The following is a 56,808-nucleotide window of genomic DNA, read 5'->3' as shown; positions in this document are numbered from 1 at the left end:
CAGGACCCCGACCCCGACACGCGCGCGGAGCTGAAGAAGCTGCTGGAGAGCGGTGACGGCGACGCGCTGCGCGAGCGGTTCGGCTCCCGGCTGGAGTTCGGCACCGCAGGGCTTCGGGGCGAGCTGGGCGCCGGCCCCAACCGGATGAACCGGGTGACGGTCATGCGCGCCGCGGCCGGGCTCGCCCGCGTACTCGGCCCCGGCAAACACGTCGTGATCGGCTACGACGCCCGGCACAAGTCGGACGCCTTCGCCCACGACACCGCGGCCGTGCTCACCGGGGCCGGGCTGCGCGCCTCGGTCCTCCCCCGGCCGCTGCCCACCCCCGTGCTCGCCTTCGCCGTCCGCCACCTCGGCGCCGACGCGGGCGTGACCGTCACCGCCAGCCACAACCCGCCCCGCGACAACGGCTACAAGGTCTACTGGGGCGACGGCTCCCAGATCGTGCCGCCGGTCGACGCCGAGATCTCCGCCGCCATCGACGCGACGGGGCCCGTCTCCGAGCTGCCCCTCGGCTCCCCCGGCGACCCGGCGTGGAACGAGCTGGACGACGGCGTCGTGGACGCCTATCTGGAGGCGGTGACCGCGCTCCCGATCGGTGACGCCCGCGAGCTGCGGGTGGCGTACACCCCGCTGCACGGTGTGGGCGGCGACACCCTGGCCCGGGCCTTCGCCGCCGCGGGGTTCGACGCGCCCGCGACCGTCGAGGCACAGGCCGCGCCCGACCCCGACTTCCCCACCGTCGCCTTCCCCAACCCGGAGGAGCCGGGCGCGATGGACCTCGCCCTGGAGCTCGCCGAACGCGTCGGCGCGGACCTGGTGCTGGCCAACGACCCCGACGCGGACCGCTGCGCGGTGGGCGTGCCGCTGCCCGGCGGCGGCTACCGGATGCTGACCGGCGACGAGGTGGGTGCCCTGCTGGGCGAGCACGTGATCCGGCGGACCTCGGGTGACGGCCGCCTGGTGGCGACCACCATCGTGTCGTCGTCCCTGCTCGGCAAGATCGCCGCCGAGTACGGGGTGCGCTGCGCCGAGACCCTCACCGGCTTCAAGTGGATCATGAAGGCAGGCGAGGGCCTGCGGTTCGGGTACGAGGAGGCGCTGGGATACAGCATCGGCTCCGACCTCGGACTGCCCGTGCACGACAAGGACGGCATCGGCGCGGCGCTGACCGTGGCCGGGATCGCCGCGCAGGCGAAGCTGGAGGGTCGCGGCCTGCTCGATCTCCTGGACGACCTGGCCCGCCGTCACGGCCTGCACGCCACCTCCCAGCTGTCCTTCCGGGTGGCCGACCTGTCGCTGATCACCGGGGCCATGTCCCGCCTGCGGGACGCGCCGCCCGCGCGGCTCGGCGGTCGCGAGGTCGAGGCCGCCGACGACCTGAGCCTCGGCGCGGGCGGGCTGCCGCCCACCGACGGCCTTCGCTACCACCTGGCGGGAGGAGCCCGGGTCGTCGTCCGCCCTTCGGGGACCGAGCCCAAGCTCAAGTGCTACCTGGAGGTCGTGGTCCCGGTGACCGGCGAGGTCTCCGAGGCCCGCACGCGGGCGGTGCGGGATCTCGAAGCACTGAAGGCCGACCTCACCGAGGCCCTCGGCCTCTGACCCGGCCAGGACTCCCGGCCGCTGACCCCATCACGGCTCCCGGCCTCCGACCCCGTCAGGCGAGGAAGGCCGCGATCACCAGCAGGGCGGCGGCGGCCAGCGCGGCCAGGGCGCCCGGCGACCAGGTGATCGTGAGCCCGCCGGTTCCGGGCGCGGCACCCGCTTCGGACGCGGCACCGGCTTCAGGTATGACGCCCTCCTCAGGCGCGGCTCCGGCCTCGGACACGACGCCCGCCTCGGACACAGCACCCGTTCCGGGCTCGGCTCCGGTTCCGCCGCTACCCTCGGTCGCCGCCCCCGGCCCGGTCGCGTCGTCCTTCGTGGTCGCGGCGAGTGAGGCCGCGCGCCTGGCGGATTCCGCGCGTTCGGTGATCTGCTCGGCCACCCAGTCGGCGTGGGTCCTGCCCGCCAGCGCCTCGGCGGCGGCCTGCTCGGCCTTCGAGCGGACCGGCTCGGTCCTGAAGCGCCCCCGGGCGGGCGTGGCCGCGGCCCTCCCCCTGCGCGCGGCCGCCGCCCGCTCGCGGGCGGAGGTCTGCGGCACCCAGCAGCGGATGCTCTCATCGCCGGAGGTGATCGTGATCGAGTGGGAGACCGTGACCTCGTCCACGCCCAGCCAGGGCACGAAGGCGTTTCTCAGCGGGTTGCGGACGTGGACGCCCTCCTCGGTGAGGAGGATCGCCGGGCGCAGGCAGCCGACGAAGACCAGCGCGGTCAGCACCGCCAGCACCGCCGCGGCGATCATCGACATCCGCCCGCTGTAGCGGACGACCAGATCGACCGCGTTGACCGCGGCGAAGGCCATCCAGACCCAGCCGACGATCATCGCGAGGTTGGAGCGGAACACCTGCTTCATCGGAAAAGCTCACTTCACTCGGGCGAGCCCGTTCACACCTGCCACTTGAGGCGGGCGAACCCGGGCTTGATGACGCCGTTGATGAGCGACAGGCGCTCGTCGAACGGCAGGAACGCCGACTTCATGGCGTTGACGGTGAACCACTGCATGTCGTCCCAGCCGTAGCCGAACGCCTCCGACAGCTTGGCGAACTCCTCGGAGACGGACGTACCGCTCATCAGCCGGTTGTCGGTGTTGACCGTGACCCGGAAGTTCAGGCGGCGCAGCAGGCCGATCGGGTGCTCGGCGATGGAGGCCGCCGCACCGGTCTGCAGATTGGACGTCGGGCACATCTCCAGGGGGATGCGCTTGTCACGGACGTAGGCCGCCAGGCGGCCCAGCTTGGGCTCGGCGTCGTCCTGGACGGAGATGTCGTCGATGATCCGGACACCGTGACCGAGCCGGTCGGCGCCGCACCACTGGATCGCCTGCCAGATCGACGGCAGGCCGAACGCCTCGCCCGCGTGGATGGTGAAGTGGGCGTTCTCCCGCTGGAGGTATTCGAAGGCGTCGAGGTGGCGGGTGGGAGGGTAGCCCGCCTCCGCTCCGGCGATGTCGAACCCCGCCACCCCGGCGTCGCGGTAGCGGACCGCGAGTTCGGCGATCTCCATGGACCTGGCCTGGTGGCGCATCGCGGTGAGCAGCGTGCCCACCCGGATGCCACGGCCCGCCGAACCGGTGTCGAAGCCCTCCTGCACGGCCTCGATGACCTCTTCGAGGCTCAGGCCCGCGGAGGTGTGCTGCTCGGGCGCGTAACGCACCTCGGCGTAGACGACGCCGTCGTTCGCCAGGTCCTCGGCGCACTCGGCGGCGACCCTCACCAGCGCCTCGCGCGTCTGCATGACGCCGACCGTGTGGTCGAAGGTCTCCAGGTAGCGCTCCAGCGAGCCGGAGTCGGCGGACTCCCTGAACCAGGCGCGCAGGCTCTCCGTCTCGGTCGCGGGCAACCTGTCGTAGCCCGACTTGCGGGCCAGCTCGATGATGGTCTCCGGCCGAAGGCCACCATCGAGGTGATCGTGGAGCAACACCTTCGGAGCCAGGCGGATCTGCTCGAAAGTGGGTAGCTGACTCATTCGGCAACCTTACCGTCAGGGGCCTGACCGGTCGGTCTGCGCGAAGGCGCCGTCACGGCCCGGCCTGGGAATGTTCGTACCGGTGTCCCGCGCGAGGGGAACCGCGAAGGGGCACGGCGCCGATCCCGGTACGCAGACACCGGGATCGACGCGCGACGAACCGTCACCGGCTCACTCGCCCTCGCGGTTGACGGTCTCCGGGGAGAAGGCCGGCAGGCAGACCGCGACGTACTCGGCGCCGTCGGGGCCGGCGCTGTAGCGGATCCGCTCCCCCGGCTCGCACACGAACGCCTGCCCCACGCCGACCTCGGTCGTGCCCTCGTCGTGCTCCACGATGACGGTGCCCTTGAGCACCAGCGTGTATTCGGCGAACTCCGGCGTCTGAGCGGGCTCGTCCCACCCGGCCGGGGCCTTCATGTACGCGATCGAGATCCGAGGGTCGCCGCTGTTGGCCAGACCGACGTATTCGTCGATCGTCTTGCCACCGGGGACGGGAATCCGTGTCGCGCTGTCGATTTTGCGTACCATCAGGCCAGTCTGTCACCCGGTCTCGGGGCCGTGCGCCACCCGGTTCCCCGGCGCTCTCAGTGCGAGATGTCGACGACCAGCCGGTTCGGGCTCTTCTGCTCCAGGACCCGGAACGGCGCCTTGCGATCGAGGACGACCCCCACGCTCACCACACCCTCGAAATCGCCGACCTTGACCACGTTCTGGACGTTGCCCAGCTGGGCCTGGAAGATCGGGCCGCCCTTCCAGGTGGACTGGCCCGCCTCGGTGTGCGCGACGGCCGGGGTGATCGTCAGTTGCAGGTAGGCCCCGCCCTTGACGTCGACCTTGTCTCCCGAGCCGTCCTGGACGAGTTCGGGGACCCAACGCGCCCTGTAGCCCGGCAACTCGCCCTTGAGATCGATCACCACCCGGTCGAACCCCTGGTGCTGGGCGAACCGGGCCCCGGTGACGATCGGCTGGGTGGAGATGGCGCGGTCGACCTCGATCTCCTTGGTGCTCGTCGGAGGAAGGAGGGCTGCGGTGGCGGCGGAAGGTGTGGGGGACGCGGTCGACGTGGAGGACGGATCCGCCGGGGCCGTGGTCGGCGTGTCCGCAGGGGACGGGGTCGCGGTCTGCGTGGCCGAGCCGCAGCCGGCCGCGAACAGGAGCACGGGGACGAGCGCGAGAGGAACGAGGGTGCGGTTCATGATGAGCCTCCTGCCCCGTTAGATGCTCAGATCCCCGAAGAGGTTCACCCTCCGGCCGACCACATGCGCCCTCGCCGGATCGTGACATCTTGTCGAGGTAGGAGTCAAGCACCGCGACGTCCCCCTGGCGGCGGAGGCGTTCCGGACGCGAGGACGTACCGGACGTCAGGCGGTGACGCGGTCGATCACCAGCGGCAGCAGGCCGGGGTCGGTGGTCTCGCCGACGGTGTAGGCGCCTTCGAGGGCAGCGAGCGCCCGCTCGAAGCGCGAGGTCTCGTCGGCGTGCAACGTCATCAGCGGCTGCCCCTCGCGGACCGGGTCCCCGGGCTTGGCGTGCAGCACGATGCCCGCGCCGAACGACACCGGGTCCTCCTTGCGCTCCCTGCCCGCGCCGAGCCGCCAGGCCGCCAGGCCCACGCCGTACGCGTCGAGCCGGGACAGCACGCCCGAGGAGGGAACGGTGATCTCCATGGTCTCGGCGGCCCTGGGCAGCGGGGCGTCGGGGTCGCCGCCCTGTGCGGTGATCATCCGGCGCCAGACGTCCATCGCGGAGCCGTCCGCGAGGGCGGTCTCGGGGTCCTTGCCGCCGGAGATGCCCGCGGCCTGGAGCATCTCCCGCGCCAGCCGTACGGTCAGCTCGACCACGTCGGCGGGTCCGCCTCCGGCGAGCACCTCCACCGACTCGACGACCTCCAGGGCGTTGCCCACCGCCCGGCCCAGCGGCCGGTCCATCGCGGTCAGCAGCGCGACCGTCTCGACCCCGGCGTCGGTGCCGAGCTCGACCATGGTCGTGGCCAGCTCGCGGGCCTGCTCCACGTTCTTCATGAAGGCCCCCGAGCCGACCTTCACATCCAGTACGAGCGCGCCGGTGCCCTCCGCGATCTTCTTCGACATGATCGAGGAGGCGATCAGCGGGATCGCCTCGACGGTGCCCGTGACGTCGCGGAGGGCGTAGAGCTTCTTGTCGGCGGGGGCGAGACCGTCGCCCGCCGCGCAGACGACCGCTCCGGCCTTGCCGAGTACGTCGAGCATCTCGTCGGTGGACAGCGACGCCCGCCAGCCGGGGATGGACTCCAGTTTGTCCAGGGTGCCGCCGGTGTGACCGAGTCCCCTGCCGGACAGCTGGGGGACGTATCCCCCACACGCGGCGACGAGCGGCGCGAGCGGCAGCGTGATCTTGTCGCCGACACCGCCGGTGGAGTGCTTGTCGGTGGTGGGTCCCGGCAGCGACGACCAGTCCATCCTCGCCCCGGAACGGATCATGGCCTGGGTCCACTCGGCGATCTCCCGCCGGTTCATGCCGTTGAGCAGGATCGCCATCGCGAGCGCGGACATCTGCTCGTCGGCGACGACGCCCTTGGTGTAGGCGTCGATCACCCAGTCGATCTGCTCGGCCGACAGCTCCCTGCCGTCCCGCTTGGTGACGATGACGTCGATGGCGTCCATGTTCAGGCTCCCCGGCTCAGGTCGTGGGGCCCGAAGGCGTAGGGCAGGATCTCCGCCATCGGCTTCGGGCCGTCGATGGTCTCCAGCAGCAGTTCGGGGCCGCCGAACTCGTACAGCAGCTGGCGGCACCTGCCGCACGGCATGAGGAGCTCCTCATGCCCGTCGACGCAGGTGAACGCGACGAGACGGCCGCCGCCGGTGGCCTGGAGCGAGGACACCAGCCCGCACTCGGCGCACAGCCCGATGCCGTAGGAGGCGTTCTCGACGTTGCAGCCGGACACGATCCGCCCGTCGTCCACCAGCGCGGCGGCGCCGACGGGGAACTTGGAGTAGGGGGCGTAGGCGTGCCCCATCGCCCGTACGGCCTCGGCCTTCAGCGCCGCCCAGTCGATGCCCTGGCCGCCGCCCGGCTCAGTGTCCGGAATGCCCTGCTCACCGGTCGGGCCGGTGTTCGCTTCGCTGCTCATCTCGGTGCCCATCGAATCAGATTCGCTCGTGAGGTGCGCGTGTCACGATCACTTACTCTGTCCCCTGCGGTACGTCAGGCCGATCGCCGCAGGCGCGCGGAGCCGCTGCGCCGCCAGCGAGAGCACCAGCAGCGTGGTGATGTGCGGGGTGGCGGAGGTGAACTCCGAGGGAACGCTGTCGGTCAGCGCGAACACGACGAACACGGCGACCGCCGCGACCCCGGTGATCAGCGCGGCCCGCGTCCGGTTCTGCCGTACGAGCTGGTAGACGGCGACCCCGACGAGCAGGATCGTCACCACGAGCAGCAGCGCGTGCACCGACTCGCCGCCCCTGCGCAGCTGGAGCGCGTCGGTGTAGCCGAACAGCACGGCGCCGCCGGCCAGCCCGCCCGGCCGCCAGTTACCGAAGATCATGGCGGCGAGGCCGATGAAGCCGCGCCCGCCGGTCTGCCCCTCGCGGTAGGCGCTCGCGGCCACCTGCGACAGGAACGCGCCGCCCAGGCCCGCCAGGGCGCCGGAGACGAGCACCGCGATGTACTTGTAGGTGTAGACGTTCACGCCCAGCGACTCGGCGGCCACCGGGCTCTCCCCGCAGGAGCGCAGGCGCAGGCCGAACGCGGTGCGCCACAGCAGGTAGTACGAGAGCGGGACGAGCAGGATCGCCAGGATCGTGAGCAGCGAGACGTTCGTGGTCAGGCCGCGCAGGATGCCCGCCACGTCCGACAGCAGGAACCACTGCTTGGCCTCCAGTGCCCTGAGCGGGTCCCCGATCCGGTCCCACGGCACGCTCACCACCTCGGGCTTGGGCACCGGGGGCGACTGGGAGTCGCCGCCGCCCGGCATCTCGGCGAAGGTGACCTTGGACAGGAACTCGGTGACGCCCTGACCCAGGATGGTGATCGCGACACCGGAGATGATGTGGTCGACGCCGAACGTCACGGTGGCGATCGCGTGCAGCAGGCCGCCCAGGGCCCCGCCGATCGCGCCCGCGACGACGCCCGCCCACGGGTTGCCGAACTGGATCGCACCCCAGGCTCCGCACCAGGTGCCCATGATCATCATGCCTTCGAGGCCGATGTTGACCACTCCGGCCCGCTCGGCCCACAGGCCGCCCAGACCAGCCAGGCCGATGGGGATGGCGAGCGCGATGGAGGCGTTGATCGCTCCCGCGGAGGTGAGGTCGACGGCGCCGGTGACGGTCCGCGTGAACGAGAGCAGCAGGACGAGCGCGCCGAGGGCGAGCAGCAGGACCCGCCAGGTGACCCTGAAGCGGGCGGGGGCCTTCGGCTCCAGGAAGGGAGCCTCCGGCGTGGTGAGGGCGCCCTGGCTCATGCCGGCGTTCCTTCCCTGGTCGGGGTGGCGTCCGCCAGCTGGCGGCTCACCCGGCGCTGCTCGGCGGAGATCTGGTAGCGGTGGACCAGCTCGTAGGCGATGATCACCGAGAGCACGATCGTGCCCTGCATGATGGTGACGATGTCCGGGGAGATCTTCTGGATCTGCAGGATGCCCGCCGAGGTGTCGAGGAAGGCCCACAGCAGGGCGCCGAACGCGATGCCGACCGGGTGGTTGCGGCCGAGCAGCGCGATCGCGATGCCGGTGAAGCCAAGGCCGGGAGGAAAGTCCAGGCTGTAGCTGTAGGAGGCCCCGAGCAGCTGCGGCATGCCGACCAGGCCCGCTACCCCGCCGGACAGGATCATCGAGATGAGGATCATCCGCTTGACGTTCACGCCGCTCGCCACCGCGGCCGACTCCGAGCGGCCGGTGGCGCGCAGGTTGAAGCCGAAGCGGGTCCGGTTGATCACCACGTGGTAGAGGACGCCCATCACGACCGACAGGATGATCAGTCCGAACACCTTCGTCTGGGTGCCGGAGATGATCGCCAGGCCGGGCACCTGGCCGGAGGGGCCGATCGGGCTGGTGCCGATGTTGTTGCTGCCCGCGACCTCGACCGCGAGGCGCTCCTTGTTGAGCAGCCAGGCGCCGAGCGAGGTGGCGATCGCGTTCAGCATGATCGTGGAGATGACCTCGCTCACCCCGCGCCGCACCTTGAGCAGAGCGGCGATCGAGGCCCATCCGGCGCCGACCAGCACCGCGACGAAGATGATCAGCGCGACGTGCAGCGGGGCGGGCAGGGTGACCGCGCCGCCGACGGCCGCGGCGGTGAGCGCCGCGAGACGGTACTGGCCGTCGACGCCGATGTTGAAGAGGTTCATCCTGAACCCGATCGCCACCGCGAGCGCGGACAGGTAGAAGTAGGTCGCGGCGTTCAGGGTGAGCGCGATCGAGCGCGGCCGGATGCCGTACTCGCCCATGCTGACCAGCGTGTCGAGCGGCGGGGCGCCGATGATCGAGAGAATGACCATGGTGATCGCCGCGGCGAACGCGATGGCGACGAGCGGGGCGGCGAGCGAGAGCAGCCCCGCCGGGGAGACCCTGCCGAGCAACCGGTCGGCGAAGGTGGACTTTTCCCGGCTCATCCGCGCGTCCCGGGGTGCGTGTGCGCCGTCTGGGTGTTCGTGCCGCGCGTCCCGCGCGTCCCGGAGGGCGTGTGCGTCTGGGGGTTCATACCGCGCGCTCCCGGGGGCGTGTGCGCTACGTGGGTGTTCATGCCGCCTCTCCAGCACCCGTCATGGCCGAACCGAGCCGCTCGGGTGTCACGTCCTTGGGATCCACCTCGGCGACGATCCGGCCGCGCAGGATCACCTTCAGGGTGTCCGACAGGCCGATGAGCTCGTCGAGGTCGGCCGAGATCAGCAGGACCGCGAGGCCCGCGGCGCGCGCCGCGCGCAGGTGGTCCCAGATCGCGGCCTGCGCGCCCACGTCGACGCCGCGCGTCGGGTGGGAGGCGATCAGGAAGACGGGCTCCCCGCTCATCTCCCGGCCGACGATCAGTTTCTGCTGGTTGCCGCCGGACAGCGCCGAGGCGTCCACGTCGATGCCCGGGGTGCGGACGTCGTACGCCTCGACGATGCGCCGGGTGTCCTCTCGCGCTCCCGCACGGTCGATCCAGGGGCCCTTCACGTTGGGTCGCCGCGTCTGGTGGCCGAGGATCCGGTTCTCCCAGAGCGGGGCCTCGAGCAGCAGGCCGTGCCGGTGGCGGTCCTCGGGGATGTAGCCGATGCCGGCCTCGCGGCGGCGCAGCGTCGTCCAGCCGGAGATGTCGTGCTCGCCGAGGCGGATCTCGCCGTCGGCCGGGCGCATGCCCATGATCGCCTCGACCAGCTCGGCCTGGCCGTTGCCCTCGACCCCGGCGATGCCGAGCACCTCGCCCCTGCGGATCACGAAGCCCACGTCGTCCACGACGCGGCGGCCGTCGGCGGACAGGACGGTGAGGTCGCGCACCGACAGTGCCACCGTGTCGGTGACGGTGGACTCGCGGGTCTCCGGGCTGGGCAGCTCGCTGCCGACCATCAGCTCGGCGAGCTGCCTCGCGGTCACGTCCTTGGGGTCCACGCTGGCCACGGTCGTGCCGCGCCGGATGACGGTGATGGCGTCGGCGACCGAGAGCACCTCGTCCAGCTTGTGCGAGATGAAGATGATCGTCAGCCCTTCGCGGACCAGCTCGCGCAGGTTGGCGAAGAGCTCCTTCACCTCCTGCGGCACGAGCACGGCGGTCGGCTCGTCCAGGATGAGGATCCGGGCACCCCGGTAGAGGACCTTCAGGATCTCCACCCGCTGGCGGGCCCCGACGCCCAGGTCCTCGACGGTGACGTCGGGGTCGACGCCGAGTCCGTACGAGTCGGAGATCTCCTTGATCTTTCTTCGCGCGGTGCCGAAGTCGAGGGCGATCCCGCCCTTTCTGGGCTCGCTGCCGAGGACCACGTTCTCCAGGACGGTGAGGTTGTCGGCCAGCATGAAGTGCTGGTGGACCATGCCGATGCCCACGGCGATCGCCTCGCCCGGGGAGCGGAAGCTCACGTCCTCGCCGTTGACGCGGATCTTCCCCTCGTCCGGGCGCTGCATGCCGTACAGGATCTTCATGAGGGTGGACTTGCCCGCGCCGTTCTCGCCGACGACGGCGTGCACGTGGCCCTGTCGCACGGAAAGGGAGATGTCGCGGTTGGCGACGACGCCGGGGAATCGTTTGGTGATGCCCGAGAGTTCGACGGCCGGTGCCGAGGTGCTGATGACGGCCTCCTCCGTACGGATGCCCCGATACGGAACGTGGTGGTGAAAGTGGAACAGATGTTGATCAAGGTAGGACAAAGGGCCCGGGGGAAATGTCCGCCGGGCCCCTCATTAGTACCAGGTCAGGAGGTCTTGTCCGGAACGGTGATCTCGCCGGAGATGATCTTCTGCTTGTACTCGTCGAGCTGGGCCTTGATGTCGTCGACCTGGCCACCGGTGGTGGAGTAGTCGACGCCGTCGGCCTTGAGGTCGTAGATCGTGCTGCCGGCCTTCACCTGGTTGGTGGTGAAGCTCTTCAGGAAGTCGAAGACGGCGACGTCGACCTTCTTCACCATGGAGGTCATGATGACGCTCTGCAGGTCGGCGGCGGCGGTCTTCGCCTGGTCGGAGTCGACGCCGATGGCGAGGCCCTTGGCCGCCTTCGCCGCCTCGAACACGCCGCCACCGGAGCCGCCCGCGGCCTGGTAGACCACGTCGGCGCCCGCGTCGAACATGCCCTCGGCCGCGGTCTTGCCCTTGGCCGGGTCACTGAAGCCGGTGAAGTCCGGCGGCTGGGTGAGGTACTTGACCTCGATCTTCACGTCCGACTTGACGGCCTTGGCGCCCGCGGCGAATCCGGCCTCGAACTTGTTGATCAGCGGCACCTGCACGCCGCCGACGAAGCCCACGTGGTTCTTCTTGCTCTTCAGCGCCGCCGCGGCACCGACCAGGAAGGAGCCCTCGTGCTCGGCGAACAGCAGGTTCGAGATGTTGGGAGCCTCGGCCGCCGCGTCGTCGACGATCGCGAACTTGACGTCGGGGAACTCGGTCGCGACCTTCTTCACCGGGTTGGAGTACGCGAACCCCACGGCGATGATCGGGTTGAAGCCGCCGTCGGCGAGCAGGCGGAGCCGCTCCTCCTTGGCCGCCTCGGTCTCGCCGTTACCGGCCTCCAGCTCGCTGACCTCGGCCAGGTTCAGCTCGGCCTTGGCCTTGTCGATGCCCGCCGCCGCGGAGTCGTTGAACGACTGGTCGCCACGCCCGCCGATGTCGTACGCGAGACCGACCTTCGGTCCCGTCGCCGCCGACGCCTCACTGCTGGCGGCCCCGCTCGGCTGCGCCGACGTGGCCGGTTCCTCGCTTCCACCACACGCGGCAGCTCCCATGAGCATGCTGCCCGCCAGTGCGGTCGCGGCCAGCTTGCCGAATCGGTTCTGAAGCAAGATGGACTCCCTTCGCGTTTCAGTGCACGCGCGAAGAGACGCACGGCAACCCTGCACGGAAGATAGTTGGTCCATCAGGGTTGACCAAACCAACGCATGAGTCCGCAACAGGTCCGTTATCCAGCTCAGGCCACCTTGTGACCCAAAAACCGGGCAGGGTTACCTGTCGGTAGCTCCGGACGTCCGCCACGGCCCGACGCCTGCGCGTCCGCCCGGGAGCCGATGATCTTCTTCGGGGACCATCGGCTGGTTCCTCAGGATATGTCCGGACTTTTCGTCTGACTAGATGTCAGGAACCCGCTACTTGTCGGCGTTCACGGCCATGAGCGTGTCGCCCGCGACGGGGCGCTGCCCCTCCCACAGGGCGGTGAGCGCGGTCGCCGCGAGGAAACGTACCCCGGTGCCGATCGCGCTCTCGTCCACGTCGAAGGTGCCCTGGTGGATGTCGGCCAGGTGCGCCGACCCCGGCTCGCGGGTGCCGAGCCTCGCGAACGCGCCGGGGATGGACTCCAGATACCAGCCGAAGTCCTCACCGCCCAGACTCTGCTCCGTCGGCACGGGGGCACCCTCGCCGAGCACGCCTTCGGCGGCCTCGGCGAGCATCTGCACGCTCACCTTGTCGTTGACCACCGGCGGCACGCCGCGCACGTACTCCATCTCGGCCTCGACGCCGTACGCGCCGGCGACCGACTCGAGCAGCGACTTGATCATGTCGGGGGCCGCGTGCCAGGCCGCCTCGTCCAGGCAGCGCACGGTGCCCTCGGCGACGCCGTCGTCCGGGATGGCGTTGGCCACCGAGCCCGCCTCGACCCGGCCCCAGACCAGGCTGAGCGAGGAACGGGGGTCGATCCGGCGCGAGAGCGCGGCGGGGAGCTCGGTGAGGATCTTGGCGAGCGCGAAGACGAGGTCCGCGGTGAGGTGCGGCCTGGCGGTGTGCCCGCCGGGACCGCTCACCCGGATCGTGACCCTGTCGCAGGCCGAGGTGATCGGACCGACCTTGAGGCCGACCTTGCCGACGTCCAGCCGGGGGTCGCAGTGCAGGCCGAAGATGCGGTCCACGCCGCTGATGCCGCCCGAGGCCATCACCTCCAGCGCGCCGCCGGGAAGCTCCTCGGCGGGCTGGAAGATCAGCCGGACCCTGCCGGGCAGCAGACCGGCCTCGGCCTGCTGGGCGAGGAAGAGCGAGGTGCCGAGCAGGATCGTGGTGTGCACGTCGTGCCCGCAGGCGTGACACACGCCGGGGACCGTCGAGCTGTAGGGGACGTCCTTCTCGTCGGGCACGGGCAGCGCGTCGAGGTCGGCCCGCAGCGCCACGGTCGGGCCGTCGCCGCTGCCGACGTCACAGAGCAGGCCGGTGCCGCGCGGCAGCACCGAGGGGACCAGCCCCGCGGCGGTGAGGCGCTCGGCGACGCGCTGCGTCGTGCGGTATTCGGCGAACGCGAGCTCGGGATGCATGTGCAGGTCCCGGCGGAAAGCGATGAGCTCCTGCTCACGACCGGCGAGGAACGTGTCGAGCTCTCCCCGCAAATTACGCCCCCGCATTGCACACCGTCCCATCCGCGCCGGCGGGCTCTGGATCCTCGACGCACCGTGCAACTGCCCAGGATCTCGAAACCCACGAGGCAGTCTCGAAAAAAGCGATCGCCGCACCGACGGACCGGAGTGGGGTCTCACGGGCCGCGTCAGCACGGGCTGGTCGGTCACCGACGCGTGAGCGGCAGGCCGGTGCCCCGGGGAAGCCGTCGCGTTGGCGATGACAACGACTTTATCCCTCCTCCCGAGCAGCTCGCCGACATCCAGGCCAAATGTTTTGGCACCCCATGCCCCACTCGTACACCTTCCGACCCGGGATGACCAGGAAAGATAGCCCAAATTGACTATGAGACGATGGTCGTATCGGGGGAGGGCGGGTACCGGGGGGACGTCACCACCGGACCATTCCCAAACATCGCCGACCTGGCAATTTACGTGACCTCAGGTGCCGGTCATCGAACCCGGCGGAGTGATGCAAACGGGAGGAATGCGTGTTTCACTCCTCACATGATCACTAACATCCCATTCGGGGAGAGGCAGTCGCGTTTGAGCATATTCGAACCGGACGAGGGCACCCTGGTGGTCCTCCCCTCGCTGTCGCTTCCCCAGGATGAGCTGCGCAGGATCACCGGCGCCCTCTCCTACGAGGAGCGGCTGCTGTTTCTCCTCCTCACCCTGAGGAAGCCGAAGGTCGAGGTCGTCTACCTGACCTCGACGCCGGTGGACAGCGCGGTCGTGGACTACTACCTGGGCTTCCTCGACGATCCCGACGAGGCCCGTACCCGCCTGCGGATGATCAGTTTGGATGATCCTGACACGCATCCGCTCACCGAGGCGCTGCTGCGCCGCCCGGACGTGATCGCGCGCATCCGTGCCGCCCTCGGCGACCCCCCGCAGGGCGACGTCCCCTCGGACGCGGGCAGGAACGACAGACCCGCCTGGATGGTGCCGTTCGTGGTGAGCGAGTACGAGGAGCGCCTCGCGGGGATCCTCTCCCTGCCGATCTACGGCCCCGCCACCTCCCTCGCCCACCTGGGTTCCAAGAGCGGCGGGCGCGTGATCGGCGACGAGGCAGGGGTGCCGCTGGTCAGGGGCTTCGGCGACCTGCGCTCACTGACCGAGGTGGAACACGCCGCCCGCGCGATGAAGCCCGCGAGCAGGCTCATGGTCAAGCTCAACAACAGCTACTCGGGGCTCGGCAACGCCATCGTGACCAAGGACGACCGGCCACTCGCCTCCTGCCCCACGAGCTTCTCCGCCTCCGACGAGAACTGGACGACGTTCGCCGAGAAGGTCGCCGAGCGGGGAGCGGTGATCGAGGAGTTCATCGAGGACCGGCCGCTGCGCTCCCCCAGCGCGCTGGCCCGGATCACCCCCGGCGGCTCGTACGACGTGGTCGCCACCCACGAGCAGGTCCTCGGCGGCCCCAACGGCGACGTCTACCAGGGCTGTTGCTTCCCCGCCCGGCAGGAGTACCGGGCCGAGCTGGGCGAGTACGCCGAGCGGATCGCCAGGATCCTCGCGGGCCGCGGGGTGGTGGGGCTGTTCGGCATCGACTTCTTCGCCGTCAAGACCGACGGCGGCTACCGGACGCTGATGTGCGAGATCAACCTGCGCATCGGCGGCACCACCCACCCGTTCGGCGCCGCCCTCCTGACCACCGGCGCGTCGTACGATCCGGAAAGCCACACGCTCGTGCACGCGGGCCGGCCGAAGCACTACGTGGCGACGGACAACTGCGCCTCGCCCTCCCTTCGGGGCCGTCTGCCCGGTGAGGTGGTCAAGCTGATCCACGACGAGGGCCTCGGCTTCGACCGCGAGCGCCGCACCGGGAACGTGCTGCACATGCTGGGCGGGGTCACGAAGTACGGCAAGCTCGGGTTCACCAGCATCGGCGACTCCGCCGAGGAGGCCGCCGAGCTACACGGAAGGACGCTCGTCACGCTTCGCCAGAGCGCGTAGGCCGATCGCACCGAGCACGATCGCCAGCACGATGTTGACGGCGATCAGGATTCCGTGGACCACGTAGAAGGCCGTCGGATGACCATCCGCCAGGTTGAAGCCAAGGGTGATCCATTCGAAGATCATGAAAGCGGCAAGGCCGATCAGGAAAGCGGCTGTCTTTCGCGTTATTCGCATGGTGTCAGTATTCCGCCGAGTGGTTCGCAGCTGGTCAGGGCACCTGTAACTCCATGCGAACCGGTACGAAGCTACCCTGAGCTCATCATGGGGATCAAACATGTCGCACCCGTCGGGGTGCTGCTCGCGGCGACCGCCCTCCTCGGCGCGCCCGCACAGGCCCGGGTCGCGGACGCGCCCGCGGCGGCCGGTTCGCCGGACCTGCGCACGGGTGCCGTTCCAGTGGCCGCGCGCCACGAGAGGGAGCCGGTCGGCGGCTCCCGGCTCGGGGGGCGAGGTCTCATCCTCCCGGCGGGTGTGAAGGCCCCTCCCAAGACGGCCGCGAAGTCGTACGTGATCGCCGACGCCGAGACCGGTGAGGTGCTGGCCGCCAAGGACGCCCACGGGCGCTACCTTCCCGCGAGCACGCTGAAGGCGCTCACCGCCCTCACCCTCATCCCCAAGCTGGACAAGAAGCTGAAGATCACGCCGAGCAGGCGCGCGGTGAACGAGGAGGGCAGCGCGGTCGGCCTGGTCCCCAAGCCTCTCTACACCGTCGAGGACCTGTTCAAGGCGCTGATGCTGGTCTCGGGCAACGACTGCGCGATGGCCCTCGCCGAGGCCAACGGCGGCCTCGCCACGACCCTGGCGGACATGAACGCCGAGGCCAAGCGCCTGCAGGCGTTCGACACGGTGGCCAAGACCCCGAGCGGGCTGGACAAGCCCGGCCAGAGCAGTTCGGCCTACGACCTGGCACTGATCGCCCGCGCCGGCCTGGCCAACGCCGATTTTCGGCGATATATCAGCACAAAGACCGACAAGTTCCCGGCGCCCAAGGGCTACTACGAGATCGGCAACCACAACAAGCTGCTCTGGCGCTACAAGGGCATGATCGGCGTCAAGAACGGCTGGACCTCCAAGGCCCTGGGCAGCTTCGTCGGCGCGGCGAAGCGCGACGGCCACACCGTCATCGTGTCGATCATGCGGCATGACGGCTACTTCTGGGAGGAGGTCGCCGACCTGCTCGACTGGGGATTCGCCAACCGCGGCAAGGTCGTCCCGGTCGGCCAACTGGTCGACCCGGTCCCCGAGCCCGCCCCGCTGCCCACCGGGCCCGCCGCCTCGGCGCCCCCTGCCGCGGCCCCCGAACTCCCCGCTCCGGTCTCCGCGCAGGACCCGGCCGCGGCCACGAGACCCGCCGACGAGGGAGTCCCCGCCACCTACTACGCCCTCGGCGCCGTCCTGCTCACCGTCCTGCTCGGTGGCCTGACCTGGCTGGCGTACGGCCTGCGCGGACGCTCCCGCCGGGCACGCTGACGAGAGCCCTCAAGAGAGCCCGCACGAGAGCCGGCGCCGCCCGGAGCGACCCGCTCCGGGCGGCGCGCACGATCCCGCGCATCGGAATCGGCGCCGGCGCCTCCACTCCGGCGAACGTCCGCTCCGGGCGGTGCGTGCGACATCACGCCCCTCGGAGAGATCCGCTCCGGACACGCGTACGCCCCGGAGCGACCCGAGGCGGCACGCACGGCCCCGCCGCGAAGGGCGGCCCTTCACCCCTTGACCGGCCCCCGGCCGCTCCTGGCCGGTGCCGCCGGAAGGATCCTCATCCCCAGGACGACACCCCCGACGACGAGGGCGAGGAGCAGCACCGCCTGGCCGACCATGCCGAGGGTGATGGTCCGGCTTATCCCGTCGGCGAAGCCGAAGTGGTGGCTCAGCCCGACCAGGCGAGCACACAGCGTCGGCAGCGCCAGGATCGCGAGAGCCAGCGGCCACGACGGGGTGCGCCGCGCGGGTGCGTACGCGTGCACGCAGACGTACGCGACGCCGGCCCCCAGGACGAACGCGCTTCTGAGGCCGAGCTCGTCCAGCCACGGCCATACCCAGGCGACGGTCGCGGCGGGAGACGCGATCACCTCGTACAGCGCGGCGACGGCGACACCGGCGGCGAGCGGAGGGAGCAGAAGCCACGGTGACCGCCGCGCGGGGCGCGAGTCCCGCTGGAAACCGGCCCACAGGGCCGTCACGGTGACCAGGGGAGCCAGAAGGCCGGCGAGCGCGAGCCCGGGGAAGCCGTTCAGGGACGTCTGGACCAGAATCGGCAGCCCCGCCGCGAGCGCGACAAGCGCCGGCGTTCTGGCCGCGCGGGGGTGACCGAGGAGGAGCGCCGCGAACGGGGCGAACCACAGGGGGCCGGTGAGAACCCCCAGGATGTTCGCGAGCCGCTCAGGCGACCCCGCCGGACCCGCCGCCTGTGCGAGCAGGGGCTCGGCCGTGCCGATCATCCCGTACGCACGCAGGGCGACCACGGCGGTCAGGGTGCCGAGGAACGCCTGGAGGCCCAGTCCCAGCAGGGCCGTCAGGCGGACCGTCTCGCCCCACGCGAGGAATCTGGGCTCCGCGCCACCCGCTCCGCCGAGGCGGACCCGGACCGCGAGCACGGCGATACTGGCGATCTCCGACCAGCGCGGCCGGGGCCCGTCGGCGTCGGAGACGCCGGGCGAGCCCTCCAGGAACACCGAGACCATCTCCTCCTCGCGCTCGGCGCGGTAGGAGGCGGGCAGCAGGCGCAGCCAGTGGCGGTAGCGCCTTTCCAGCAGGCTCGTCGGCGCACCGTCGTCCCCGCCCTCCCTCACGCGGGCGTCCTCGCCCTCTTTCGCGTAGGCGTCCCCGCTCCCCCTCACCTGGGCGCCCTCGCCCTCTTTCACGTGGGCGTCCTCGCTCTCTCTCACGCGGGGCCTCCCGCGACGGAGGGGCGGCCCTGCCGGGCGCGGAGACGGTCGACGGCGGTCCTCGCGTTCTCCGCGAGCCGGACGGCCTCCGCCTCCAGCGTCCGTGAACCGGAGTCGGTGATCCGGTAGTAACGGCGCAGCCGTCCCTGCTGGACCTCCTCGCGGTCGAGGGCCACCAGCCCGTCGCCCGCGAGCCGGTCGAGCACGCCGTAAAGCGTGCCGACCTTGAGCCGAACCCGCCCGCCGGACAGTTCCTCGACCTCCCGCACGATGCCGTAGCCGTGACACGGCTCGGCGACCAGCGCGGTGAGGATGAGAAACGCCGGCTCCGTCATCACTCTCGGAGTCATGCCTGACAACATATATCGGGGAACAAGATATAGCGAGCGGCGGAGCTCGCGGGATTGCGGGGGATCAGGCGCGGAGGGCGGTCGTCGGGACCGGGGTGGGATCGGGCGGGGGGCCGAGGGACGCGGTGGCGGTCCAGGCGGCGGCGTACATGATCACCCGAGCCGAGAGGTTGAGCCAGACCAGCAGGCCGACGACCACGGCGAACACCCCGTAGACGGGATTGTTCAGGGTGCCGGAAAGGATGAGCACGGCGAGTTGCTTGAGCAGGGCGAAACCGACCGCGCCGAACAGCGCGCCGCGCAGCAGCACCCGCAGCGGCTGCCTGGAGCGGCCCAGCCAGCGCAGGATGACCAGGAAGACCACGACGTCGGTGAGCACGCTCACCGTCAATCCCGCCAGCCAGATCGTGACGGTGGCCACCGGCGAACCCGCCAGACCGAGCCACCCGGCCACGACCCCGCTCGCCTGGGTGGCGAACCCCCCGATCAGCACCGACAACACCAGCGTGGTGCCGATGAGCAGGAGCGCGGCCAGATCCCTCAGCTTGGCCAGGACGAAGTTGAGCGGCGCCTCGGTCGTCATGAAGATCTCGCGCAACGCGCCGCGCAGCGCGTCGATCGCGCCGAGTCCGGCGTAGAGGAGCCCGAGCAGGCCGATGATCCCGGCACTGGTCCGGGACTCGGCGATCTGCTGGATCGGCAGCTTGTCGGCGAGGCCCGGCAGATACTGGTTGATCGCCGTCTGCAGGGTCACGATGGCGTCGGGCCTGACGGAGAGGAAATAGCCGAAGACCGCGAAGGCGAGCGCGATGATCGGGAAGAACGACAGGAAGGCGAAGTAGCTGACCGCTCCGGCGAGCCGGTCACCGGACTGGATCTGGTAGCGCTGGAAGGTCCTGACCAGATGATCCAGCCATCGCCACCTGATCCGGGCCGCACCAAACGCCCTCCCGAACCGCTCACGGGCCGATTGGATACGTTCCAGCACGCTTGTCACGTGCGCCCCCTACCCAATCACCGCCGTCCCGATCGTGAACGGCGGCGAAAAAACAGCCGTGCGTACACGAGAGATCACGCAGCGGGCGGGAGGTCGCCCGAACCCGTACGAAGGAAGATCGTCAGGGCCGTGTGGAGGCGTCGCGGTCCGGCTGAGAACACCGCCCGGACCGCGACGGAAGATCATGAAGTGGGCAGGAAGCCCACCCGGTCACGCACCTTGGCCATGGTCTCGGCGGCCACCGCGCGGGCCCTGGTCGCCCCGACGGCGAGCATCCGGTCGAGCTCCGCCTCGTTGGCGAGCAGCTTCTCGGTGCGCTCGCGGATCGGGGTGAAGGTGTCGATCACCACCTCGGCCACGTCCTTCTTGAACGTGCCGTACCCCTGCCCGGCGTAGCGCGCCTCCAGCTCGGGGATCGGGACGCCGCTCAGCGCGGACTGGATGCGCAGCAGGTTGGTGACGCCGGGCTTGTTCTCGTCGTCGGCGAGGACCTCGGAGCCGGTGTCGGTCACCGCACGCATGATCTTCTTGCGGAGCGGCCCCGGCTGCTCCAGCAGGTCCAGGATCCCGGTGGGCGAGGAGGAGGACTTCGACATCTTCGCCGTGGGCTCCTGGAGGTCGGTGATCTTCTCGACCCCCTTGACGATGTGCGGGTCCGGCAGCGTGAAGGTCTCGCCGAAGCGGTGGTTGAAGCGCTGCGCGAGGTCGCGGGTGAGCTCCAGGTGCTGCTTCTGGTCGGCGCCGACCGGCACCTGGTTGGCCTGGTAGAGCAGGATGTCGGCCGCCTGCAGGATCGGGTAGGTGAACAGCCCGACACTGGCCGAGCTCTCACCGGCCTTCGCCGCCTTGTCCTTGAACTGGGTCATCCGCCCGGCCTCGCCCATCCCGGTGAGGCAGATCAGCACCCAGGCCAGCTCGGTGTGCTCGCGGACGTGGCTCTGCACGAAGACCGTGGAGCGCTCGGGGTCGAGACCCGCGGCGAAGAGCTGGGCCGCGGCGACCCTGGAGCGCCTGCGCAGCACCTCCGGCTGGTAGTCCACGGTGATCGCGTGCAGGTCGACGACGCAGTAGAACGCGTCGTACCCCTCCTGCATGGCGACGTACTGCCTGATGGCACCGAGGTAGTTTCCCAGGTGGAAGGAGTCTGCGGTCGGCTGGATTCCCGACAGGACACGAGGACTGGCCATAGCAGCCAATTCTGTCAGCTGTCGGGAGTGCTTGGTTCGCGAGGCTCAGCCCTCGGAGGCGGGCGGCACCTCCTGGCGCGGCGCGCTCCGCTTGATCCTGACCCGGGAGACCCTGCGGCCGTCCATGTCGGTGACCGTGAGGTCGAACCCCGGGATCTCCACCCGATCCCCCAGCGCGGGAAGGTGTCCGAGCGCTCCCATGACGAACCCGCCGAGGGTCTCGTACGGACCGTCGGGCAGGCGGATCCCGGTCTCGGCCGCCACCTCGTCGAGGTTGGCCAGACCGTCGAGCTCGACCTCTCCCGCGGGCAGTGCGACGTGCTCGTCCGCCACGTCGTGCTCGTCGCGGATGTCGCCGATCAGCTCCTCGACGAGGTCCTCCAGGGTGACGATGCCCGCCGTTCCGCCGTACTCGTCGACCACGATCGCCAGGTGGTGCCCCTCCTTGCGCATCTCCGACAGCGTCGCCATCAGCCGCTTGCTGGTGGGGACCAGCTTGACCGGGCGGATCGGCACCAGCTCGCTGATCGGCTCGATGGACCCGGTCAGCACCGGGTCGAGCAGGTCGCGGATGTGGACGAAGCCCACGATGTCATCGTAGGAGTCGCGATAGACGGGAAAGCGGGAGTGCGGCATGGCCGCGGCCAGGACCGCCGCCTCGGCCAGCCGCGTGTCGACGGACATGAACTCCACCTCGGTGCGCGGCAGCATCACCTCGCGTAGCTGCCGCTTGCCCGCCGCGAAGACCTCCCCGATCAGGTGGCGCTCGTCGGCGGTGAGTTCGTGGTGCCCCACCACCATGTCGCGCAACTCCTCGGTGGAGATCTCCTCGCGGTCGGCACGGGGGTCGCCGCCGAGCAGCTTGACGACCCCGTCGGTGGACTTGGACAGCGTCCAGATGATCGGCCGCGACAGCAGGGCCATCCGGTCGAGGAACGGCGCGACCAGCAGGGAGATCCCCTCGGCCCGCTGCCGGGCGATGCGCTTGGGGACCAGCTCGCCGAGGACGAGCGAGGCGTACGAGATCGCCAGCGTCACCAGCACCAGGGAGAGCGGGGCCGCCACGGCCTCGGGCGTCCCCCAGCCGGTCACCACGGGGATGAGGTCCTGGGCGAGGGTGTCGGCGCCGAAGGCGGCCGAGAGCATGGTCGCCACGGTGACGCCGATCTGCACGGCGGACAGGAAGCGGTTGGGGTCGCGAGCGAGCTTCGCCGCCCTCGCCCCCCTGCGGCCCTGGGCGTCGAGCCGCCTGACCTGGCTCTCCCTGAGGGAGACCATGGCCATCTCGGCCGCGGCGAAGAATCCCCCGATCAGTACGAAGAGCATGACCAAGGCGATGTTCGCCAGGACGCTGTTCACGAGATCGTCTCCGTCATGGCGGTCGCCCGTTCCGGCGGTGGTCGATATTTGATGTGCCAGCATATGCTGGCAATAGACTTACAAAAGTAAACAAGTACAAACATCATCAAACAGGAGGCCCCGTGAAGCTGCTCGTCACCGGAGGCGCCGGATACATCGGCGGCGTCGTGGCGGCGCGACTCGTCGAGGCGGGCCACGAGGTCACCGTGCTGGACGACCTCTCCACCGGCCACGCCGACGCGGTGCCACCGGGCGCCCGTTTCGTCGAAGGGTCGATCACCGAGGCCGCCGGCCTGCTGACCGGCATGGACGGCGTGCTCCACTTCGCGGCGAAGTCCCTCGTCGGCGAGTCGGTGGAACGGCCGGACCTCTACTGGGCGCACAACCTCGGCGGCACCCTCGCCCTGCTCGACGCCATGCGGAGCGCGGGAGTGGGACGGATCGTCTTCTCCTCCACCGCCGCGACGTACGGCGAGCCGGAGCGCTCCCCGATCGAGGAGACCGACCCGACCCGGCCGACCAACCCCTACGGCGCGTCCAAGCTCGCGGTCGACACCGCGCTGAGCGCGTTCGCCGGACTGTACGGCCTGGCCGCGGTGAGCCTGCGCTACTTCAACGTGGGCGGCGCGTACACCGCCGCGGACGGCAGCGTCTACCGCGAGCGTCACACCGTGGAGACCCACCTGATCCCCAACGTCCTCGCCGTCGCACTCGGCGGTCGCGAGTCGGTCAGCGTGTTCGGCACGGATTACCCCACTCCCGACGGCACATGCGTGCGCGACTACATCCACGTGGCCGACCTCGCCGAAGCCCACCTGCTGGCACTGGACGCCTGCTCGGCGGGCGAGCACAAGATCTACAACCTCGGCAGCGGGACGGGCTTCTCCGTGCAGGAGGTGCTGTCGGTCTGCCGTGAGGTCACCGGCCACGAGATCCCCGCGGTCGTGCGCGAGCGCCGCGCCGGCGACCCGGCCGTGCTGGTCGCCTCGTCCGCCAAGATCCAGCGCGAGCTCGGCTGGAAGCCCGAGCACCCGTCGATCCGCGACGTCGTCGCCGACGCCTGGGCCGCCCTGCGCGGCTGACACAGCGCCCTCGTCTGCCCTCGTCTGCCGCCGTCTGCCGCCGCCTGCCGCCGTCCATGGAAACGTGCGGCCGGGCGGCCACGCCTACCTCAAGCGGAAGCGAGCCGTGTTGTTGGCGGGACGGCGGTCGCCCAGCCGAAGAGAGTAGACGGTCGCCTCGGCCCTGGGCGCGTGCGCGCGGGCCACGAAGGCGAGCGTGAAGCTCACCCGCCTGCCCGCGCCGACCGTACGAAGCCTGCACCCGACATAGGCGGGGAGGGAGTCGCAGCGCGCCCCCCTCGCCGACATGAGGCGCGCCCCGCCGGTGTCGAAGAGGACCCCCGCGTCGTGGACGCGCCGCGGTCCCCGGTTGCGCACCACCGCGGCCACGGTCACCAGGCGGCCCGCCCGCGTCGTACGCGCCACCCGCGACAACCGGACCGCCAGATCCGTACCCTCGTCCACCTCGGTCAGCGTCTCGGAGACATTGTCCGTCTCGTCGTCGTCCACGACCTCGGAGGAGATCGTCGCGCTCGCCCTCAGCGGCCCCCTCGCGCCGGACCTCACCAGCCCCGTGATCGTCACCCCACCGGCCTGACCTGCCATGACATCCTTCACCGAGGGGCAGACCACCTCCCCTGCCACCGCGCCGGGACGGCACTCGGCGACGTTCACGCCGATCACCGCCACCTCTTCCGGCAGCCGGACGGTCAGCAGCGGAAGCACCGCGTCCCCCGGCCCGTCGTTGCGCACCTCGGCCCGGTAGGTGATCGGCTGCCCCGGCTGCGCGCGCTTCGGGGAGGCCGTGAGCCGAACCGACAGGTCGGCGGCCCCCCAGGTGTCGTCCCCTGGCGAGGCGAACGCTCCCCGAGGTGTCGCGACGAGCGCGAGACAGATCACCCCGGCGACGACCCTCACCGCGGCGTACTCCCTGAACACCGATCCCCCGGCCACAAGTGATCATTGAACGCCGGGTCACGCCGCTCCGCGACGATCGACACGCCGCTTTCTCCCCTCGCCGTCCGCGCCGCGAAGGTGCGGAGGAGCCTCCCGACGCCGCGCGGAGAAAGGGCCGGGAACGCGAACGGGGCCCCGGCATGCCGGGGCCCCGTTCGCGGGGCGGCTCAGGTCGAAGAGCGCGTGACGGGCTCGGACCGGAGAACGTGCAGGTGCTCGGATCGAAAACCGCCTGGCCGCGTGGCCGCTCAGACCAGACCGAGCTCGCGCACCGCGGAACGCTCCTCCTCCAGCTCGCGCACCGTGGCGTCGATGCGCTCGCGCGAGAAGGCGTCGATCTCCAGCCCCTGGACGATCTCCCACTTGCCGTCGCGCGAGGCGACGGGGAAGGACGAGATGAGCCCCTCGGGAACGCCGTACGAGCCGTCGGAGGGGATCGCCGCCGAGGTCCAGTCGGTGCCGTTGACCCAGTCGAAGACGTGGTCGATCGCCGCGTTGGCGGCGGAGGCGGCCGAGGACGCGCCCCGGGCCTCGATGATCGCGGCGCCGCGCTTGGCGACGGTGGGGATGAAGGTGTCACGCAGCCAGGCGTCGTCGACCAGCTCAGCGGCGATCTTGCCGCCGACCTCGGTGTGGAAGAGGTCGGGGTACTGAGTGGCGGAGTGGTTGCCCCAGACGGTCATCTTCTTGATCTCGGAGACCGGGACCTGGAGCTTGGCGGCGAGCTGGGAGATCGCGCGGTTGTGGTCGAGACGCATCATCGCGCTGAAGCGCTCGGCCGGGACGTCCGGGGCGTGCTGCTGGGCGATGAGCGCGTTGGTGTTGGCCGGGTTGCCGACCACCAGCACGCGGATGTCGTCCGCCGCGTTGTCGTTGATCGCCTTACCCTGCGGGCCGAAGATGCCGCCGTTGGCCTGGAGGAGGTCACCGCGCTCCATGCCCTTGCTGCGGGGACGGGCCCCGACCAGCAGCGCGATGTTGGCGCCGCTGAACGCCACGTTCGGGTCGTCGGTGACCTCGATGCCGCTCAGCAGCGGGAACGCGCAGTCGTCGAGCTCCATCGCGGTGCCCTCCGCGGCCTTCACGGCCTGCGGGATCTCCAGGAGGCTCAGCTTGACCGGGACGTCCGCGCCCAGCAACTGGCCCGAGGCGATGCGGAAAAGCAGCGCGTAGCCGATCTGACCGGCGGCGCCGGTGACGGTGACCTTTACGGGAGTCTGGGCCATGACCTTCCCCCACTCGAAGGATGAATTGTGACGCTCGGATGCTACCCGTCCACCGTGGACGACCGTCCGGCGAGTGCCTTGATCGGCCCTCCGGGTGGCGGGACCGGTGCGACGAACGCCCCGCCGACCGCGGGTGAGAGCACCTCCTACGTCCATCCGCCGATGGACGCCGATGGACGCCGGTGCCCACCGGTGGACCGCCGGCCCGTCTCCGGACGTCGGCCGAATGTCACGACCGGGTGACCGGCTCCCTCCGGGTCCGGTTCCCCCGGCAAGGTCGTGTGACGGCGCGTCAGGAGCAGGGGGCCATGGTGGGGAGGTTGTTCTCCCGCTCAGAGAACTCGACCTTGGAGAAGTGCTTGTCGAGCAGCTTACGGACCGCACCGCTCCGGTAGAGGTCGGCGATCGCCCCCCTGACTGCCTCGCAGGTGCGCACGTCGCCCCTCTTGAGCGCCACCGCGTAGCGCTCGTCGGTGAGCTTCAGGCCGAGCAGCTTGTAGTGGATGCTCTCCCGGTTGCCGAAACCGGCGAGCAGCAGGTCGTCGCCGGGGATCGCGTCGACCTCGCCGGCGGCCAGCTTGTTGACGCAGTCGGAGTAGGTCTCCGCGGGAACCAGCGTGAGCTGCTCCACCGCCCCCTGCAGGACCGCCACGGCCGCGCTGAAGGCCGGCTGGCACATCCGGCTGCCCTCCAGGCCCTTCACGGTCACGATCGGCGAACCGTCCTTGACGAGCGCGTCGACGTGGGCGAGGTAGTACGGCCCCGCGAAGGTGACGTCGTCGGTGTCGTTGATCGAGTACGTGGCCAGGACGAGGTCGACGTCACCGTTCGCCAGCAGTTTCGGCCGGTCGGGACGGGCGGTGGCCCGGAAGGTGACACCGCTCTCCGGCACCCCCAGCGCCTTGGCGATCTCAAGGGCGAGGTCGACCTCGAAGCCGCTCCACCTGCCCTGGTTCTTCAGCGCGATGCCGGGCAGGGAGTCGCGCAGGCCGATGACGAGTTTGCCGGTCTTGGCGGCCTTGTCCGCCACGGAGGTGAACGCCGTCGGGACCGGTTCCTTCGGCCCGCCCTTGTCGACGGGCCTCGGCCACCACTGGTAGGCGGCGACCGCCCCGGCGGCGAGCAGCAGCACGGCCACCGCGGCGGCGATCCAGCGCCTCCCACGCGGGCGGCGCGGCGTCTTCTGCGTCTTCGGTGTCCCGTCGGGGATCGTGGCCGCCTGCCAGCTGGGCGGCGGCACCTCCCCGGCGTACCCCACGTACCCGGGAGACCCCGGAGACGGGGACCGGTCCCAGTGGTCGGGAGACGGCGGGCGGTCCCGGTGGTCGGGAGAAGCCGGATGGTCGTGACGGCCCGAGGAGCGGTGCTCCTGCGGGCGGTGGTCCGGGAGGCGCCGCTCCGAAGGATACGACTCGGGAGCCCGGTGGCCGGGGAAGGACGGATACTCCGGGGGATACGACTCGGGAGCGCGGTGGTCCGGGAGGGACGGGTACTCCGAGGATGTGGGGACGTGTGAGGGCCCGCCGTGGTCGGTGGGTGCGCGGCGCTCGTCCTGGCCGGCCCCGGTCCGGCTTCCCTGCCCCGGGTGAGTCCCTCCGCTCTGATCGCCGTGGCCGGGGTGCGTACGCCGGTCGTGGGCGGGATGCCGGACCTGGAACCCCGTGGACGGGAGAGGCGGGTCGTTCGGGAGACCGCCCGTCCTGGGGTTCGGAGTCCGCATGGGACTGGTGGCGTCGTCGTCACGGCCCTGACCGCCGACGTCGCGGGCATACCCCCGCTCACGGCCCTGCCCGTCGGAAAGGCCCTGCCCATGGGAACGGCCCTGGTCACCGCTTCGGTCACCGTCCTGGGTACGAGGCCGAGGCTCGTCGCGGGAGGACTTGGGGACGGCGACCTGGGCGCCCTGGGTGAGGATCGCGGGCGAGGCGTTCGCCGTCTCGGGATGGCCGAGCAGCCGGAGCAGGAGCTGGTCGGCCGAAGGTCGCATGGCGGGCGACTTGGCCAGCGCCGAACCGACCACGCCGCGCAGCGGCTCCGGCAGCATGCCGAGGTCGATCTCGTGGTTGAGGATGCGGTTGAGCACCACCGCGATCGAGCCGCCCGCGAAGACGGTCTCGCCGGTCGCGGCGAACGCGATGGTCGCCCCCCAGGCGAAGACGTCGGTGTGCGGCCCGACCTCGGCGCCGGAGATCTGCTCGGGCGCCATGTAGGCGGGGGTGCCGATGGCCCGGCTGGTGATCGTTCCGGTGGAGTCGAGGATGCGGGCGATCCCGAAGTCGACGACCCTCGGGCCGTCGGCGGCGATGAGCACGTTGTCGGGCTTGAAGTCGCGGTGCACGATCGCGGCGTGGTGGATCGCGGTGAGCGCGGTGGCCGTGCCGATCGCCAGCCGCTGCAGCGGGGCGCCCCTGAGGGGGCCGTCGGTCTCCACGACCTCGCGCAGCGACCTGCCCTCGATGTACTCGCTCGCGATGTAGGGGGTGTCGCCTTCGAGGTCGGCGTCCATCACGCCCGCCGTGCAGAACGAGGCGACCCGCTGGGCCGCCCTCGCCTCCCTGGCGAACCGGGATCTCGCGATGGCGTCGCCGGAGAACTTCACGTGCAGCAACTTGATCGCCGCCCGCTCCCCCGCGGCGTTGATCCCGAGGTAGACGACGCCCTGCCCGCCCTCGCCGACCCGCCCGACAACGCGGAACGGCCCGAGCTGGCGCGGCTCTCCCGCTTCCAGTGGCGCGATATCCGGCATCATCGTCCCCACGGTCTCGTAATCTTCGACGTGGCAAACTTTACGGCGCCATGACCCGCCCTCTCCCGCTGTTATCCCGACGTGACCCCACATTCCTTCCGGGAACGACCGGTCTTCCGGTCGTGTCACGCCGAGAAACAACGGGCATCCCACCCACCCAATTTCCGACATTAACCCCAATCTGGCGCTCCAGCCGCTTAGATCGCTACCGTTGTACGTCCCTCAGGCAAGCCGGAGCAAAAACTTCCATGCGCCGATATATCGGTTATCGCGAGTTCGTACAGCGCGATCAGCGTTCCCTCGTCGGCACCGCCCTTCTCCTCACCGGCAGCCACGAGCAGGCCATCCGCCTCACCCTGCGCTCCTTCCACACCGTCGCCCTCTCCTGGCCGCCGCCGCTGTGGGAGAACCCCACCACGCACGCCCAGATCGCGCTCTACCGCCGCTTCCTCCAGCGGCCGAGCGCGGCGGGGCCGACGGCGCTGGTACGGATCCCGCCCCGGCAGCGGCTTCTCGTGGTCGCCTGCCTGCACGACGGCAGGTCCCGCGCGGAGATGGCCTCCCTTCTCGGGCTGCCGGAGAAGACCGTGGAGGCGGAGATCGCCGAAGCGGTCGACACCCTCACCAAGGGCAGTGAGAGCCGCCTGATCACCAGGATGGCCAACGCCGCGGGTGAGGCCTCCGTCCCCGATCTCTCCGCCCGGTCCATGCGCACGCTCAGGCGACGCCGCGCCAGGGGGATCCTGCTCACCGTGGCCGCCGCGCTCGTCCCGGTCGGACTGGTCGCCGCCTTCATCGTGCTCCAGCAGGGCGAGGTGTGGAACTCGGCGCTGGGCGAGCGCAACCAGGCCCGCGCGGCGCAGGAGCCCGTACGGGCGGTCTCCAGCCCCGAGCCCGACGGCCGGGAGCCGGACGGTTCCGCGCCCGACGGCCGGGAACAGGCCGGCGGGGAACCCGGCGGCGCCCCGGCGCCGTGGCAGGCTCCGCGGACCTCCTCGGTGATCCGCTACGCGGTCCCGGCACCGTGTCCCGAGGGCGACGCCGCACCCCCGGCGCGGGCCGGAGACGTCACCTGCGCGGGCTGGACGCTGACACTGGCTCCCGGCGGCCCCGAGAGCCCCGCTCCCGGCCCCAACGCCTGCGAGGGCCGGAAACCCTGCGAGTCGACGCTGAGCGTCCCCGACGCCGCCCAGCGCCTCGCACACGGGGACGAGGGGGAGCGCCCCCGGCTCGTCCCCGCCGTCAGCCGCGACGGGCGCCGCATCGCCTACCTCAGCGCGGCGGAGCGCCGCTATGTCGCCCATGACCTCGGCAGCGGCGTGAAGCGCCATCTGTCGCCGGTCCTCGTTCCCGCCGACACCGAGAACGGCACCGCGGTGAGCGTCTCCCCCAACGGCCGCCACTTCACCGTCACCCTCGGCGAGCGGCGTCTGCGCACCGACTTCACGACCGGCACCCTGACATCCCTGCCCGCGGAACAGATGTCCCCGGCGGAGAAGATCTCCCCCTGGCTCCGGGAGCGGTACGGGACCTGGTCGGACTCCCCCAGCGGGAGATACTCCGCCGCGATCGTCGCCGGAAAGAGCGAGAAACCTCACCGGCTCCACATCGTCGACGCCACATCACGAGATGTCTTCAAACGGCTCCCGCTTCCCGAGGTGAAGCGGCCCGCCGAGGCCGAGGTCGTGAGCTGGCTGAACAACCGCGAGGTGGTCGTGAGGATGAGCGCGAAGGCGGGAGGCGACCTCCTCGGCTTCTTCCGCGTGGACGCCGTCAACGGACGGGCGCACCGCGTACCCGGCCTCCCGGCCGACGCCTCGCTCGTCCTGGGGGCCGCGACGGCGTCGTGACCGGCCCCCCTGTGCCGGGCCATGGCCGCAACGGGAAAAGGGCCGCCGTGGGGCGGCCCTTTTCCACAGGTCCTGCGGGTTCTGCGGGTTCTGCGTGCGACGGTGCCGGCCGGGTGAGGGCCGGTGCCGCCGGAGACCGGTCGGGTGCCGGTCAGCCCATCTTCTTCTTCAGGTTCTCGTCCAGGGCCGCCAGGAAGTCCTGGGTGGTCAGCCACTTGGCGTCGCCACCGACCAGCAGGGCGAGGTCCTTGGTCATCTGGCCGCCCTCGACGGTCTCGACACAGACCTGCTCGAGCTTCTCCGCGAAGTCGATCAGCGCGGGGTTGTTGTCGAGCTTGCCGCGGTGCTGCAGGCCCCGGGTCCACGCGAAGATCGAGGCGATCGGGTTCGTGGAGGTGGGGTTGCCCTTCTGGTGCTCACGGTAGTGGCGGGTCACCGTGCCGTGGGCGGCCTCGGCCTCGACGGTGCGGCCGTCGGGGGTGAGCAGGACCGAGGTCATCAGGCCGAGCGAGCCGAAGCCCTGCGCGACGGTGTCGGACTGGACGTCGCCGTCGTAGTTCTTGGCGGCCCAGACGTATCCGCCCTCCCACTTGAGCGCCGCGGCGACCATGTCGTCGATGAGGCGGTGCTCGTAGGTGATGCCGGCGGCGTCGAAGTCGGCCTTGAACTCGGTCTCGAAGACCTCGGCGAAGATGTCCTTGAAACGGCCGTCGTAGACCTTCATGATCGTGTTCTTCGTGGAGAGGTAGACCGGGTAACCACGCGACAGGCCGTACCGCATGGAGGAGCGGGCGAAGTCGCGGATCGATTCGTCCAGGTTGTACATCGCCATCGCGACGCCGGGGCCGGGGAAGTCGTAGACGTCGAGCTCGATCGGCTCCGAGCCGTCCTTGGGGGTGTAGGTGAGGGTGAGGCTGCCCTCGCCGGGGATCTTCAGGTCGGTGGCGCGGTACTGGTCGCCGAACGCGTGACGGCCGATGATGATCGGCTTGGTCCAGCCGGGAACGAGCCTCGGCACGTTGGACATGATGATCGGCTCACGGAAGATGACACCGCCGAGAATGTTGCGGATGGTCCCGTTCGGGGACTTCCACATCTTCTTGAGGCCGAACTCCTCCACCCGAGCCTCGTCAGGGGTGATCGTGGCGCACTTGACGCCGACGCCGTACTGCTTGATCGCGTTCGCGGCGTCGATCGTCACCTGGTCGTCGGTGGCGTCGCGGTGCTCGATCCCGAGGTCGTAGTACTTCAGGTCGACGTCGAGGTAGGGAAGGATCAGCTGGTCCTTGATGAACTGCCAGATGATCCGGGTCATCTCGTCGCCGTCAAGCTCGACGACGGGGCCCTCTACCTTGATCTTGGGCATGCGTGTGGTTCCCCTTCTGAACTAATTTGGCCAGACAGTCCTTTTTGAGGCTCACTGGCCGTTGAGGCTATCGGACCGGGCCCGTCGCCTGGCGACGCACCCGTTCCTCCGACCTATCGCATCGGCATGAGCGCCGGATATTCGAGGATCAGCCCGCCCACCATGAGCGCGATTCCGAGACCCGCGAGGGTGAGGACGTCGGTCGCCTTGCGGCGCACGGCGAGCCGCCCGCCTCCGGCCAGCCTGGCCAGCGCCCCCAGCGTCATGACGGCACCCAGGGCGAAACCGCCCCACTCGGGCATGTCAAGCAGCACCGCGAAGACAATGGCGGCGACCGCGCCGACCGCCACCAGTGGGTACGCGCCCCAGCGCTCCTCGTTCGCGTTCACCGCTCGCGCGTTCACCGGCCCATCACTCGCTCTCGCCTCCGACTCATCGATTCCGACCTGTCCGATCCCGGTTCTTCTGATTCGGGGTCACATGATCCCGGTGCGCATGATCCCATTTCCTCTGATTCCAGGTCATACGATCCCTGATCACCTGATCCCGGCTCATCGCTCGGTGATCGGCTTCCACTTCTGGTCACGCTCGCCGATGTACTCGCTGTCCGGACGGATCAGCCGGTTGTCGGCGTGCTGCTCGATGACGTGCGCGGTCCATCCTGACATGCGGCTCACGGAGAAGACGGGAGTGAACAGGTCCGTCGGGATGCCGAGATAGTGGTAGACGGTCGCCGCGTAGAAGTCGACGTTCGGGTAGAGGCCCTTCGTCTCGAAGACGACCTCCTCCATCTCCTTGGACATCCGGTAGTACGTGTCGTCGCCGGACGCCTCGCCGAGCTCCCGCGACATCCTGCGCAGGTGCGTGGCCCGCGGGTCCTCGGTCTTGTAGACGCGGTGCCCGAAGCCCATGATCTTCTCTCCCGCGGAGAGCCTGTCCCGTACGGCCTGGGCGACGGAACCCGCGTCGAGCGACTCCAGGGTGCGCATGACCTGCTCGTTGGCGCCGCCGTGCAGGGGGCCCTTGAGGGTGCCGATCGCCGCCACCACGGCCGAGTGCATGTCGGACAGGGTCGCGGCGCAGACGCGGGCGGCGAACGTGGAGGCGTTCATCGTGTGGTCGGCGTGCAGGACCAGGCAGGCGTCGAAGATCTCGACCTCGCGCTCATCGGGGGTACGGCCGGTGATCTGGAGGAGGAAGTTCGCGGCCACGCTCAGCTCGGGGTCCGCGTCGGGAACGGTGGTGCCCGTCCTGGCCGCGTGGTAGCGGGCGACGAGGATCGGCTGCTGCGCGGTCAGCCTGGCGGCCTTGCGCAGGTTCGCCTCGGGGTCGTTGGTGTCCTTGTCGGGATCGTCGCCTCCGGCCAGCGAGACCAGCGTGCGCAGCGCCTCCATGGGGGCCTGCTTCTCCGCGATCTCCGGGATGTTGGCCTCGACGAGCGCGCCGAGCGTGCGCCCTCGAACCAGCTCCTCGCCGTACGCCGCCAGCTGGTCCCGGGTGGGGAGGGTGCCGTACTGGAGCAGGTGGGCGGTCTCTTCGAAGGTGGTGCGGCCCGCCAGATCGTGGATGTCGTAGCCACGATAGAAGAGGCGACCGGCCTGACCGTCGATGTCACTGAGCGCTGTGGATGCGGCTACGACATCGGCGAGACCTTTGGTGGGTTTGTCCGCCATAAGTGTTTCCTCCGCTTATCTGTGCCCGAAGTCTACCTGTGAGCAGCGGAAACCCTCCCGAGAGGTGCACGCCAATTTCACGTGGGATTCTCCTTCTGGCAAAGGCGATTCCCCATCACCTCGTCTGGGTAAGCCGGAGCTGTAGGAATAGTTACGGCGGGCTACCTGGGGAGGAACTGCCGTGGAGGGGCCGTTCATACGCATCGAGGACACAGGCGAGGTGGTCCCGTTGCGCCCCGAGATCACGACGATCGGACGTGGCCGGGGAGTGGACATCCGGCTCACCGATCCGAGTGTTTCCCGGCTGCACGCGGAATTCGTCCGGCGCGGACCCTACCTGTACGTCGTTGACCTGGGCCTGTCCCGCAACGGCACTCGGGTCAACGGTCGGCCGATCGCCCGGAGGGTGCTTGACGACGGTGACGTGGTGTCCTTCGGTGCGGCACGAGGCAGGATCGGCGGAGTGCCACGCGAGGACTTCGCCCCGGAGATCGAGCTCCGCCGCGCCGCGGCGCCGGAGCTGACCAGGCGGGAGGTTGATGTCCTGACGTCACTGTGCCGTCCGGCGCTGTCGGACGAGGCGTTCGTCGCACCGGCCACGGCCAGGGAGATCGCCGACGATCTGGTGGTGACGGAGGCGGCTGTCAAACAGCACCTCCTGCGCCTCTACCAGAAGTTCCGGATCCCGGAGGGCACCAACCGGCGCACCAGGCTGGCGAACGAGGTCGTCGCCCTGGGGCTGGTCAGGCCCACCCCCGTGGTGCCGCCGCAGCGCGCGGCCGGCGCTCCCGAGCCTCAGACCGCGTCGTCCACCACCGCGAACCGCAGGGCCTCGTGAGCGAGGCCCTGTGGCCGCGGGTTCTGTGAGCAAGGTCTCATGGACGGGCGCACCGAATGGGTCGGGCGGGTCCGGTGAGTGTCGGGCGGGTCCGGTGAGCAAGGTCTCGCGAACGAGCGAGCCGAATGGTTCGGGCGGGTCCGGATGATCCGGTCCTGCCCGAGACATTCGGTGTCGCCCGCGCTGTCAGGCGCCACCCGTACCGTCAGGCGCCGCCCGTGCTGCCAGGCGACGCCATGACCGTCAGGCGTCGCCGGGGCCTGCTCCGCGTCCCCGAGGGAGAAGGGCCCGAGATCGCGGGGTCAGCCGCGCTCCGCCTCCCTCGCCTCCTTACGCTCGATGATCCTGCGGGTGAAGGGGATCCACTCCATCGCCCGCCCGCTGAGGTAGGCCGCGCCGAGCGCGAGGATGATCATCATCCAGGGGCTGATCCAGACACCATGCATGATCACAAAGGCGTACAGGGCGTGGTCGAGCAATGGCATGAGGAGGCTCCACGACTGTGACGAAAGGGATGCTTCAGACTAACCGCAGGTCAAAGCTTTTTCATCCAGGTGGTCCTGTCTAATCCGCCACTTTCCTATCTCCTGTGCGCAGCCGCCACAGTCGTCGCGACGGCCGCGCAGCGGGAGCGGGTCAGTGGAAGAAATGGCGGGTTCCGGTGAAGTAGAGGGTAACCCCGGCCGCCTCGGCGGCCGCGACGACCTCCTCGTCCCTGATCGAACCGCCCGGTTCCACGACCGCCTTCACACCCGCGTCGATGAGGATCTGCAGACCATCGGGGAAGGGGAAGAACGCGTCGGAGGCCGCGGCGGCCCCTGAAGTTCGCTCGCCCGCCCGGGAGACCGCGAGCCGCGCCGAGTCGACCCGGTTGACCTGACCCATGCCGACACCCACCGACGCGCCGTCCGAGGCGAGCAGGATCGCGTTGGACTTCACCGAGCGGCACGCCCGCCAGGCGAAGGCGAGGTCGGCGAGCACCTCCGCGGAGGCGGCGGGTCCGGCCTTCAGCTCCCAGTTGGACGGATCGTCGCCCGGGGCGTCGACCCGGTCGGCGGTCTGCACCAGCAGGCCGCCGTCGATCCGGCGGAACTCCGCCGGGTTGGACGGTCCCGCGGGGCAGGACAGCAGCCGGATGTTCTTCTTGGCGGTGAGCACCTCCAGCGCCTCCGCCGTGAAGGAGGGCGCCACCACGACCTCGGTGAACACCTCGGCGATCTGCCGGGCCAGCTCCCCGGTCACCTCCGCGTTGACCGCGATCACCCCGCCGTACGCCGAGACGGGGTCGCAGGCGTGGGCCTTGCGGTGCGCCTCGGCGACGTCCGCGCCGATCGCGATGCCGCACGGGTTCTGGTGCTTGATGATCGCCACGGCGGGCGCGTCGAAGTCCCACGCGGCCCGCCACGCGGCGTCGGCGTCGAGGTAGTTGTTGTAGGACATCTCCTTGCCGTGCAGCTGCTCGGCGTTGGCCAGGCCGTCCTTCTGCCCCGAGTACAGGGCGGCACCCTGGTGCGGGTTCTCGCCGTAGCGCAGCGACGACCGCAGCTCCCAGGCCGCGCCCATGTAACGCGGCCACGCCCCCTCCTCGGCGGCGTAGACGCTCGCGAACCAGGAGGCCACCGCGGTGTCGTAGGCGGCGGTGTGGGCGTAAGCGGCGGCGGCCAGGCGGCGGCGCTCGGCGAGGGTGAAGCCTCCGTCGGCGATCGCGGCGAGCACCTCACCGTAGAAGGCGGGGTCGACGACCACCGCGGCGGTGCCGTGGTTCTTCGCCCCGGCCCGGATCATCGCGGGGCCGCCGATGTCGATCTGCTCCACGCACTCGGCGTCGGAGGCGCCGGAGGCCACGGTCTCCTCGAACGGGTAGAGGTTCACCACCACCAGCTCGAACGGCTCGATCTCCAGCTCTTCGAGCTGCTTGGTGTGCGACGGGTTGCCGCTGTCGGCGAGCAGCCCGGCGTGCACGCGCGGGTGCAGCGTCTTGACCCGGCCGTCGAGGCACTCGGGGAAGCCGGTCAGCGACTCGACAGGAGTGACGGGGACGCCGAAGGAGGCGATCTTCGCGGCGGTGCCCCCGGTGGAGACGATCTCCACACCCGCGGCGTCGAGCCCACGGGCCAGCTCCTCCAGCCCGCTCTTGTCATACACCGCGATCAACGCGCGCCGGATGGCGATGCGGGTCACTTCATGCTCCTCGTGGTTGGTTCCGGGTTTCCCCCGGGAACCCGGCTCATCCGCCGGGTCGTCCGAATCGAACAATCCTGCCGGTGACGGTCCAGCCCTCGCGGGCCATCCGGCCGACGGTGTCGACGAGCAGATGACGCTCGACGGTCTTGATGCGCTCGTGCAGGGTCGGCTCGTCGTCGCCGTCCAGCACGGGCACGGCCTCCTGGGCGATGATCGGCCCGGTGTCGACGCCCGCGTCGGCGAGCATCACGGTGCAGCCGGTGACGCGCACGCCGTACGAGAGTGCGTCACGGACGCCGTGCGCGCCGGGGAAGGAGGGCAGCAGGGCGGGATGGGTGTTGAGGACCGGGAAGGCGTTCAGCGTCGGCGCGCCGAGGATCTTCATGAATCCCGCGCAGACCACGAGGTCCGGCCGGTACTCGGCGATCCGGGCGGCGAGCCCGTTGTCCCACTCCTCGCGGGTGGGATGATCGGCCAGCCTCTCCACGAAGGTCGGCACCCCCGCGCGCTCCGCACGGGTCAACCCCTCGATACCGCCGCGATCGGCGCCCACGGCCACGATCCGGGCACCGTAGGTCTCGTCTGCCACAGCGTCCAGCAGGGCCTGTAGGTTGGTTCCAGAACCGGACACGAGAACCACAAGCCGAACGGCCTGGGATGACACCGACGCACTCCATTCGGACGGGGACTCACGCCGCTGCAAGGGTATCGGCCTGTCCGTACGAACAACGCAAGGAGGTCAGGTGACACCACCGGTCGAGGTCCGGCCCACTGAGAGCGCCGGTCGCAGGGCGCTGTGGCTCGCGGTCGCCGCGGCGGTGATGACGCTGCTACTCCCCCTCGCGGGAATCGTCATGGCGATCTTCGCCCTCGCCACCTCGATCCGCGCGATCAGGACGCTCCGCGCCATCCCCAAGCCGGCGGGCACCGCCGTGGTGGGCGTCGTGCTGTCGGCCATGGCGTTGCTGATCTCGATCGCGGTGACGTCGCTGCAGTTCTACTTCGGTGACGAGCTGGCCGCCTACACCGAGTGCGGCAGGGGCGCGGGCACCGTGGCGGCGCAGAACGAGTGCGTGGAGCAGCTCGAACGGGCGATGGAGAAGAAGCTGCCCTTCCTGGAGCCCGGCCAGGTGCGCTTCCCCTTCCCGCCCTGACCGACGCGGCTCTCATCGCCCGGTCCTGACCGGCACGGGACTTCACCCGGCGCGACTCTGACCGGCTTGGATCCGTCGGCCCCTGTTCGGCGCGAGGCTTCTCCCGGCGCCTCCCTGACCGGCTCGGACCGGGCTCGGACCTGCTCGGTTCTCATCGCCCGGCTCTGACCCGCCCAGAGCTTCACCGGCGTCTCCCTGACCGGCTTGGATCCATCGCTCGGCCCGGGCCGACGCGGAGCCTCAGTCGCGGTCCCAGGCGTAGGGGTCGACGTAGATGACGTGGCCGCCCTTGTCGTCGCTCTCGTCGACGATGTCGCGCCGGGGCGGGCGCGGCGGGTCGGGGCGGCGGGCCTTCTGCGGGTTCTCCGCCGCGGCCGAGGCGTGCTCGTCCTCCCAGTCGTCCCTGATGACCGGGATCGGCTGGGTGTCGCACTCCGTGGCGTCCAGCCAGTAGCCGGGGAGTTTCTGGAGTTCCTCCGGCTCGGCGAAGCCGACCTTTCCCGCCGCCGAGGCCGCCGCCTTGGCGATCTTGACACCCGCCTTGCGCACCGGCGCGGTGGCGGTGCCGACCTTGGCCGCCGCCTTGGTGACGGCCGTGTTGTGCCCGCGGAAGATCAACCACCAGTTGGCCAGTCCCGCGGCGATCCCGGCCGCGACGCCCACCTCCAGGGTCACCGAGACCATCACCTCCCAGCCAGAGGGACCCAGCGCGGCCAGCCGCGCGCCGCCGAGCGAGCCACCGGAGAGCGCGGCGAGCAGGCCCGCCACCGTCCCCGTCGCGAGCCCGCAGGCGAACCCCCACAGCGGCGCCCCCTCGTACGAGGGGGAGGGCGAGATCCGGACGACCAGGACACCCGCCACGGCCCCGGCCAGGAAAGGCACCGCGATCACGATCATCACCCAGGCCGGCGTCGGGCCCGCCTCGGGCAGCGCGCCCAGGATCGGCAGGCTCGGGACCGTGCCGAGCTGCACGCCCGTCGGCGCGACCAGCGTGCCGGTGCCGACCGCGAATCCCGGACCCGCGATGTAGGCGAGGCCCCAGATGACGGCGTTGAGCAGGTAGAGGCCCTGCACCAGCAGGAGCAGCGCACCTCCGACGAACCCCGGCGCCAGGATCCCGGAGAGCTCCCGCACCTGCCCGAAGTTGACCACGACGGCCCCGACCACAACGACGGCACCCGCGACGAGCATGATCCCCAGCGCGGCGGACGTCCCGGCCACGACCGAGCGCAGCCGCTCGGGCAGCAGGCGCAGCATCGAACGCCAGGGGCCGATCGTCCTGGCGACGGCCACCGAGCCCGCGAGGAAGGCCAGCACCAGATGGCTGGCCAGCACGTCGCCGAGGAAGGGCTGGGTGATCTCGTTCCTGGTGACCAGCGCGATCAGCCCGGCCAGCAGCGCGTACGGCGCCGCCAGCGAGATGCCCGCCTGCGCGATCAGGACCAGCTGCGCCCTGCGGCGGGCGTTGGACACCTCCTTCGGGGTGTTCTTGGGCAGCCTGGCGGGCAGCCGGAGCCGCAGATCCGCGTCGCGGGCCATCCACATCCCGGCGCGGTACAGCAGGAAGGCGGGCAGGATCGTCAGCCCGAGCGGAAGCAGGCCCACCGAGCCGCCGGGGATCGCGAAGCCCGCGTGGTGCGCGGCGAGCCAGAGCTGCGACGCGGTGCGGAACACCGCGGGCAGTCCCGCGCCGAGCGCGCCGCGGGGAGCGGCGATCCAGCCGACCAGGGTGAGCGTGGTGAGCACCGCCAGCCCCACGCCGAGGGTCCACGCGGCGGCGAGCATCCCGGAGACGGGAAGCGGCCGACGGGCGTCGTCGTCGTCACCCGTGAGGCCGGGCAGGGGGATACGGCTGAGGACGTTACGGGGAGCCGTCCGTAGCTGATCGAAAAGGGCCGTCACAGTAGTCGATGCTCTCAGGATCTTCGGTGCGGAAGGGACTCCCTCGCCCGCGTGTCGCGCACCGCGTCACGGGATCCCCCTGTGGTATCCGGGTGACGCCGACACGGAAACCGCATGGCGAAGGGCGCCCGGCGGGATGCCGGACGCCCTTTGAAAGTGGGTGGGGCCGTGGCCCCGGAGCCGTGCGTCAGAGCGACTTGACGACCTCGCGCATCAGGCGGGCGGTCTCGCTCGGGGTCCTGCCGACGCGGACGCCGACCTTCTCCAGCGCGTCCTTCTTCGCCTGGGCGGTGCCGGCCGAGCCGGACACGATCGCGCCCGCGTGGCCCATGGTCTTGCCCTCGGGGGCGGTGAAGCCCGCCACGTAGGCGACGACCGGCTTGGTGACGTGCTGCTCGATGTAGGCGGCCGCGCGCTCCTCGGCGTCGCCGCCGATCTCGCCGATCATCACGATCGCCTCGGTGCCCGGGTCGTCCTGGAACGCCTGCAGGGCGTCGATGTGCGTGGTGCCGATGACCGGGTCACCGCCGATGCCGACCGCGGTGGAGAACCCGATGTCGCGCAGCTCGTACATGAGCTGGTACGTCAGCGTGCCCGACTTCGAGACCAGGCCGATGCGGCCCGCGCTGGTGATGTCGGCCGGGATGATCCCCGCGTTCGAGGCGCCGGGCGAGGCGATGCCGGGGCAGTTGGGCCCGATGATCCGGGTCTTGCCGCCCTTGGCGACCGCGTACGCCCAGAACTCGGTGGTGTCGTGGATCGGGACGCCCTCGGTGATGACCACGCAGAGCGGGATCTCGGCGTCGATCGCCTCCTTGACGGCGTCCTTGGTGAACGCCGGGGGCACGAAGACGACCGACACGTCGGCGCCGGTCTCCTTGATCGCCTCCGCGACGGTGCCGAAGACGGGCAGGCCCTCGTGGACGGTGCCGGCCTTGCGGGCGTTGACGCCGCCGACGACGCGGGCGCCCGAGGCGAGCATCCGGCGGGTGTGCTTGGTGCCCTCACCGCCGGTCATACCCTGGACGATGATCTTGCTGTTCTCGTTCAGCCAGATGGCCATTACGCACCTACCGCGGCGAGTTCGGCGGCGCGCTTGGCCGCATCGTCCATGGTGTCCACCAGTTCGACGCCGGGGAGCTTCGCGTCGGAGAGAATCTGACGCCCGAGTTCGGCGTTGTTGCCGTCCAGGCGGACGACGAGCGGGCGGCTCACGCTCTCGCCCCGGGCCTCCAGCAGCTGGAAGGCCGAGACGATGCCGTTGGCGACCGCGTCACAGGCGGTGATGCCGCCGAAGACGTTGACGAAGATCGACTTCACCGCGGGGTCGGAGATGATGATCTCCAGACCGGCCGCCATCACCTCGGCCGAGGCGCCGCCGCCGATGTCGAGGAAGTTGGCGGGCTTGGGCGTGCCTGGGAACGCCTCGCCGGCGTAGGCGACGACGTCCAGGGTCGACATGACCAGGCCGGCGCCGTTGCCGATGATGCCGACGGAACCGTCGAGCTTGACGTAGTTGAGGTCCTTGGCCTTGGCCGCGGCCTCCAGCGGGTCCTCGGCGGCCTTGTCCTCGAAGGCCGCGTGGTCCGTCTGGCGGAACGCCGCGTTGTCGTCGAGGGTGACCTTGCCGTCGAGGGCCTTCACCTGGCCGTCGGCGGACAGGATCATCGGGTTGACCTCGACGAGAGAGGCGTCCTCGTCGACGAAGGCGCACCAGAGCTTCTCGATGAGCTCGGCGGAGCCGTCGAGCGCGGCCTCCGGCAGCCCGCCGGCCTGGGCGATCTCACGGGCCTTGGCCCGGTCGACGCCGTCCAGGGGGGAGATCGGGATCTTCGCGACCTTCTCCGGGGTGCTGTGCGCGACCTCTTCGATGTCCATGCCGCCCGCGGCGGAGCAGATGGCGAGGAACGTACGGTTGGCGCGGTCGAGCAGGAAGGAGAAGTAGTACTCCTCCGCGATCGCGCTCGCCTCCTCGATCAGGACCTTGTGGACCGTGTGGCCCTTGATGTCCATGCCGAGGATGTCGGTGGCCTTCCGCTCGGCGTCGGCGGCGTCGTCGGCGACCTTCACGCCACCGGCCTTGCCGCGACCACCGGTCTTGACCTGGGCCTTGACGACGACACGGCCGGTCAGCTCCTCGGCTGCCGCCCGTGCCTCCTCCACGGTGTGCGCGACCACGCCGCGCGGCACCGGGATGCCGTACTCCGCGAAGAGCTCCTTCGCCTGATGTTCGAACAGGTCCACGAGGGTCCGTCCTTGCTTGTCCGGCTGGTGTACAGATGAGAGCGGGCCGACTCCATGATCCAAGGGGAGCCCGACGGTTTTGCGCCAATGACCCGACGGTTTTGCGCCAATGAAGCCTAGCCCGCCTGATGACATGACCAGGTAACCGGGTTCCAGATCGTACGCCTCGAACGCTGTGAGCGCCGAACCGACAGGCCCTGCCGCCGCCCCGTGAGATCGTTCACCGGAGCGGCGAGCGACCTGTCAGAGGTCCGTCGGAGTGGCGAGAGACCGGCCCGAAGGGGATGTCAGACGGGCGAGGGGATCGCGCTGCGCACCCAGTCGACGATCTCCTGGGTGGTGGCGCCCGGGGTGAAGACGCGTGCGACGCCCATCTCCTGGAGCGCGGGCATGTCGTCCTCGGGGATGATCCCGCCGCCGAACACGACGATGTCGCTCGCGTCGTTCTCCTTCAGCAGCTCCAGCACCTTCGCGAAGAGCGTCATGTGCGCGCCGGACAGGATGGACAGCCCGATCGCCGCGGCGTCCTCCTGGATCGCGGTGCGCACGATCTGCTCGGGCGTCTGGTGCAGGCCGGTGTAGACGACCTCCATCCCGGCGTCCCGCAGCGCCCGCGCCACGATCTTCACACCCCTGTCGTGGCCGTCCAGCCCCGGCTTGGCGATGACGACGCGGATTCTTGACACGGCATCCATCCAGACCTCCTTGTCTGCGCTCCCCTCGCGACGTGGGAACTGTCGGAAGCGTAACCGGCCACGTCTCACCGGGGTCGGCGGGCCACCGCGACCGGCACATCTCGCCGGAGTCGGCGGGCCGTCGCGAACCACATTACAGCGGCGCCGATTTCATCGTTTTTTCTCGTACGGCGCCACGGCCGCCGCCCGAACGACCGTGCCCCGGTTAAACCGGCGGGAATGCGCGGGAGGGCCGAGGTCCCGCGAAAAACCCACGAAAAAAGGAAACCGACCGTCCGTGGTCGACCGGAAACAGACCCGTGTCTCCGTAGGGCCCCCAAAGGTCCAGAGGACGCCTCTGCACCGAATATGCACGTTTAATTCAAGGCGATCCTCCAAATGCGCTACCATTTCGTGATCTTGCCCCGCAAGAATGTGTTTCCCCTCCCCAGCGGGGTGGAGGGATCAATCAGGAGGATCTTCCTTTGAAGCGATACATCGCCGGTCTGGCGTGCGCCGCGACGGCCATGCTGGGCGTTCCGGCGCTGGCATCGACCGCGCACGCGCAGGCCGCCGACCCGGTCAGTGCGCTGAAGAAGCAGTTCAAGAGCGGCCTTGGCGTCACCTACGTCGACACCACGAAGGTGCGGGCCTCATACGGCAGCGCGGTCACGGCCCAGCGAAAGGGGGTGTTCCAGTTCGGCGCCTCCGGAATCAACGCGTCCGACCAGACCACCAAACTGCGCTTCAAGGCGAGCGACATCGCGGCGATTTCCGAGGAGCTGAGCGAGGAGGACGCCAAAGTTCTGGCCGGGCTGACCTCGCCCGAGCGGGTGATTCGCGTCAAGAACACCTCCTACATCTCCGGCGGAATCTTCGGCCAATTCCTGCCCGACGACAAAACGTGGCTGAAGACTCCCAGCGGCATCCTGGGCAACAACGGCCGGTTGAGCCAGCTTGTCAACCCGGCCGAACCCGCGACGCTCAAGGCCCTGCTCGCGCGCGCCACGGTCAAGCGTCCGACCGCCTACTCGGGGAAGATCACCTTCGGTGAGCTCTACAAGGTCTCACCGTGGTTCCGGGCGGGCATCTTCATTCCCCCGACCGCCAAGCAGTCGAAGACCGTGGTGCAGTGGAAGCTGGTTCTCGGTTCCGACCTGCTCGCGAGGAAACTGACCACCAGCTACTCCGCCGGCGCCCTGGGCGCCCCGGGAGGGACGACCCTCTCGGTCGAGACCCGATACACCGGTTGGGGCTCCAAGGTCACGGTCAAGGCGCCGCCCGCCGACCAGGTCGCCCAGCCCGGTGACCTCGATGAGGGCGTGGAGGCCGACGCCCCCATCCAGCTGCTGAGTGGCGCCAGCTGATCGCCTTTCTTCGGTCGCCGCGTCGGTCACACCACGCCGATCGCTTCGTACCGATCGCATTTCGCCGGTCGCCACACGATGATCACACCGCGTTGACCGTCCCGCGCTGACCACCCCGAACCACACGAGCCGCGCCCGGTGGGCCTCACCCGCCGGGCGCGGCTCGCGGCGTTTCCATGTGCGCGGGATCCGACACATGCGAGACCTGACGTACGCGGGAGCCGACGTGCTCGGGAGCTGAGGGGCGCGGGACCCGGCGCGTCAAAGGATCCTCCCACCGCCTGGGACGATCGACTGTCCGGCATGTTCGGCTCCCGGTATGGTTCGGCAGGCGGTCGGTGCCCTCCGCGTTCTTCGGTCACACGGGACTCGCCAGCTTCGGCGGTTCTTGATCCGATATTTCGGGATATAGGCAAGAATCTTCTTCCGCCCTCAGCGACGACGCGAGGACACATACGGGAGGACCCCCTCGATGAGGCGAATGATCGCCGCCCTCACCGGCGCCACCGTGGCAGCTCTGATCGCTCCCACGCTGGTCGCCGTCACTCCGGCGAGCGCGAAGACCACCCCGGCCGCGACGGCCTCGGCGGCCGACCCGGTCTCGGCATTGAAGCGCCACTTCAGGACCCACAGGGGCGTGAAGCTCACCGAGAACACGAAAGTCGTCGGTGAGGGCAAGAAGCACCGGGCGATCTTCACCCGGCGGAGCGGCGTGCTGGAGTTCGGCAGGACCGGCCTGGTCGCCTCGGACCTCACCACCAAGTTCAACCTGCCCGCAGAGGATGGCGAGCTCAAGGGCCTGTTCACCCCGTCGCGGACGATCTCACTGAAGGGCGTCTCCTACACCTCGGGCGGCATCTTCGCCGAGTCCATGCCCGAGGGCAAGAAGTGGCTGCGCACTCGCGGCGACACGGCCTACCTGGTCAGCGCCGTCCAGCAGATCATCAGCACTGTCGAGCCCGCCACGCTGCGGGCGACCCTGACCCGCACCACCGCCAAGCGTCCCGGCGGGACGTGGGACGGGACCCGGACCACGGTCCACTCGGGCACGATCACGCTGGCCGAGCTCTTCAAGGTCTCTCCCGCGGTGCGCGCGATGCTGGTCAAGAAGCCCACCGGCAGGTCCGCGACGCTCCCGGTGACCTGGAAGATCTACGTCGGCTCCGACCAGCTGGTCCGCCGGGTCGTGTCGTCGTACACGGAGTCGACCCGGGGCCTCAACAGCACCGAGCTGTCCTACGTCAACGACACCCGCTACACCGGCTGGGGCACCAAGGTCACGATCAAGGCGCCGCCCGCCGGCCAGGTGGTCGAGTTCGACGAGCTCATCGGTGACACCTCCCCGCCGGAGGACCCCATCGGAGAGATCTTCAAGGGCTGAACCGCACGCCGCCCGAGGTGATCGACGACTCGGAGACCGGTCCGAGGCGATCACCGAGGGCATCTCGGACGGGATGAGTGCCCGGCGCGCGACAGCCGGGCACTCATCGGACACCTCCGACGTGGACACCCCGGCTCCCGGCACCTCTCGCCCGATTACGGTCGGTCGACGTCCGGCATCGTCATCCGGTGCCGGACACGCGGGTCCCGAAGATCGAAGCAACGGAGCTCTCCGGGCCGTGGAGCAAGTCAGCCCAGCGTGGATCGCCGGTCGCGGGTCAGAGCTTCTCCAGCGGCGCGTACGCCAGCAGCAGGGTCTTCTCTCCCCCGCCACCAAAGTCGATCTTGACCTTGGTCTTCTCCGCGACGCCGTCCACCGACACCACCGTGCCCAGACCGAACTGGTCGTGGGTGATCCGGTCACCGGGGGTGAGGTTGGGGATCTGCCTGCCGCCGGGCTTCCTCGCCGGGGCGGGGCGGGAGTCGCGGCGGGTGGCGGCGCTCCAGGCGCTCTTCTCCGGGTCGCTGCGCCAGTCGACCAGCTCGGACGGGATCTCGGCGACGAACCGGGACGCCGGGTTGAACGCGGGTGAGCCCCAGGAACTACGGACGGCCGCCCTGGAGATGTAGAGGCGCCGCTCGGCCCTGGTGATGCCGACATAGGCCAGGCGACGCTCCTCCTCCAGCTCCTTGGGCTCGCCGAGAGAGCGCATGTGCGGGAAGACCCCGTCCTCCATGCCGGTGAGGAACACCACGGGGAACTCCAGCCCCTTGGCGGTGTGCAGCGTCATCAACGTCACCACGCCCTGGCCGCCGTCGGCCGCCGGGATCTGGTCGGCGTCGGCGACCAGGGAGACCTGCTCCAGGAACTCGACCAGCGTGCCCTCGGGATTCGCCTCCTCGAACTCTGAGGCGACCGAGATCATCTCGTCCAGGTTCTCCAGGCGGCTCTCGTCCTGCGGGTCGTTGGAGGCGGTGAGCTCCAGGCGGTAACCGGTGCTCACCAGCACCTCCTGGGCCAGCTCCGAGGGCGTCATGTCGTCGGCCTTCACCATGAGCTCGTCCATCAGCGCGACGAACTCGCCGATGGCCTTGAGCGAGCGGGTGGCCATGCCCGGCGCCTCGTCCGCCCGGCGCAGCCCCTCCCAGTAGGGGATCCGCTCCCTGGTCGCGAACGCCTCGACCATCGCCTCGGCCCGCTCGCCGATGCCGCGCTTGGGCACGTTGAGGATGCGACGCAGCGAGACCACGTCGTTCGGGTTGGACAGGAAGCGCAGGTAGGCGAGCAGGTCGCGGACCTCCTTGCGCTCGTAGAAGCGCACCCCGCCCACCACCTTGTAGGGCAGACCGGTCCGGATGAAGATCTCCTCGAACACCCGGGAGGCGGCGTTGGTCCGGTAGAACACGGCGACCTGGCCGGGAACGACGTCCTCGTCGTCGGTGAGCCTGTCGACCTCCTGGGCGACGAACATGGCCTCGTCGTGCTCGTTGTCGGCGACATAGCCGATGATCTTCGCCCCGGCGCCCTGGTCGGACCAGAGGTTCTTGGGCTTGCGGCTCGCGTTGCGCGAGATCACCGCGTTGGCGGCGGACAGGATCGTCTGGGTGGAGCGGTAGTTCTGCTCCAGCAGGATCGTCCTCGCCTCCGGGTAGTCGCGCTCGAACTCCAGGATGTTGCGGATCGTCGCACCGCGGAAGGCGTAGATCGACTGGTCGGCGTCACCCACCACGCACAGCTCGGCCGGAGCGACCCTGCTCTCGCCGCCCTCCCTGACCACGTCACCGTCGGCGGTGCGCGGCTCGGGACGGCCCGCGATCTCGCGGATCAGGGTGTATTGGGCGTGGTTGGTGTCCTGGTACTCGTCGACCATGATGTGGCGCCAGCGGAGCCGGTAGTGTTCGGCCACGTCGGGGAAGATCTGGAACAGCGTCACCGTCAGCATGATGAGGTCGTCGAAGTCCATCGCTCCGGCCTCGGTGAGCTTCTGCTGGTAGTTGCGGTACGCCTCGGCGAGCTTGCGCTCCAGATGGGTGGACGCCTGGGCCGCCGCCGTCTCGTAGTCGATCAGCTCGTTCTTGAAGTTGCTCACCTGGGCGGAGAACGACCTCGGCGGGTAACGCTTGGGGTCGAGGTCCATCTCGCGGCAGACCATCGCCATCAGGCGCTGGGAGTCGGCCTGGTCGTAGATGGAGAAACCCGAAGGGAAGCCGAGGCGCTTGGCCTCGCGGCGCAGGATCCGCACGCACGCGCTGTGGAAGGTCATCACCCACATCGCCGCCGAGCGCGGGCCGATGAGCCGGTCGACCCGGTCCTTCATCTCCCTCGCGGCCTTGTTGGTGAAGGTGATCGCCAGGATCTCCTGCGGCTGCACGCCCCGCTCACCCAGCAGGTAGGCGATGCGGTGGGTGAGCACCCGGGTCTTGCCGGAACCCGCACCCGCGACGATGAGCAGGGGGCTGCCGTGGTGCACGACGGCCTCGCGCTGCTGAGGATTGAGCCCGTCGAGCAACGGATGGGTCAGGGAAGAGGCTGGGATCGACACGTCCCCTAGGTTAGAACGACCGACCGACAACCGGGTCCAGTCGTCGTCAAGGAATGCGGGTGGACTCGCCCACGGTTGTGATGACCGAGCGGTACGCGGAAAACGAAAGGGTCCTCCCATGCTTTCGGAAAACGAGATCAGCCGCGTGCTCGCGGTCACCGCGCATCCCGACGACGTGGACTTCGCCGCCGCGGGAACCATGGCGCTGTTCACCGCGCGAGGTGTCGAGGTGACGTACTGCGTGGTCACCGACGGTGACGCCGGCGGCTTCGACCGCGAGCTGGACAACACCGGGATGGCCGAGCTTCGCCGGACCGAGCAGTCCAACGCCGCCAAGGCCGTCGGGGTGACCGACGTGCGCTACCTCGGCCGCCACGACGGGACCGTGGTGCAGAGCCTGGAGCTGCGGTGCGAGATCACCCGGGTCATCCGCCAGGTCAGGCCCGACCTGGTGATCACCCACAGTCCCGAGCGCAACCACCGGTTCATCGCCCCCAGCCACCCCGACCACCGGGCGGTCGGCGGCTGCACCCTCGACGCCGTCTATCCCGACGCGCGCAACCCGTACACCTTCCCCTCGCTGCTGCTCGACGAGGGACTTGAGGCGTGGACCGTCCGCGAGGTCTGGCTCAACGGCGGCCCGACGCCCGACCACTACGTGGACGTCACCGACACCTTCGACCGCAAGCTCGCCGCCCTGCGCGCCCACGCCAGCCAGATCGACCACCTGGATGACTTCGAGGACTTCCTGCGGGGCCGCTTCTCACAGATCGCCACCGAGGCGGGCTTCGGCGAGGGTCGCTACGTCGAGGCCTTCCAGCGGGTCATCACCGTCTGATCTCCCCGCGCGCAGGCCGGGAGGGCACGGCCCGGGAAGAGCCGGGAAAGCACGGCCGGAGGCCGAGACCGGGAGAGCACGGCCGGACCCGCCTGCGCGGGGTCACCTCGGCAGCGGTCCGCGGCCCGAGGCCGGCTCCTCCGGCGGGGCGAGGCGGGCGAACAGGTAGCCCAGGGAGTTGGTCGCGACGTGGAACAGCGCGGGAGCGGCGAGACCGCCCCTCCTGCGCAGCTCGGTGAAGAGCACCCCGGCGAGGCCCGTCGTGACCACCGACCCGGCCACGACGCGCGCCACCTGCCACGCGGGCGCCCTCCTCGGGCCCTGCGGTACGCCCGGTGCGTCCGGTCCGGCGGGCACAGCCGGTACGCCGGAGCCCTCCTCGCCTCCCGTTCCCCGCGCGCGAGAGGCGAGGACGACCGGTACGCCGGGGCCTTCGCCTCCCGTCCCCTCCGTACGAGAGCCACGGGAGCCACCGGAGCCCGCGGCGTCGGGGACACCGGGAACGTCAGGGGCGCCGGGGGCGCTGAGGGCCTCCCCCGTGGCCAGGCGGCTCAGGGCGGGGTTGGCGGCCATCATGTCGACGGCGGGCAGGATGTGCCAGAGACCGAAGAGGACCGAGGAGACGGCGGTCGCCGTACCGTGGCCGTGCGAGCGGGCGACGAGGGCGTGCGTCACCCCGCGAAAACCGACCTCCTCCAGCAGGACCGTGCCGAACGGCACCTGGATCAGGGCCTCCTCCAGCGCGCGGGCGCGCGACAGGGACAGGGCGCGCTCGTCGCGGAAGAACCTGCGGGTGGCCGGCACGGCGATGCCGGCGGCGTAGGCCCCGGCCACGGCGGAGGCGAGCGCGCCACCGATCCGCAGGCCCCGCGAACGCCGGTGGAACCCCAGCTCGGCCCAGGAGAGCCCGGAACGGCGGGCCATGACGACCAGCGCGCCGGTGGCCGCGGCCGAGGTCAGCGGTGCCAGCCTCGGCGCCAGGCGGTTGTTGAGCACGTTCGCCGCCACCAGCACCGCCACCGTGCCCGCCAGTGTGCCCGCCCGTGTGCCCGGTAGAGCGCCGGGCACCGCCTCGGATCCGGCACGGGCGGCTCGCCCCGGCTCGCGTTCCATGCCCACGACTCCCTCGGACGTCGTCTCGCGCCCCGCCTGCCGGGCCGCGCCGGGGATCGCGACCTCGGGCCCGCCCCGCGCCTTCGATGATCCCCGCCGATCCGGCACGAATCCGGTTGGTTCGAGGCTACGCGACGGGGGCCGGGCCCGTGGCGGCCTGGCGCCACCCGTCGGGAAAGCGCAGGCCGCGTCGTTCCTTCACCGTCAGGCCACCCCAGATCCCCTCCGGCTCGGCCGCGCGAAGCGCGTAGGCCCGGCACTCCTGCAGCACCGGACACCGCTCGCAGACCGCCTTCGCCCGCGCCTCGTGCTCGGCCGACTGCGTCAGCGGGAAGAACAGCTCGGGATCGCTCGTACCGCAGGCACCTCGCGCGGCCCAGCCGATCTCTCGCACCGTCATCCGCATGCCATCACCCCCTGGTCGCTCCCCGCCCTCAGCGTAGGTGGACCGGGACGGCCCGGCATCAACCTCCCGGCGGATTCATGCGTACTCATCGCGGCGTACTTTCGTCGCGGCCTGGTCAGGCGGGTGCCCCGCCCGGTGGCTCCTCCGGCTCCCACGCGGCGGCTCCGGACGCCCGGGCGTGAAACCGAGCGAGACCATCGCGGACGTGGTCCCCGGCCCCGGCCCTCTCGGCTCCCGCGTGAATGGGGCTCCCGGTGCGCCTCAGCAGGCGCTCGTTCCCTGGTTGTAGCCCTTGACGAACAGTTCCTGGCGCTGCCCCGCCGTGCCGTGGGCGTCCGGGCGCAGCCAGTCGTCGGTGGGATCGCCGGCCGCGGCGAGGTTGAGCAGGAGTTCGTCCTCGTCGCCCGGCTCGGTCTGCAGCGCACCGCCCTTGACCAGCGCTCCCAGGGTTCCCCCCGCGTAGCAGTCGGCCTGGAGTTCCTGCTCGATGCTCAGCCGGAAGGCGGTGTTCAGCTGTGCCTGCACCGCGTGGCCGAACTCGTGCGGGATGATCACGTAGACCGAGCCGTCGCCCATCCGCTCGTAGAGATCGTTCATCCAGTTCTCGTCGTAGGCGATGAAGTGCCCCACCGGGCAGTAGAAGGCGTTGTTCGGCACCGAGGGCTGCCCGCCGCAGTCGGGCCCGTTCTCTCCCTGGTAGGCGGTGAACGCGGCGACCGGGCGGTAGGTCAGCCCCGCCGCGGAGAAGGTCTGCTTCCAGTAGGCCTCGGTGAGCTCCCTGGCCAGCTCGACGTCCGACTCGAACGTCTCCCCGCGCGTGCTGGGCGTGGCCCGCTCACCGGCGGGACCGGCCTCCGGTTCCGGCCCCTCCCCGACGCTCCCGCAGGCGGTGACGGCCGCGAGCACGAGCACCAGGAGAAAAGAGAACGCTTTCATGAATCCATCGTGACGGAGTCTCGCTCCCCGCGCGCGGAATCGCCACGACCGGGGTTCAGGGGGACGGCCAGGTGTGGACGGGCTCGTTGGTGTGCATGTTCTCGATGTACCGCAACGTCATCCGGCGCAGCGCCTCGTGCCTTTCGAGGTCGCCGAACGCGTTCACCGCGTCGATCTGCCAGCTCGCCCCGGTCGTGCCCGTCAGGCAGCGCTGCTCGACGATCCCCAGCAGCCGGTCCCTGGACTCGGGGGCCACGCCCCACAGGTCGAGTCCCTCGTGGGCGAGCGGCAGCAGGCGGCGCAGGATCAGTTCGGACGCGGCCACCTCGCCGAGCCCCGGCCAGAAGAGCCTGGCTTCCAGGCCGTACCGTGCCGCGGCGTGCAGGTTGTCCTCGGCCGCGGCGAACGACATGCGCGTCCACACCGGGCGCTCGGCGTACGGCAGGACGCGCATGAGCCCGTAGTAGAAGGCGGCATTGGCGGCGACGTCCGCCACCGAGGGCCCGGCCGGCAGCACCCGGTTCTCCACCCGCAGGTGCGGGGTGCCGTCCACGACCGCGTAGATCGGCCGGTTCCACCGGTAGACGGTGCCGTTGTGCAGGGTCAGCTCGCCGAGTTGCGGGGTGATCCCGCGTGCCAGTTCCTCGCGCGGGTCCTCCTCGTCGCACAGGGGCAGCAGCGCGGGGAAGTAGCGGGCGTTCTCCTCGAAGAGGTCGAAGACCGAGGTGATCCACCGCTCGCCGAACCACACCCGGGGCCGGACGCCCTGGGTCTTCAGCTCCACCGGGCGGGTGTCGGTGGCCTGCTCGAACAGCGGGATCCTGGTCTCCTGCCAGAGTCTGCGGCCGAACAGGAACGGCGAGTTGGCCGCCAGCGCCACCTGAGGGCCCGCGATGGCCTGGGCGGCGTTCCAGTTGGCGGCGAACGCCTCGGGGCTGACCTGGAGGTGCAGCTGCAGGCTCGTGCAGGCGGCCTCGGGGGTGATGCTGTCGGCGTAGGTCTCCAGGGACTCGTCGCCCTCGATCGACAGGTGCAGGTCCTCGCCCCTCGCCGCGAAGATCTGCTCGTTGAGGAGTTTGTAGCGGGGGTTGGCCGACAGGGTGCCCTCGTGGACGTCGCTCTCCCGCAGCGTGGGCAGGATGCCGACCATCACCATGTGCCCGCCGACGGTGCGGGCCTGTTCCTCCGCGTGGTTGAGACGGTCCCTGATCACCTTCTCCAGCCGGGCCGCGCCGTCTCCCTCCAGCGACTCCGGCAGGACGTTGATCTCCACGTTGAACTGGCCCAGCTCGGTCCCCCAGTCGGGCTCGGCGATCGCCTCCAGCACCTCGGTGTTCTTCATCGTGGCCTCGGCGCGCTCGTCCACGAGGTTGAGTTCGATCTCCAGCCCGGCCCGGGGCCTGTCGAACTCGAACCTGGACTCGCGCAGCAGCTGCGCGAAGACGTCAAGGCACCGCCGAACCTTGTCCCGGTAGCGCCGCCGGTCCTCGCGGCTGAACACCATCGCGGGTACATCGCGTCCCATACTTCGCAGAGTCGCACATAAGTAACTGCTCGTACAGGAGGGGGTGAAGGTTCAGACCAGGCGGCGCGCCGTGGCCCAGCGGGACAGCTCGTGACGGTTGGAGAGCTGCAGCTTGCGCAGCACGGACGAGACGTGGGTCTCCACGGTCTTCACCGAGATGAACAGCTCCTTGGCGATCTCCTTGTACGCGTACCCCCGGGCGATCAGCCGCAGGACCTCGCGCTCGCGCTGGGTGAGCGAGTCGAGTTCGGGGTCGATCGGCGGGGCCTCGCTGGAGGCGAACGCGTCCAGCACGAACCCCGCCAGCCTCGGCGAGAAGACCGCGTCGCCCTCGGCCACCCTGCGGATGGCGTCGGTGAGCTCCCGCCCGCTGATGTTCTTGGTCACGTATCCCCGCGCGCCGCCCCGGATCACGCCGATCACGTCCTCGGCCGCGTCGGAGACCGACAGGGCGAGGAAGCGCACCGTGGAGCCGGAGCCGAGGACCCGGCGCAGCACCTCCTGGCCTCCGCCACCGGGCATGTGCACGTCGAGAAGGACCACGTCGGGCCCGAGGGCGGCGATCGCCTTGACCGCGGACTCCACGTCCTCGGCCTCCCCGATCACCTCGATGGAGTCTCCGAGCTCGGCCCGTACCCCGGAACGGAACAGACGGTGGTCGTCGACGATCAGGACCTTCACCACGCTCATCGGACTTCCCCTCGCGGTCCCGAGGTCCGCCTTCCGGCCGGCCGCACGACTTCGGCTCGCTCGATACTCACGTCTTCTCCAGTTTCATGGTCAGCATCACTTCCGTGCCCTCGCCGGGCTCGGTCCGCACCCGGGCGCTGCCCCCGTGGCGTTCCATCCTGCCGATGATCGACTGGCGGATACCCATACGATCCTCGGGCACCTCGCTCATGTCGAACCCGGCCCCCCGGTCCCTGACGAAGACGGTGACCTCGTCCGGCTCCGTCTCGGCGTACACGGAGACGACCTCGGCACCGGAGTATTTCGCGGCGTTGACCATGGCCTGCCTCGCGGCCTGCATCATCGCGGACAGTTCGGGGGTGAGCGGGCCGTCGCCGACACAGACGACCTCGATCGGCACCCCGTGCGCGTCCTCCTCCTCGGCCGCGACCCGCCGCACGGCCGCGGCCACCGACGCGTCGGCGTCCTGCTGGGGCTGGTAGAGCCAGTTGCGCAGCTCCCGCTCCTGGGAGCGGGCGAGCCGCATCACCTCGCGCGGGTCCTGGGCGTTGCGCTGGATGAGCGTCAGCGTGTGCAGCACCGAATCGTGCACGTGGGCGGCCACCTCGGCGCGCTCCTCCTGCCGGATGCGCTCGCGGCGCTCGCGCTGAAGCTCCTTCCACAGGGCGGCGAGCCAGGGCGCCGCGATCAGCGCGACGCCGCCCACGACCACCATGGTGAACACGATGCCGGGACGTGCCTTGCCCAACTCGTCGTTGGCCACCAGGAAGCCGATCGCGCCGACCACGACGAGCACGAGCCCGAGGAACGTACGGACCCGGTTCTGGCGGACCTGCCCGACCGTGTGGTTCATCCAGCGCTGCCGCCGGTCGGGGTCGGCCTGCTGCCACAGGATCAGCGAACCGATGCCGCCCACGGCGAGCGGCCAGGCCCCGATCCCGGTCTCCGAGGCGCCGGTGAGCCAGCCCAGGGCCGTCAGCGCCAGCCCGATCGCGCCGTACGCGGCGAGCTGGCTCCAGTCCCTCGAAGGCTCCCTGCCCTCGTGCGGCTCGCGCGGGGTGAACATCCACAGCGCGGCGTACGCCAGGGTGCCGAACCCGCCCAGAACGGTGAGCAGCACGAAGGTCAGCCGCAGCACGACCGGGTCGAGCCGGAGCTGGGCGGCGGCGCCCTGGGCCACCCCTGCGATCAGCCGTCCTTCCACCGGCCGCACAAGGCGGGGGAAAGGGGCTTCTTCGGGTGTCACGGGCGCCGAATCACGAACTGTCTGTCGGTCAGCCATATCGTCAGCATCGTCACATGAATCAGCCTGCCACTGCATCAGGCGTTCCCCTGAAGCGACCCTGAGAGAGGCATCCCCCCTCCGGGACGACTCAGGGGTCTCCCGGATGCGTCACGGACCGGGAAAGGCCACGATTGACCATATGAACGACACCGGGCGGGCCCATGGTCCGGCGAGCTCGCCGTCCGCCTCCTCCTTCTCGGGAAAGCGCTCCGAGGAGCGTTTCGAGGAGCACGGCCTGAAGCGCAGCAACGAGGGACGGATGCTCACGGGCGTCTGCGCGGGGCTGGGGAGATACGCCCAGATCGATCCCGTGGTGCTGCGGGTCGGCTTCGCGGTCCTGGTGCTCGGCTCCGGTATCGGCATCATGCTCTACCTCGCGGCGTTCCTGCTGATGCGCGAGACCGACGGCGGCCCCGGCTACTTTGAGCAGTGGACCCGGCGCGACTTCGACAGCGAGACGGTCCTGACCCTGCTCACCGGCCTGTTCGCCCTCGGGCTGATCGTCAACGTCTCCTCGGACGGCATCGGCACCGGCACGGTCGTGGTCGGCACGGTGTTCGCGATCGCCCTGCTCGCCGCCCACTCCCGCGGGGTCGACCTGCTGGCCGTGGCCAGGTCCCTGCCCGATCGGCTGCGCAGGCGCCGCACCCCACACCCGCCCGGCCGGTGGCCGGGCCCGTCCACCCCCGCAGGACCGCCCGGAGTCGGCGAACGGGACCCGGCCGCCCACGCCGCCGCGCCCTGGGCCACCGGCCCCACCGCGTACGCCGAAGCTCCGACGGCAGGCCCTCCCGGCACCACCTCGGGAGACACCGCTCACGCCGGCACCACCGCGGAAGACGCCGCTCACGCCGCGCCGCGGCCGGGTGGTGAGACGGTCACGGAGCCGTACGCGCCCGAGGCCGGACCGGGCTCCACGACGTCCCATCCGCTCTCCACCCCGCAAAGCCCCACCGAGCATGCGCCGGGCATGCCCCCCGGTCCCGCCATGCCACCGCGGGAGGCACGCGGCGAGACCCCGCAGGACCCGTACTACGCCCACACGAGGCCGTCCTTCGACTCCTCCGGCGCGCCCTTCTCGCCGTACGGCCCCTACCAGCCTCTGGATCCTCGGAGGCGGCAGCCCTACTCCCCCTACGACCCGGCCGCGTACGGCGGGCCGGTGGTGGCACCACCCGGCCCGCGACGGCCCAGGTCGCTCGTCGGGAGCATCACCATCTGTCTGGCCATGATCGTTGGAGGGGTCATCGTGGCGATCCAGTCCGCCTCGGGATCGGTCAACATGACGGTCGTCGGCGGCGCGGTACTCGTCGTCATCGGCGCCGGCCTGCTGGTCGCCACCTGGTTCGGCCGGGGAGCGGGACTGGTCGCGACCGGCACGATCCTGTCGATCGCCCTGGTCGCGGGGCCCACGCTGGGCGGCATGCCGAAGAAGTTCGGCGACTTCGACTGGCGGCCCGTCACCCTGTCCGAGGTGGCCCGCGACTACTCGGTGGGCGTGGGAGCGGGCAGACTCGACCTGAGCGACCTGGTCCTGCCCCAGGGCTCACGGACCATCGTGGACGTCTCGATCTCGGTCGGCTCGATAAGCGTGATCCTGCCCGCGACGGCCAGAGTCGAGGTGAACAGCGCCACCAGGTTCGGCGACATCAAGATCGACCACGCGGTGGAGGGAGGGGCGGACATCGCGCACAACAAGATCCTGGAGCCCGAGGTGCCCCCCAAGGGCGACGTGGCGACCATCGTGCTGAACGTGAAGGCCGGCATCGGGGACGTGGAGGTGCGCCGTGCGGCCTGACATCGACAGGGCCGAGCAGCGTCGCGTACACCGCACCGACTGGATGGCCCTGCTCAGCGGCGTGGTCTTCATCGCGGCCGGGATCGTCTTCATCAGCGAGCCGTCCGTCTCGCCACTGGTCATGCTCACGATCCTGGTGGGCGGCCTGGGCTTCGCGGGCCTGGTCACCATCCTGGTCAAGTCCGTCCGGCGTTAGAAGGCCGGCGTCTCATCCGGCGGCGGGCGCTCCAGGGTCGCCACAGCAGGCGCACCCACGCCGAGCGGCACACGGGGCCGCGGCCGACCCGGCTGAAGATCCGCCCCTGAACAGGACCTAACGGTGAAACGCCAGATCAGGCATTAGAGTCGGAGCATGTCCGCCCTGGAGTTCGTCAGCACCGTCCGCGCGACGCGGGCCGGCCTCACGGACACGCTCGCCGACGTGGCGGGCATGACCGCGTGGGGCCGGGCGCACGCCGCCGAACTGGGGATCGACTCGGACTTCGTCGCCTCTGAGCGGCTGCGGGTCGAGGTGGTGGAGCTGCGGCAGGCCGTACGGGCGCTCTTCGCCAGGGCGGTGAAACCGGGCACCGCGAGCGGTGCGGACGCGCACCGGCTTCCCGGTTTCGCCGAGTCGCTCGACCTGGTCAACGCCGCGGCTCTCGCCGTGCCGCTCGCCGCGCGGCTGGAGTGGCCCGCCGAGGGCGTTCCCCGGGCACGCAGCGTCCATGGCGACGGGGTCACGGAGTCGGAGCGGATCCGGGCGGCCCTCGCGACGTCGGCGATCGAAC

Annotated in this window: 50 protein-coding genes (2 of these 50 only partly in view); 13 read left to right on the top strand and 37 right to left on the bottom strand. The window is 70.3% G+C overall.

The window, feature by feature from the left end; all coding sequences use genetic code 11:
- Window positions 1–1,602 carry the 3' portion of a phospho-sugar mutase gene (locus tag AB0B96_RS03700; RefSeq protein ID WP_362896211.1) on the top strand. The gene continues 42 nt to the left of window position 1, outside the view, so the window shows 1,602 of its 1,644 coding nt (coding positions 43–1,644); the start codon falls outside the window, past its left edge; its stop codon occupies window positions 1,600–1,602.
- A 55-nt stretch (window positions 1,603–1,657) separates the two neighbouring features.
- Here AB0B96_RS03700 and AB0B96_RS03695 read toward each other — a convergent pair whose 3' ends face one another.
- The 11 genes from AB0B96_RS03695 to AB0B96_RS03645 all read right to left on the bottom strand — a co-directional run bounded on the left by AB0B96_RS03695 (window position 1,658) and on the right by AB0B96_RS03645 (window position 13,548).
- Window positions 1,658–2,455 carry a hypothetical protein gene (locus AB0B96_RS03695; RefSeq protein WP_362896209.1) on the bottom strand — a complete coding sequence of 266 codons (798 nt, stop codon included), beginning with the start codon at window positions 2,453–2,455 and terminating at the stop codon, window positions 1,658–1,660.
- 32 nt (window positions 2,456–2,487) lie between these two features.
- Window positions 2,488–3,567, bottom strand: a complete 1,080-nt coding sequence (locus AB0B96_RS03690) for an adenosine deaminase (RefSeq protein ID WP_362896207.1) — start codon at window positions 3,565–3,567, stop codon at window positions 2,488–2,490.
- Between the two features lie 171 nt (window positions 3,568–3,738).
- Window positions 3,739–4,095 (bottom strand): cupin, encoded by a 357-nt coding sequence (locus AB0B96_RS03685; protein WP_362896205.1) that lies wholly within the window; start codon window positions 4,093–4,095, stop codon window positions 3,739–3,741.
- A 56-nt stretch (window positions 4,096–4,151) separates the two neighbouring features.
- Entirely contained in the window at window positions 4,152–4,763 is a 612-nt protein-coding gene (locus AB0B96_RS03680; protein WP_362896203.1) for a hypothetical protein, read from the bottom strand.
- A 165-nt stretch (window positions 4,764–4,928) separates the two neighbouring features.
- Window positions 4,929–6,209, bottom strand: a complete 1,281-nt coding sequence (locus AB0B96_RS03675) for a thymidine phosphorylase (protein WP_362896201.1) — start codon at window positions 6,207–6,209, stop codon at window positions 4,929–4,931.
- Between the two features lie 2 nt (window positions 6,210–6,211).
- Window positions 6,212–6,676 carry a cytidine deaminase gene (locus AB0B96_RS03670; RefSeq protein WP_362896199.1) on the bottom strand — a complete coding sequence of 155 codons (465 nt, stop codon included), beginning with the start codon at window positions 6,674–6,676 and terminating at the stop codon, window positions 6,212–6,214.
- A 48-nt stretch (window positions 6,677–6,724) separates the two neighbouring features.
- On the bottom strand, window positions 6,725–8,008 hold the full coding sequence (locus tag AB0B96_RS03665) for an ABC transporter permease (RefSeq protein WP_362896197.1): 1,284 nt from the start codon (window positions 8,006–8,008) through the stop codon (window positions 6,725–6,727).
- Complete coding sequence (locus tag AB0B96_RS03660; RefSeq protein WP_362896195.1) at window positions 8,005–9,153, bottom strand: ABC transporter permease; 1,149 nt, start codon at window positions 9,151–9,153, stop codon at window positions 8,005–8,007. Before AB0B96_RS03660 ends, AB0B96_RS03665 begins: the two co-directional genes overlap by 4 nt.
- Window positions 9,154–9,280: 127 nt before the next feature.
- Window positions 9,281–10,804 (bottom strand): ABC transporter ATP-binding protein, encoded by a 1,524-nt coding sequence (locus AB0B96_RS03655; RefSeq protein ID WP_362896417.1) that lies wholly within the window; start codon window positions 10,802–10,804, stop codon window positions 9,281–9,283.
- Between the two features lie 122 nt (window positions 10,805–10,926).
- Entirely contained in the window at window positions 10,927–12,006 is a 1,080-nt protein-coding gene (locus AB0B96_RS03650; RefSeq protein WP_362896193.1) for a BMP family ABC transporter substrate-binding protein, read from the bottom strand.
- 300 nt (window positions 12,007–12,306) lie between these two features.
- Window positions 12,307–13,548, bottom strand: a complete 1,242-nt coding sequence (locus tag AB0B96_RS03645; RefSeq protein WP_362896191.1) for a M20 family metallopeptidase — start codon at window positions 13,546–13,548, stop codon at window positions 12,307–12,309.
- 537 nt (window positions 13,549–14,085) lie between these two features.
- Between AB0B96_RS03645 and AB0B96_RS03640 the strand changes: the two genes are divergently transcribed.
- Window positions 14,086–15,501 (top strand): peptide ligase PGM1-related protein, encoded by a 1,416-nt coding sequence (locus tag AB0B96_RS03640; RefSeq protein WP_350943453.1) that lies wholly within the window; start codon window positions 14,086–14,088, stop codon window positions 15,499–15,501.
- On the opposite strand, the gene AB0B96_RS03635 is transcribed toward AB0B96_RS03640, so the two are convergent.
- Window positions 15,460–15,678, bottom strand: a complete 219-nt coding sequence (locus AB0B96_RS03635) for an SCO4848 family membrane protein (protein WP_350943452.1) — start codon at window positions 15,676–15,678, stop codon at window positions 15,460–15,462. The two genes, AB0B96_RS03640 and AB0B96_RS03635, sit on opposite strands and share 42 nt — an antisense overlap.
- Before the next feature lie 87 nt (window positions 15,679–15,765).
- Between AB0B96_RS03635 and AB0B96_RS03630 the strand changes: the two genes are divergently transcribed.
- Window positions 15,766–16,974, top strand: a complete 1,209-nt coding sequence (locus AB0B96_RS03630; RefSeq protein WP_362896189.1) for a D-alanyl-D-alanine carboxypeptidase — start codon at window positions 15,766–15,768, stop codon at window positions 16,972–16,974.
- A 233-nt stretch (window positions 16,975–17,207) separates the two neighbouring features.
- On the opposite strand, the gene AB0B96_RS03625 is transcribed toward AB0B96_RS03630, so the two are convergent.
- From AB0B96_RS03625 to AB0B96_RS03605, 5 genes are all read right to left on the bottom strand, one after another.
- The gene (locus AB0B96_RS03625) at window positions 17,208–18,389 is read right to left on the bottom strand and encodes a hypothetical protein (protein ID WP_362896187.1); all 1,182 of its coding nucleotides are present in this window, start codon (window positions 18,387–18,389) and stop codon (window positions 17,208–17,210) included.
- A complete protein-coding gene (locus AB0B96_RS03620; RefSeq protein WP_362896185.1) occupies window positions 18,386–18,739 on the bottom strand; it encodes a PadR family transcriptional regulator in 354 nt (117 codons plus the stop codon). The genes AB0B96_RS03625 and AB0B96_RS03620 overlap by 4 nt, the downstream gene beginning before the upstream one ends.
- A gap of 64 nt (window positions 18,740–18,803) precedes the next feature.
- The gene (locus AB0B96_RS03615) at window positions 18,804–19,736 is read right to left on the bottom strand and encodes a YihY/virulence factor BrkB family protein (protein WP_362896183.1); all 933 of its coding nucleotides are present in this window, start codon (window positions 19,734–19,736) and stop codon (window positions 18,804–18,806) included.
- Between the two features lie 182 nt (window positions 19,737–19,918).
- On the bottom strand, window positions 19,919–20,923 hold the full coding sequence (gene trpS, locus AB0B96_RS03610; protein ID WP_362502675.1) for a tryptophan--tRNA ligase: 1,005 nt from the start codon (window positions 20,921–20,923) through the stop codon (window positions 19,919–19,921).
- Window positions 20,924–20,968: 45 nt separating this feature from the next.
- Complete coding sequence (locus tag AB0B96_RS03605) at window positions 20,969–22,282, bottom strand: hemolysin family protein (protein ID WP_362896181.1); 1,314 nt, start codon at window positions 22,280–22,282, stop codon at window positions 20,969–20,971.
- A 122-nt stretch (window positions 22,283–22,404) separates the two neighbouring features.
- Between AB0B96_RS03605 and galE the strand changes: the two genes are divergently transcribed.
- Window positions 22,405–23,364, top strand: a complete 960-nt coding sequence (galE, locus tag AB0B96_RS03600; RefSeq protein WP_362896179.1) for a UDP-glucose 4-epimerase GalE — start codon at window positions 22,405–22,407, stop codon at window positions 23,362–23,364.
- A gap of 84 nt (window positions 23,365–23,448) precedes the next feature.
- On the opposite strand, the gene AB0B96_RS03595 is transcribed toward galE, so the two are convergent.
- The 3 genes from AB0B96_RS03595 to AB0B96_RS03585 all read right to left on the bottom strand — a co-directional run bounded on the left by AB0B96_RS03595 (window position 23,449) and on the right by AB0B96_RS03585 (window position 28,275).
- Window positions 23,449–24,297, bottom strand: a complete 849-nt coding sequence (locus AB0B96_RS03595; RefSeq protein WP_362896177.1) for a hypothetical protein — start codon at window positions 24,295–24,297, stop codon at window positions 23,449–23,451.
- A gap of 251 nt (window positions 24,298–24,548) precedes the next feature.
- Window positions 24,549–25,526 (bottom strand): malate dehydrogenase, encoded by a 978-nt coding sequence (locus AB0B96_RS03590; protein WP_362896175.1) that lies wholly within the window; start codon window positions 25,524–25,526, stop codon window positions 24,549–24,551.
- A gap of 292 nt (window positions 25,527–25,818) precedes the next feature.
- Complete coding sequence (locus tag AB0B96_RS03585; RefSeq protein WP_362896173.1) at window positions 25,819–28,275, bottom strand: transporter substrate-binding domain-containing protein; 2,457 nt, start codon at window positions 28,273–28,275, stop codon at window positions 25,819–25,821.
- 245 nt (window positions 28,276–28,520) lie between these two features.
- Here AB0B96_RS03585 and AB0B96_RS03580 point away from each other — a divergent pair, with 245 nt between their 5' ends.
- Window positions 28,521–30,122 carry a hypothetical protein gene (locus tag AB0B96_RS03580; protein ID WP_362896171.1) on the top strand — a complete coding sequence of 534 codons (1,602 nt, stop codon included), beginning with the start codon at window positions 28,521–28,523 and terminating at the stop codon, window positions 30,120–30,122.
- A 151-nt stretch (window positions 30,123–30,273) separates the two neighbouring features.
- Here the strand turns inward: AB0B96_RS03580 and AB0B96_RS03575 are convergent, their stop codons facing one another.
- The 3 genes from AB0B96_RS03575 to AB0B96_RS03565 form a co-directional block, all read right to left on the bottom strand.
- A complete protein-coding gene (locus tag AB0B96_RS03575; RefSeq protein WP_350943440.1) occupies window positions 30,274–31,488 on the bottom strand; it encodes an NADP-dependent isocitrate dehydrogenase in 1,215 nt (404 codons plus the stop codon).
- Between the two features lie 113 nt (window positions 31,489–31,601).
- The gene (locus tag AB0B96_RS03570; RefSeq protein WP_362896168.1) at window positions 31,602–31,892 is read right to left on the bottom strand and encodes a DUF3017 domain-containing protein; all 291 of its coding nucleotides are present in this window, start codon (window positions 31,890–31,892) and stop codon (window positions 31,602–31,604) included.
- Between the two features lie 147 nt (window positions 31,893–32,039).
- Complete coding sequence (locus tag AB0B96_RS03565; protein WP_362896166.1) at window positions 32,040–33,161, bottom strand: citrate/2-methylcitrate synthase; 1,122 nt, start codon at window positions 33,159–33,161, stop codon at window positions 32,040–32,042.
- 181 nt (window positions 33,162–33,342) lie between these two features.
- Here AB0B96_RS03565 and AB0B96_RS03560 point away from each other — a divergent pair, with 181 nt between their 5' ends.
- Entirely contained in the window at window positions 33,343–33,999 is a 657-nt protein-coding gene (locus AB0B96_RS03560; protein WP_350943436.1) for an FHA domain-containing protein, read from the top strand.
- A gap of 302 nt (window positions 34,000–34,301) precedes the next feature.
- Here AB0B96_RS03560 and AB0B96_RS03555 read toward each other — a convergent pair whose 3' ends face one another.
- The 3 genes from AB0B96_RS03555 to purN all read right to left on the bottom strand — a co-directional run bounded on the left by AB0B96_RS03555 (window position 34,302) and on the right by purN (window position 36,847).
- On the bottom strand, window positions 34,302–34,484 hold the full coding sequence (locus AB0B96_RS03555; RefSeq protein WP_350943434.1) for a hypothetical protein: 183 nt from the start codon (window positions 34,482–34,484) through the stop codon (window positions 34,302–34,304).
- A 151-nt stretch (window positions 34,485–34,635) separates the two neighbouring features.
- Complete coding sequence (purH, locus tag AB0B96_RS03550; protein WP_362896164.1) at window positions 34,636–36,180, bottom strand: bifunctional phosphoribosylaminoimidazolecarboxamide formyltransferase/IMP cyclohydrolase; 1,545 nt, start codon at window positions 36,178–36,180, stop codon at window positions 34,636–34,638.
- 46 nt (window positions 36,181–36,226) lie between these two features.
- The gene (purN, locus tag AB0B96_RS03545) at window positions 36,227–36,847 is read right to left on the bottom strand and encodes a phosphoribosylglycinamide formyltransferase (protein WP_362896162.1); all 621 of its coding nucleotides are present in this window, start codon (window positions 36,845–36,847) and stop codon (window positions 36,227–36,229) included.
- A 79-nt stretch (window positions 36,848–36,926) separates the two neighbouring features.
- On the opposite strand from purN, the gene AB0B96_RS03540 reads away from it, so the two are divergent.
- Window positions 36,927–37,337, top strand: coding sequence for a hypothetical protein (locus AB0B96_RS03540; RefSeq protein WP_362896160.1), 411 nt, complete (start codon window positions 36,927–36,929; stop codon window positions 37,335–37,337).
- Window positions 37,338–37,577: 240 nt separating this feature from the next.
- Here the strand turns inward: AB0B96_RS03540 and AB0B96_RS03535 are convergent, their stop codons facing one another.
- The 4 genes from AB0B96_RS03535 to AB0B96_RS03520 all read right to left on the bottom strand — a co-directional run bounded on the left by AB0B96_RS03535 (window position 37,578) and on the right by AB0B96_RS03520 (window position 42,178).
- A complete protein-coding gene (locus AB0B96_RS03535; RefSeq protein WP_362896158.1) occupies window positions 37,578–39,239 on the bottom strand; it encodes a DUF6350 family protein in 1,662 nt (553 codons plus the stop codon).
- A 187-nt stretch (window positions 39,240–39,426) separates the two neighbouring features.
- A complete protein-coding gene (gene sucD / locus AB0B96_RS03530) occupies window positions 39,427–40,302 on the bottom strand; it encodes a succinate--CoA ligase subunit alpha (protein WP_350943426.1) in 876 nt (291 codons plus the stop codon).
- Window positions 40,302–41,483 carry an ADP-forming succinate--CoA ligase subunit beta gene (sucC, locus tag AB0B96_RS03525; protein ID WP_350943424.1) on the bottom strand — a complete coding sequence of 394 codons (1,182 nt, stop codon included), beginning with the start codon at window positions 41,481–41,483 and terminating at the stop codon, window positions 40,302–40,304. Before sucC ends, sucD begins: the two co-directional genes overlap by 1 nt.
- A 287-nt stretch (window positions 41,484–41,770) precedes the next feature.
- The gene (locus tag AB0B96_RS03520; protein WP_350943422.1) at window positions 41,771–42,178 is read right to left on the bottom strand and encodes a cobalamin B12-binding domain-containing protein; all 408 of its coding nucleotides are present in this window, start codon (window positions 42,176–42,178) and stop codon (window positions 41,771–41,773) included.
- 464 nt (window positions 42,179–42,642) lie between these two features.
- On the opposite strand from AB0B96_RS03520, the gene AB0B96_RS03515 reads away from it, so the two are divergent.
- A complete protein-coding gene (locus tag AB0B96_RS03515) occupies window positions 42,643–43,524 on the top strand; it encodes a hypothetical protein (protein WP_350943420.1) in 882 nt (293 codons plus the stop codon).
- A 472-nt stretch (window positions 43,525–43,996) separates the two neighbouring features.
- A complete protein-coding gene (locus tag AB0B96_RS03510) occupies window positions 43,997–44,905 on the top strand; it encodes a hypothetical protein (RefSeq protein WP_362896154.1) in 909 nt (302 codons plus the stop codon).
- A gap of 277 nt (window positions 44,906–45,182) precedes the next feature.
- Here the strand turns inward: AB0B96_RS03510 and pcrA are convergent, their stop codons facing one another.
- Window positions 45,183–47,441, bottom strand: a complete 2,259-nt coding sequence (gene pcrA / locus AB0B96_RS03505; RefSeq protein WP_362896415.1) for a DNA helicase PcrA — start codon at window positions 47,439–47,441, stop codon at window positions 45,183–45,185.
- Window positions 47,442–47,565: 124 nt separating this feature from the next.
- Between pcrA and AB0B96_RS03500 the strand changes: the two genes are divergently transcribed.
- Window positions 47,566–48,285, top strand: a complete 720-nt coding sequence (locus AB0B96_RS03500) for a PIG-L deacetylase family protein (protein WP_350943416.1) — start codon at window positions 47,566–47,568, stop codon at window positions 48,283–48,285.
- A gap of 102 nt (window positions 48,286–48,387) precedes the next feature.
- Here the strand turns inward: AB0B96_RS03500 and AB0B96_RS03495 are convergent, their stop codons facing one another.
- The 6 genes from AB0B96_RS03495 to AB0B96_RS03470 all read right to left on the bottom strand — a co-directional run bounded on the left by AB0B96_RS03495 (window position 48,388) and on the right by AB0B96_RS03470 (window position 54,237).
- A complete protein-coding gene (locus AB0B96_RS03495; protein ID WP_362896152.1) occupies window positions 48,388–49,398 on the bottom strand; it encodes a CPBP family intramembrane glutamic endopeptidase in 1,011 nt (336 codons plus the stop codon).
- A 127-nt stretch (window positions 49,399–49,525) separates the two neighbouring features.
- On the bottom strand, window positions 49,526–49,804 hold the full coding sequence (locus AB0B96_RS03490) for a WhiB family transcriptional regulator (protein ID WP_362896150.1): 279 nt from the start codon (window positions 49,802–49,804) through the stop codon (window positions 49,526–49,528).
- 261 nt (window positions 49,805–50,065) lie between these two features.
- Entirely contained in the window at window positions 50,066–50,740 is a 675-nt protein-coding gene (locus AB0B96_RS03485) for a neutral zinc metallopeptidase (RefSeq protein ID WP_362896148.1), read from the bottom strand.
- Window positions 50,741–50,795: 55 nt separating this feature from the next.
- Window positions 50,796–52,265 (bottom strand): glutamate-cysteine ligase family protein, encoded by a 1,470-nt coding sequence (locus AB0B96_RS03480; protein ID WP_362896146.1) that lies wholly within the window; start codon window positions 52,263–52,265, stop codon window positions 50,796–50,798.
- A 51-nt stretch (window positions 52,266–52,316) separates the two neighbouring features.
- Entirely contained in the window at window positions 52,317–52,955 is a 639-nt protein-coding gene (locus tag AB0B96_RS03475) for a response regulator transcription factor (protein WP_350943408.1), read from the bottom strand.
- A 67-nt stretch (window positions 52,956–53,022) separates the two neighbouring features.
- The gene (locus tag AB0B96_RS03470; RefSeq protein ID WP_350943406.1) at window positions 53,023–54,237 is read right to left on the bottom strand and encodes a PspC domain-containing protein; all 1,215 of its coding nucleotides are present in this window, start codon (window positions 54,235–54,237) and stop codon (window positions 53,023–53,025) included.
- 142 nt (window positions 54,238–54,379) lie between these two features.
- Between AB0B96_RS03470 and AB0B96_RS03465 the strand changes: the two genes are divergently transcribed.
- From AB0B96_RS03465 to AB0B96_RS03455, 3 genes are all read left to right on the top strand, one after another.
- Window positions 54,380–56,038 (top strand): PspC domain-containing protein, encoded by a 1,659-nt coding sequence (locus AB0B96_RS03465; RefSeq protein WP_362896140.1) that lies wholly within the window; start codon window positions 54,380–54,382, stop codon window positions 56,036–56,038.
- Entirely contained in the window at window positions 56,028–56,234 is a 207-nt protein-coding gene (locus AB0B96_RS03460; RefSeq protein WP_350943403.1) for a hypothetical protein, read from the top strand. Before AB0B96_RS03465 ends, AB0B96_RS03460 begins: the two co-directional genes overlap by 11 nt.
- Before the next feature lie 156 nt (window positions 56,235–56,390).
- Window positions 56,391–56,808: the 5' portion of an ABATE domain-containing protein gene (locus AB0B96_RS03455; RefSeq protein ID WP_362896137.1), read on the top strand. 158 nt of this gene lie beyond the right edge of the window; only the first 418 of its 576 coding nucleotides appear in the window; the start codon lies at window positions 56,391–56,393; its stop codon lies beyond the right edge, outside the window.

Source organism: Streptosporangium sp. NPDC049046 (genome assembly GCF_040649155.1).
In the GTDB taxonomy this organism is placed as follows: Bacteria; Actinomycetota; Actinomycetes; order Streptosporangiales; family Streptosporangiaceae; genus Streptosporangium.
This window is presented reverse-complemented; position numbering and strand designations above follow the sequence as displayed.

Excerpts from the sequence above, each read along its gene's own strand:
- AB0B96_RS03695 (WP_362896209.1), bottom strand. The coding sequence starts at position 2,455 with ATGAAGCAGGTGTTCCGCTCCAACCTCGCGATGATCGTCGGCTGGGTC.
- AB0B96_RS03690 (WP_362896207.1), bottom strand. The coding sequence starts at position 3,567 with ATGAGTCAGCTACCCACTTTCGAGCAGATCCGCCTGGCTCCGAAGGTG.
- AB0B96_RS03685 (WP_362896205.1), bottom strand. The coding sequence starts at position 4,095 with ATGGTACGCAAAATCGACAGCGCGACACGGATTCCCGTCCCCGGTGGC.
- AB0B96_RS03680 (WP_362896203.1), bottom strand. The coding sequence starts at position 4,763 with ATGAACCGCACCCTCGTTCCTCTCGCGCTCGTCCCCGTGCTCCTGTTC.
- AB0B96_RS03675 (WP_362896201.1), bottom strand. The coding sequence starts at position 6,209 with ATGGACGCCATCGACGTCATCGTCACCAAGCGGGACGGCAGGGAGCTG.
- AB0B96_RS03670 (WP_362896199.1), bottom strand. The coding sequence starts at position 6,676 with ATGAGCAGCGAAGCGAACACCGGCCCGACCGGTGAGCAGGGCATTCCG.
- AB0B96_RS03665 (WP_362896197.1), bottom strand. The coding sequence starts at position 8,008 with ATGAGCCAGGGCGCCCTCACCACGCCGGAGGCTCCCTTCCTGGAGCCG.
- AB0B96_RS03660 (WP_362896195.1), bottom strand. The coding sequence starts at position 9,153 with ATGAGCCGGGAAAAGTCCACCTTCGCCGACCGGTTGCTCGGCAGGGTC.
- AB0B96_RS03645 (WP_362896191.1), bottom strand. The coding sequence starts at position 13,548 with ATGCGGGGGCGTAATTTGCGGGGAGAGCTCGACACGTTCCTCGCCGGT.
- AB0B96_RS03635 (WP_350943452.1), bottom strand. The coding sequence starts at position 15,678 with ATGCGAATAACGCGAAAGACAGCCGCTTTCCTGATCGGCCTTGCCGCT.
- AB0B96_RS03630 (WP_362896189.1), top strand. The coding sequence starts at position 15,766 with ATGGGGATCAAACATGTCGCACCCGTCGGGGTGCTGCTCGCGGCGACC.
- AB0B96_RS03620 (WP_362896185.1), bottom strand. The coding sequence starts at position 18,739 with ATGACTCCGAGAGTGATGACGGAGCCGGCGTTTCTCATCCTCACCGCG.
- trpS (WP_362502675.1), bottom strand. The coding sequence starts at position 20,923 with ATGGCCAGTCCTCGTGTCCTGTCGGGAATCCAGCCGACCGCAGACTCC.
- AB0B96_RS03590 (WP_362896175.1), bottom strand. The coding sequence starts at position 25,526 with ATGGCCCAGACTCCCGTAAAGGTCACCGTCACCGGCGCCGCCGGTCAG.
- AB0B96_RS03585 (WP_362896173.1), bottom strand. The coding sequence starts at position 28,275 with ATGATGCCGGATATCGCGCCACTGGAAGCGGGAGAGCCGCGCCAGCTC.
- AB0B96_RS03580 (WP_362896171.1), top strand. The coding sequence starts at position 28,521 with ATGCGCCGATATATCGGTTATCGCGAGTTCGTACAGCGCGATCAGCGT.
- AB0B96_RS03575 (WP_350943440.1), bottom strand. The coding sequence starts at position 31,488 with ATGCCCAAGATCAAGGTAGAGGGCCCCGTCGTCGAGCTTGACGGCGAC.
- AB0B96_RS03565 (WP_362896166.1), bottom strand. The coding sequence starts at position 33,161 with ATGGCGGACAAACCCACCAAAGGTCTCGCCGATGTCGTAGCCGCATCC.
- AB0B96_RS03555 (WP_350943434.1), bottom strand. The coding sequence starts at position 34,484 with ATGCCATTGCTCGACCACGCCCTGTACGCCTTTGTGATCATGCATGGT.
- sucD (WP_350943426.1), bottom strand. The coding sequence starts at position 40,302 with ATGGCCATCTGGCTGAACGAGAACAGCAAGATCATCGTCCAGGGTATG.
- AB0B96_RS03520 (WP_350943422.1), bottom strand. The coding sequence starts at position 42,178 with ATGGATGCCGTGTCAAGAATCCGCGTCGTCATCGCCAAGCCGGGGCTG.
- AB0B96_RS03510 (WP_362896154.1), top strand. The coding sequence starts at position 43,997 with ATGAGGCGAATGATCGCCGCCCTCACCGGCGCCACCGTGGCAGCTCTG.
- AB0B96_RS03500 (WP_350943416.1), top strand. The coding sequence starts at position 47,566 with ATGCTTTCGGAAAACGAGATCAGCCGCGTGCTCGCGGTCACCGCGCAT.
- AB0B96_RS03495 (WP_362896152.1), bottom strand. The coding sequence starts at position 49,398 with ATGGAACGCGAGCCGGGGCGAGCCGCCCGTGCCGGATCCGAGGCGGTG.
- AB0B96_RS03490 (WP_362896150.1), bottom strand. The coding sequence starts at position 49,804 with ATGCGGATGACGGTGCGAGAGATCGGCTGGGCCGCGCGAGGTGCCTGC.
- AB0B96_RS03485 (WP_362896148.1), bottom strand. The coding sequence starts at position 50,740 with ATGAAAGCGTTCTCTTTTCTCCTGGTGCTCGTGCTCGCGGCCGTCACC.
- AB0B96_RS03480 (WP_362896146.1), bottom strand. The coding sequence starts at position 52,265 with ATGGGACGCGATGTACCCGCGATGGTGTTCAGCCGCGAGGACCGGCGG.
- AB0B96_RS03475 (WP_350943408.1), bottom strand. The coding sequence starts at position 52,955 with ATGAGCGTGGTGAAGGTCCTGATCGTCGACGACCACCGTCTGTTCCGT.
- AB0B96_RS03470 (WP_350943406.1), bottom strand. The coding sequence starts at position 54,237 with ATGGCTGACCGACAGACAGTTCGTGATTCGGCGCCCGTGACACCCGAA.
- AB0B96_RS03465 (WP_362896140.1), top strand. The coding sequence starts at position 54,380 with ATGAACGACACCGGGCGGGCCCATGGTCCGGCGAGCTCGCCGTCCGCC.